Origin of the sequence: Streptomyces sp. WAC 01529, from assembly GCF_003945545.1 — a bacterium.
Taxonomy (GTDB): Bacteria; Actinomycetota; Actinomycetes; order Streptomycetales; family Streptomycetaceae; genus Streptomyces; species Streptomyces anatolicus.
Genome location: NZ_CP029617.1, coordinates 3346793 through 3402458 on the forward strand (window position 1 = coordinate 3346793; position 55666 = coordinate 3402458).

The 55666-nt window shown below is 71.6% G+C and carries 53 protein-coding genes and 1 tRNA gene (2 of these 54 cut by a window edge); 23 read left to right on the plus strand and 31 right to left on the minus strand.

Annotated elements, in window-relative coordinates:
• The 3 genes from DMA15_RS14880 to DMA15_RS14890 form a co-directional block, all read right to left on the minus strand.
• Positions 1-385 carry the 5' end (the start) of an SUKH-4 family immunity protein gene (locus DMA15_RS14880; protein WP_125513228.1) on the minus strand. 2633 nt of this gene lie to the left of the window's left edge, so 385 of the gene's 3018 nt are visible here — the first part of the coding sequence; the start codon lies at positions 383-385; its stop codon lies off the left edge, out of view.
• A 7-nt stretch (positions 386-392) separates the two neighbouring features.
• Positions 393-1388, minus strand: a complete 996-nt coding sequence (locus DMA15_RS14885; protein WP_125513229.1) for an SMI1/KNR4 family protein — start codon at positions 1386-1388, stop codon at positions 393-395.
• Between the two features lie 125 nt (positions 1389-1513).
• Positions 1514-2056, minus strand: coding sequence for a hypothetical protein (locus tag DMA15_RS14890; RefSeq protein WP_125513230.1), 543 nt, complete (start codon positions 2054-2056; stop codon positions 1514-1516).
• Here DMA15_RS14890 and DMA15_RS14895 point away from each other — a divergent pair.
• On the plus strand, positions 2043-2654 hold the full coding sequence (locus DMA15_RS14895) for a YwqJ-related putative deaminase (RefSeq protein WP_240659801.1): 612 nt from the start codon (positions 2043-2045) through the stop codon (positions 2652-2654). The two genes, DMA15_RS14890 and DMA15_RS14895, sit on opposite strands and share 14 nt — an antisense overlap.
• Positions 2655-2701: 47 nt before the next feature.
• A complete protein-coding gene (locus tag DMA15_RS14900) occupies positions 2702-3217 on the plus strand; it encodes an SUKH-3 domain-containing protein (RefSeq protein ID WP_125513231.1) in 516 nt (171 codons plus the stop codon).
• A 25-nt stretch (positions 3218-3242) separates the two neighbouring features.
• On the opposite strand, the gene DMA15_RS14905 is transcribed toward DMA15_RS14900, so the two are convergent.
• Positions 3243-4580 carry a histidine kinase gene (locus DMA15_RS14905; protein WP_125513232.1) on the minus strand — a complete coding sequence of 446 codons (1338 nt, stop codon included), beginning with the start codon at positions 4578-4580 and terminating at the stop codon, positions 3243-3245.
• Positions 4581-4722: 142 nt separating this feature from the next.
• Between DMA15_RS14905 and DMA15_RS14910 the strand changes: the two genes are divergently transcribed.
• From DMA15_RS14910 to pth, 5 genes are all read left to right on the plus strand, one after another.
• Positions 4723-4794: transfer RNA gene (locus DMA15_RS14910), tRNA-Gln, on the plus strand.
• A gap of 127 nt (positions 4795-4921) precedes the next feature.
• Positions 4922-6367: a bifunctional UDP-N-acetylglucosamine diphosphorylase/glucosamine-1-phosphate N-acetyltransferase GlmU gene (gene glmU, locus DMA15_RS14915; RefSeq protein WP_125513233.1), complete on the plus strand. Its 1446-nt coding sequence runs from the start codon at positions 4922-4924 to the stop codon at positions 6365-6367.
• 116 nt (positions 6368-6483) lie between these two features.
• Positions 6484-7458, plus strand: a complete 975-nt coding sequence (locus tag DMA15_RS14920; protein ID WP_125513234.1) for a ribose-phosphate diphosphokinase — start codon at positions 6484-6486, stop codon at positions 7456-7458.
• A gap of 164 nt (positions 7459-7622) precedes the next feature.
• Complete coding sequence (locus tag DMA15_RS14925) at positions 7623-8219, plus strand: 50S ribosomal protein L25/general stress protein Ctc (protein ID WP_125513235.1); 597 nt, start codon at positions 7623-7625, stop codon at positions 8217-8219.
• Between the two features lie 73 nt (positions 8220-8292).
• A complete protein-coding gene (gene pth / locus DMA15_RS14930) occupies positions 8293-8895 on the plus strand; it encodes an aminoacyl-tRNA hydrolase (protein WP_125513236.1) in 603 nt (200 codons plus the stop codon).
• Between the two features lie 92 nt (positions 8896-8987).
• Here the strand turns inward: pth and ppc are convergent, their stop codons facing one another.
• Entirely contained in the window at positions 8988-11732 is a 2745-nt protein-coding gene (gene ppc / locus DMA15_RS14935; RefSeq protein ID WP_125513237.1) for a phosphoenolpyruvate carboxylase, read from the minus strand.
• Between the two features lie 281 nt (positions 11733-12013).
• Here ppc and DMA15_RS14940 point away from each other — a divergent pair, with 281 nt between their 5' ends.
• Complete coding sequence (locus DMA15_RS14940) at positions 12014-13021, plus strand: fatty acid desaturase (protein WP_125513238.1); 1008 nt, start codon at positions 12014-12016, stop codon at positions 13019-13021.
• Entirely contained in the window at positions 13018-13704 is a 687-nt protein-coding gene (locus DMA15_RS14945; protein WP_078594460.1) for a TetR/AcrR family transcriptional regulator, read from the plus strand. The genes DMA15_RS14940 and DMA15_RS14945 overlap by 4 nt, the downstream gene beginning before the upstream one ends.
• Here the strand turns inward: DMA15_RS14945 and DMA15_RS14950 are convergent.
• Entirely contained in the window at positions 13634-14074 is a 441-nt protein-coding gene (locus DMA15_RS14950) for a VOC family protein (protein ID WP_164551762.1), read from the minus strand. The two genes, DMA15_RS14945 and DMA15_RS14950, sit on opposite strands and share 71 nt — an antisense overlap.
• On the minus strand, positions 14074-14910 hold the full coding sequence (locus DMA15_RS14955; RefSeq protein WP_125513239.1) for a trans-aconitate 2-methyltransferase: 837 nt from the start codon (positions 14908-14910) through the stop codon (positions 14074-14076). The genes DMA15_RS14950 and DMA15_RS14955 overlap by 1 nt, the downstream gene beginning before the upstream one ends.
• Before the next feature lie 117 nt (positions 14911-15027).
• Between DMA15_RS14955 and tamR the strand changes: the two genes are divergently transcribed.
• On the plus strand, positions 15028-15525 hold the full coding sequence (gene tamR, locus DMA15_RS14960; protein WP_125513240.1) for a MarR family transcriptional regulator TamR: 498 nt from the start codon (positions 15028-15030) through the stop codon (positions 15523-15525).
• Here tamR and DMA15_RS14965 read toward each other — a convergent pair.
• Complete coding sequence (locus DMA15_RS14965; protein WP_125513241.1) at positions 15484-16260, minus strand: response regulator transcription factor; 777 nt, start codon at positions 16258-16260, stop codon at positions 15484-15486. The two genes, tamR and DMA15_RS14965, sit on opposite strands and share 42 nt — an antisense overlap.
• Positions 16261-16530: 270 nt before the next feature.
• On the opposite strand from DMA15_RS14965, the gene DMA15_RS14970 reads away from it, so the two are divergent.
• Complete coding sequence (locus DMA15_RS14970) at positions 16531-16986, plus strand: GNAT family N-acetyltransferase (RefSeq protein WP_125513242.1); 456 nt, start codon at positions 16531-16533, stop codon at positions 16984-16986.
• A gap of 42 nt (positions 16987-17028) precedes the next feature.
• Here DMA15_RS14970 and galK read toward each other — a convergent pair whose 3' ends face one another.
• Genes galK through galT form a run of 3 tightly spaced genes read right to left on the minus strand, consistent with a single transcriptional unit; the run spans position 17029 to position 20204 of the window.
• Positions 17029-18183, minus strand: coding sequence for a galactokinase (gene galK / locus DMA15_RS14975; protein ID WP_125513243.1), 1155 nt, complete (start codon positions 18181-18183; stop codon positions 17029-17031).
• A 3-nt stretch (positions 18184-18186) separates the two neighbouring features.
• Positions 18187-19146: a UDP-glucose 4-epimerase GalE gene (galE, locus tag DMA15_RS14980; RefSeq protein WP_125513244.1), complete on the minus strand. Its 960-nt coding sequence runs from the start codon at positions 19144-19146 to the stop codon at positions 18187-18189.
• A complete protein-coding gene (gene galT, locus DMA15_RS14985; RefSeq protein WP_125513245.1) occupies positions 19143-20204 on the minus strand; it encodes a galactose-1-phosphate uridylyltransferase in 1062 nt (353 codons plus the stop codon). The genes galE and galT overlap by 4 nt, the downstream gene beginning before the upstream one ends.
• Before the next feature lie 186 nt (positions 20205-20390).
• On the opposite strand from galT, the gene DMA15_RS14990 reads away from it, so the two are divergent.
• The gene (locus DMA15_RS14990) at positions 20391-22076 is read left to right on the plus strand and encodes a sodium:solute symporter family protein (protein ID WP_125513246.1); all 1686 of its coding nucleotides are present in this window, start codon (positions 20391-20393) and stop codon (positions 22074-22076) included.
• Positions 22077-22099: 23 nt separating this feature from the next.
• Positions 22100-22384, plus strand: a complete 285-nt coding sequence (locus tag DMA15_RS14995) for a hypothetical protein (RefSeq protein WP_125513247.1) — start codon at positions 22100-22102, stop codon at positions 22382-22384.
• 24 nt (positions 22385-22408) lie between these two features.
• On the opposite strand, the gene DMA15_RS15000 is transcribed toward DMA15_RS14995, so the two are convergent.
• The 4 genes from DMA15_RS15000 to DMA15_RS15015 all read right to left on the minus strand — a co-directional run bounded on the left by DMA15_RS15000 (position 22409) and on the right by DMA15_RS15015 (position 29187).
• A complete protein-coding gene (locus tag DMA15_RS15000) occupies positions 22409-23167 on the minus strand; it encodes a response regulator transcription factor (protein WP_240659802.1) in 759 nt (252 codons plus the stop codon).
• A 235-nt stretch (positions 23168-23402) separates the two neighbouring features.
• Entirely contained in the window at positions 23403-25298 is a 1896-nt protein-coding gene (locus tag DMA15_RS15005) for a PQQ-binding-like beta-propeller repeat protein (protein WP_125513248.1), read from the minus strand.
• Positions 25299-25359: 61 nt separating this feature from the next.
• Positions 25360-27219, minus strand: a complete 1860-nt coding sequence (locus DMA15_RS15010; RefSeq protein WP_125513249.1) for a PQQ-binding-like beta-propeller repeat protein — start codon at positions 27217-27219, stop codon at positions 25360-25362.
• 156 nt (positions 27220-27375) lie between these two features.
• Positions 27376-29187 (minus strand): ABC-F family ATP-binding cassette domain-containing protein, encoded by a 1812-nt coding sequence (locus DMA15_RS15015; RefSeq protein ID WP_125513250.1) that lies wholly within the window; start codon positions 29185-29187, stop codon positions 27376-27378.
• A gap of 168 nt (positions 29188-29355) precedes the next feature.
• Here DMA15_RS15015 and DMA15_RS15020 point away from each other — a divergent pair, with 168 nt between their 5' ends.
• Entirely contained in the window at positions 29356-29970 is a 615-nt protein-coding gene (locus DMA15_RS15020) for a Uma2 family endonuclease (RefSeq protein ID WP_125513251.1), read from the plus strand.
• On the opposite strand, the gene DMA15_RS15025 is transcribed toward DMA15_RS15020, so the two are convergent.
• The 7 genes from DMA15_RS15025 to rsmI form a co-directional block, all read right to left on the minus strand.
• Complete coding sequence (locus DMA15_RS15025; protein WP_125513252.1) at positions 29957-31327, minus strand: acyltransferase family protein; 1371 nt, start codon at positions 31325-31327, stop codon at positions 29957-29959. The genes DMA15_RS15020 and DMA15_RS15025 overlap by 14 nt on opposite strands.
• Before the next feature lie 149 nt (positions 31328-31476).
• The gene (locus tag DMA15_RS15030) at positions 31477-32364 is read right to left on the minus strand and encodes a 4-(cytidine 5'-diphospho)-2-C-methyl-D-erythritol kinase (RefSeq protein WP_125513253.1); all 888 of its coding nucleotides are present in this window, start codon (positions 32362-32364) and stop codon (positions 31477-31479) included.
• A complete protein-coding gene (rsmA, locus tag DMA15_RS15035; protein ID WP_125513254.1) occupies positions 32361-33227 on the minus strand; it encodes a 16S rRNA (adenine(1518)-N(6)/adenine(1519)-N(6))-dimethyltransferase RsmA in 867 nt (288 codons plus the stop codon). Before rsmA ends, DMA15_RS15030 begins: the two co-directional genes overlap by 4 nt.
• A 191-nt stretch (positions 33228-33418) precedes the next feature.
• A complete protein-coding gene (locus DMA15_RS15040) occupies positions 33419-34744 on the minus strand; it encodes a resuscitation-promoting factor (RefSeq protein ID WP_240659803.1) in 1326 nt (441 codons plus the stop codon).
• A 98-nt stretch (positions 34745-34842) separates the two neighbouring features.
• Entirely contained in the window at positions 34843-35718 is an 876-nt protein-coding gene (locus DMA15_RS15045; protein WP_125513256.1) for a TatD family hydrolase, read from the minus strand.
• A 71-nt stretch (positions 35719-35789) separates the two neighbouring features.
• On the minus strand, positions 35790-36251 hold the full coding sequence (locus DMA15_RS15050) for a hypothetical protein (RefSeq protein WP_125513257.1): 462 nt from the start codon (positions 36249-36251) through the stop codon (positions 35790-35792).
• 153 nt (positions 36252-36404) lie between these two features.
• Complete coding sequence (rsmI, locus tag DMA15_RS15055; RefSeq protein ID WP_125513258.1) at positions 36405-37301, minus strand: 16S rRNA (cytidine(1402)-2'-O)-methyltransferase; 897 nt, start codon at positions 37299-37301, stop codon at positions 36405-36407.
• A 62-nt stretch (positions 37302-37363) separates the two neighbouring features.
• Here rsmI and DMA15_RS15060 point away from each other — a divergent pair, with 62 nt between their 5' ends.
• From DMA15_RS15060 to DMA15_RS15080, 5 genes are all read left to right on the plus strand, one after another.
• Positions 37364-39103, plus strand: a complete 1740-nt coding sequence (locus DMA15_RS15060) for a phospholipid carrier-dependent glycosyltransferase (protein WP_125513259.1) — start codon at positions 37364-37366, stop codon at positions 39101-39103.
• Positions 39104-39239: 136 nt separating this feature from the next.
• Complete coding sequence (locus tag DMA15_RS15065; protein ID WP_125513260.1) at positions 39240-40874, plus strand: penicillin-binding transpeptidase domain-containing protein; 1635 nt, start codon at positions 39240-39242, stop codon at positions 40872-40874.
• Positions 40875-41100: 226 nt separating this feature from the next.
• The gene (locus tag DMA15_RS15070; RefSeq protein ID WP_240660213.1) at positions 41101-42750 is read left to right on the plus strand and encodes a penicillin-binding transpeptidase domain-containing protein; all 1650 of its coding nucleotides are present in this window, start codon (positions 41101-41103) and stop codon (positions 42748-42750) included.
• A gap of 81 nt (positions 42751-42831) precedes the next feature.
• On the plus strand, positions 42832-43392 hold the full coding sequence (locus DMA15_RS15075) for a YbaK/EbsC family protein (protein ID WP_125513262.1): 561 nt from the start codon (positions 42832-42834) through the stop codon (positions 43390-43392).
• Positions 43389-44240 (plus strand): DMT family transporter, encoded by an 852-nt coding sequence (locus DMA15_RS15080; RefSeq protein ID WP_125513263.1) that lies wholly within the window; start codon positions 43389-43391, stop codon positions 44238-44240. The genes DMA15_RS15075 and DMA15_RS15080 overlap by 4 nt, the downstream gene beginning before the upstream one ends.
• A gap of 70 nt (positions 44241-44310) precedes the next feature.
• Here the strand turns inward: DMA15_RS15080 and DMA15_RS15085 are convergent, their stop codons facing one another.
• The 3 genes from DMA15_RS15085 to DMA15_RS15095 form a co-directional block, all read right to left on the minus strand.
• On the minus strand, positions 44311-44883 hold the full coding sequence (locus DMA15_RS15085) for a GNAT family N-acetyltransferase (protein WP_125513264.1): 573 nt from the start codon (positions 44881-44883) through the stop codon (positions 44311-44313).
• An 83-nt stretch (positions 44884-44966) separates the two neighbouring features.
• The gene (locus tag DMA15_RS15090) at positions 44967-45647 is read right to left on the minus strand and encodes a permease prefix domain 1-containing protein (protein WP_125513265.1); all 681 of its coding nucleotides are present in this window, start codon (positions 45645-45647) and stop codon (positions 44967-44969) included.
• Positions 45644-45985, minus strand: a complete 342-nt coding sequence (locus tag DMA15_RS15095) for a helix-turn-helix transcriptional regulator (protein ID WP_125513266.1) — start codon at positions 45983-45985, stop codon at positions 45644-45646. The genes DMA15_RS15090 and DMA15_RS15095 overlap by 4 nt, the downstream gene beginning before the upstream one ends.
• A gap of 98 nt (positions 45986-46083) precedes the next feature.
• Between DMA15_RS15095 and DMA15_RS15100 the strand changes: the two genes are divergently transcribed.
• Positions 46084-46605 (plus strand): hypothetical protein, encoded by a 522-nt coding sequence (locus DMA15_RS15100; protein ID WP_125513267.1) that lies wholly within the window; start codon positions 46084-46086, stop codon positions 46603-46605.
• A 5-nt stretch (positions 46606-46610) separates the two neighbouring features.
• Entirely contained in the window at positions 46611-46868 is a 258-nt protein-coding gene (locus tag DMA15_RS15105; RefSeq protein ID WP_125513268.1) for a hypothetical protein, read from the plus strand.
• Between the two features lie 38 nt (positions 46869-46906).
• Here the strand turns inward: DMA15_RS15105 and DMA15_RS15110 are convergent, their stop codons facing one another.
• From DMA15_RS15110 to DMA15_RS15125, 4 genes are read right to left on the minus strand one after another with little or no spacing between them, the layout of a single operon-like run.
• Complete coding sequence (locus tag DMA15_RS15110; RefSeq protein WP_125513269.1) at positions 46907-48079, minus strand: serine hydrolase domain-containing protein; 1173 nt, start codon at positions 48077-48079, stop codon at positions 46907-46909.
• 32 nt (positions 48080-48111) lie between these two features.
• Entirely contained in the window at positions 48112-48891 is a 780-nt protein-coding gene (locus DMA15_RS15115) for an ABC transporter ATP-binding protein (protein WP_125513270.1), read from the minus strand.
• The gene (gene cbiQ, locus DMA15_RS15120) at positions 48879-49640 is read right to left on the minus strand and encodes a cobalt ECF transporter T component CbiQ (protein ID WP_125513271.1); all 762 of its coding nucleotides are present in this window, start codon (positions 49638-49640) and stop codon (positions 48879-48881) included. The genes DMA15_RS15115 and cbiQ overlap by 13 nt, the downstream gene beginning before the upstream one ends.
• A gap of 1 nt (position 49641) precedes the next feature.
• On the minus strand, positions 49642-50760 hold the full coding sequence (locus DMA15_RS15125; protein ID WP_125513272.1) for an energy-coupling factor ABC transporter permease: 1119 nt from the start codon (positions 50758-50760) through the stop codon (positions 49642-49644).
• 224 nt (positions 50761-50984) lie between these two features.
• Between DMA15_RS15125 and DMA15_RS15130 the strand changes: the two genes are divergently transcribed.
• Positions 50985-51329: an SsgA family sporulation/cell division regulator gene (locus DMA15_RS15130; protein ID WP_125513273.1), complete on the plus strand. Its 345-nt coding sequence runs from the start codon at positions 50985-50987 to the stop codon at positions 51327-51329.
• Between the two features lie 24 nt (positions 51330-51353).
• Here DMA15_RS15130 and DMA15_RS15135 read toward each other — a convergent pair whose 3' ends face one another.
• Together DMA15_RS15135 and DMA15_RS15140 are read right to left on the minus strand one after the other, a co-directional pair.
• Complete coding sequence (locus DMA15_RS15135; RefSeq protein WP_125513274.1) at positions 51354-53621, minus strand: MMPL family transporter; 2268 nt, start codon at positions 53619-53621, stop codon at positions 51354-51356.
• A 112-nt stretch (positions 53622-53733) separates the two neighbouring features.
• Positions 53734-54327, minus strand: coding sequence for a TetR/AcrR family transcriptional regulator (locus tag DMA15_RS15140; protein ID WP_125513275.1), 594 nt, complete (start codon positions 54325-54327; stop codon positions 53734-53736).
• A gap of 199 nt (positions 54328-54526) precedes the next feature.
• Between DMA15_RS15140 and DMA15_RS15145 the strand changes: the two genes are divergently transcribed.
• Positions 54527-55666 carry the beginning of a S41 family peptidase gene (locus DMA15_RS15145; RefSeq protein ID WP_125513276.1) on the plus strand. Its footprint extends 2277 nt past the window's final position, so the window shows 1140 of its 3417 coding nt (coding positions 1-1140); the start codon lies at positions 54527-54529; its stop codon lies beyond the right edge, outside the window.

A 55666-nucleotide genomic window follows, 5' to 3' on the forward strand; every position in this document is an offset into this window, starting at 1 on the left:
GGTCCGGGATGCCCATCTTGTCCGCCGCCTCCTGGAGCCACTCCGGAGGCGTCAGCAGGAACGACGTCTGATTGAGGTCGACCCGCTCCGGCGGCGGCACCACCGCGTCCTGCGGTGCCGCGTCCGGCAGCCCGTACTCCTCCTCGTACCGGCGGATCACCTCGCCGACGGGAAGCGAGGGCCACAGCGTGGCCTCGCCGCTGTCCCGCGCGATGACGAGCCGCTGGGCGCCGCCGTCGGAGACCGGACCGTCCTGGCGGTCCTCGGCCCAGACGACGAACCCGAGGTCGAACTCCCGGACCCGCACCTCCCGGTGCTGATAGCCCGGCACCTCGCCGTTGATCCACTCTTCGGCGCGCTCCTGCGCCTGCGCGAAGGTCACCATCGCCTAGTCACTCCCCAGCCGAGGACACGGGGACGGCGTGCGCGAAGCCGCCGTCCACCATCAGGTTCGCCACGGTCTCCAGCTCCGGCGGATTGCCCGCGAGCCGCGCCAGGAACGCGTCGAAGTCGTCGCCGCACGGCAGCAGCAGCCGCCGCACCCGCTCCGCGGGAGGCCACGCGGCCGCCTCCGAGACGTCCCGCACGTCGTCGTACGCGCAGAACCACACGGAACCGACCCGGTCGCCCTTGACCTTCACCGCGAGCAGCCCGCCCTGCACGAAGCCGACTCCCAGGTAGTCCTTGGTGAGATGGTCGCGCAGGCACTTGTTGACGTACACCAGGTCGTTGACCGCGGCCTCGTCCCGCACCGTGAAGAACGGCTGGTCCACCAGGAGGCCCAACTCGGCGTCGAGCGCCGCGCCGACCGGCGCGCAGCCGCCCGCCGCCTTCAGGAAGGAGCGGTAGGCGCCGGGGAGCCGGTAGCCGAGGTCCTCCTCGACGCCCTGGACCTGCTGCTCCGTCACCGCGACCGCGGCCTTCGGCAGACCGAAGTGCGCGGGGCGCGTCTCCTGGAGCGGGCGCGTGCCGCGCTTGTCCTGGTCCACGGCGGTCGTCGCGATGCCGCCGTGGTGCCGAAGCAGCGCCTTCACCTCGACCGGTACCAGTTCCAGGCGGCGGCTGTCCGGCACGTGGTGCCAGGTCCAGCCGTGCGGGGTCGCCACCGCGGGGATCGTGTCCCACAGATCGTGGCCGTCCGCCGCCATCGCCGCGTTCGCCGACACGTAGTCGGTCAGGCGCAGTTCGTCGACGCCGAAGCCCTCCGGGGGCTCCGCGATCTCGGCGGCGGCACGCGCGTACGGCGAGAAGTCCGGATAGCCCCGCTCATCCACCCGCACCCCTCTGGGATGGCGGGCGGCGCGGACCGGGTCCGGGAAGTGCACGACCTGCCCGGCGTAGGCCGCGTTCGGCGGCGCGGACTGCTGCCCCAGCCGACCTGTCGTCATGGCGGTTGCCCCCTGCGGCACGGTGAAAAGTTCTGATTCTGCGGATTTCGTTCCGCGGATTTTCGGTTTCCGCGGGTTCCGGTACTGCGGATGTCGACACAGCCTATGCGTAACGACGACACCGGTCACCGGGCCTCCGGTTCCATGACCAGCAGCCACCGGACGGTCACCGTGCGACGAATCCCGACGGGAAGCCAGGCGTGTCGCAGTGCCCCAGCTTCCGCACCACCCGCCCCATTTGGCAGGCTGTCCCCCGCGACGCGGGGGCGTGGCACACACGCGGTGACGACCGCGAGCGCAGGGGCGCGAGCCCAGGGGGAGGGGAACAGCACGATGCACATGGCACAGAACACGTCAGGCCACACGCTGTCCACGACGGCGGCCACGGCGAGGTCCGCCACCGCGGCGACCACGGGATCCTTGCTGCCGACCGCGGCGGGGTCCGGCATGGCGACCGCCTCGCGACCCGGCTCGGCACCCACCACTCGGCCCGGCACGGCCACCACCACCGGGTCCTTCACGGCATTCACCACGGGGAGCGGGTCGGCAGGCGCCGCAGGTCCCGGCACCGCAGGACCCCGCATGAGCACCACCGCAGGAACCGTCATGGCAACCGCCACGCGGCCCGGCATGGCCACCACCTCAGGAACCGTCATGGCAACCAGCACCGGGCATCCCACCGCCGACCCCAGCGCGCCCCTCACGGCCTCCGCCGCCGCACCCGGCACCGGCCCCGGCCCCGCGGGCGACGCCGCGCCCGGCGCCGGAGACCCCCGCGCCGCCGCGTCCGGCGACCCCCGCGTCGGCTGGAGCAGCACCGACGCGCACGCGCCCATCCTGCGCCAGCGCCGCGACGGGATCCTGCCGACCGTCGCCGCCGCCCTCTCCGTACGCGGCCAGACCACGCTCACCTGCACCGCGGGCCGCGGCGAGGAACCCCCCACGCTCCACCCGCTCGTCCAGGACTTCCTCGACACCCTCACCAGCGGCCAGCGCGAACGCTTCACCGGACGCTGCGCCGAGGCCATCCTCATCTCCCGCCACCTCATGGCGGCCGACGCGAGCCGCTCCAAGCGGGCCTCGCGCAAACCGATGACCAACGGCGAGGCCCGCAAGGCCCTCAAGCACGCCAAACTGACCACCCGCCGCATCCGCGAGGACGGCGACCCCCTGCACGGCTCCTTCGCCCAGCCCTGCCGCTCCTGCACCGCCCTCACGGCGCACTTCGGCGTACGTGTCGTGGACCCGACGGCCACCGAAGGCTGACCGTCGCCCGTCCGACCGACCGTCTCCGACCGAACAAGGGCCACCCCATGCACGCCGACCGCACCACGACCGCCGCACCCGCCGGCCACAGCACCCGCTTCCCCGTACCCGTGGACGCCGCCCTGCGCGCGGCCGGCTGGCGCCAGGGGCGCTGGGACATCAAGCAGGCCGAGATCTGGGCCGACGTCCTGCGCCGCCACACCTCACCCGCCGGGCACCGCCACCGCGTCTTCCCCGCCGCCGTCGAGGCCTGGGCCGAGTTCGGCGGACTGCACATCACCCCGCAGGGCCCCGGCCGCCAGATAGCGCCCGCCACCGTGCACCTCGACCCCATGTACGGCCTGCACCTCGCCCGCACCCTCGGCGACCTCGGCCGCGCCCTGAGCACCGAGGTGTGCCCCATCGGCGAGGAGACGGAGACCCAGGCGCTGCTCGCCATCGACACCGAGGGCCGCGTCTACAGCCTCGACCACAGCGGTGACTGGTTCCTCGGCGCCCACATCGACCAGGCCCTCGCCACCCTCGTCACGGGCGCCCGCCCCACCCGCCTGACGGCGAGCTGACCGGCGTACGACCGCCGCCGAACCGCTACCCCGCCGCCGGAACTGCCGCCGGAAGCACCGCCGAGACGCGGAAACCGCCGCCGTCCGTCGGACCCGACACGAACACCCCGCCGAGTGCCAGCACCCGCTCCTTCATGCCCACCAGGCCGTTGCCCCCGCTCGGCAACCTCGCGTCCGAGGGACCGGCCTCCGGCGGCGGCTCGTTCTCCACCTGCATCGCGATCTCCGAGACGCGGTGCGCGAGCCGCACATAGGTCTTCGCGCCCGCCGCGTGCTTGTGCACGTTGGTCAGCGCCTCCTGCACCACGCGGTACGCCGTCTGCTCCACATCGGCGGCGTAGCCACGCGGCTCCCCCTCCACCGACAGGTCGACCGCCATCCCCGCGTCCCTCGACTGCCCCACCAACTCGTCGACGTCCGCCAGGCACGGCCCGTCCTCGTCCACCGCCCGCGACGCCGCCGCGGCCGCGGCCGCCGCGTGCCCCACGGCGGCCAGCGGCACCGGATCCACCGGCTTCGCGCTCTTCGCACCGTCGCCGTCGCCCGTGCGCAGCACCCCGAGCATCTGCCGCAGCTCCGTCAGCGCCTGGCGGCCCATGTCACCGACGAGCGCCGCGTTCTTCACGGCCTTCTCCGGGTCCTTCCTGGCCACCGCCTGCAACGCCGCCGCGTGTACGACCATCAGGCTCACCCGGTGCGCCACCACGTCGTGCATCTCGCGGGCGATCCGCGTCCGCTCCTCGTTGCGCGCCCACTCCGCGCGCTCCTCCGCGCGCTCGGCGAGCAGCTGAAGCTCCCGCTCCAGGTCGTCCGCCCGCTCCCGCAGGCTCTCCATCAGCCGCCGCCGCGCGCCCACGTACAGCCCGAGCAGCACCGGCGGGGCCGTGACGCCGATCGCCGCCGCGACGGCGAAGAACGGCACGAACTCGCTGCCTATCGGCGGATGCGAGCCCTCCTTGGCCAGGTCCTGGCTGGCCCGCACCAGCGCGACGATCAGCGTCCCCGCCATCGACATGCCCGCGAGCACACCGGTGATGCGGCGCGGCAGCTCCGAGGCCGCCAGCGTGTAAAGGCCGACTATCGTCAGCAGAAAGCCCATCTGGGCGGGTGTGATCGCGATGGATATGAGCACCACGGCCACGGGCCAGCGCCGCCGCAGCAGCAGTGCCGCGCCCGCGAGGATCCCGAAGCCGACCCCCACCGCGGTCGGCAGCCCCGCGTCCCGCGCGAAGGCCACCCCCTCGGCCCCGCACTCCGCCGCGGACACCACCGCGAGCCCCACATCCAACGCGGCCGCGCGCCGCCTCTCCCACCACCACGGCCCGGTCATGGCCGCGGTGTGGTCGTCCCCCGTCGTGGTCATGCCTTCCAGCGTACGGGCGTTCCATGTCGGTTTTCCGGTGAGTTTCCGGCTCCCCCTGCCGTCGCACGCAAGGCCGTTGGTACGGCATAGTGTTGGGTGCCTGTTCGGCGGACCGGCTAACTGTCCGGTTCGGTCGGATTATTCCCCCGTGGTGTAATTGGCAGCACTGTGGCTTTTGGTGCCATCTGTCCGGGTTCGAGTCCTGGCGGGGGAGCCTTCTTCGGTCCGGGTCCCGGCCTCTTGGTCGGGACCCGCCCCCATTTCCACCCCCCTACGCCCCGGTATCCTGCGGATGTCCACCCCACAGAGGCACAAGCCATCCGAAGCCGAAGGGCATCCCTGTGAGCGCAACCCGCCCGGCCGTCGTCGTCCTCGCAGCGGGTGAGGGCACCCGTATGAAGTCGGACCTCCCCAAGGTCCTGCATGAGATCTGTGGCCGGTCCCTCATCGGGCACGTGCTCCACGCCGCCTCCGCGCTCACCCCCGAGCGGCTCGTCACCGTCGTCGGCTTCCAGAGCGAGCAGGTCAAGGAGCACCTGCGCGCCGTCGCCCCGGACGTCCGCACCGCCTACCAGGCGGAGCAGAACGGCACCGGTCACGCCGTCCGCATCGGCCTCGAGGAGCTCGGCGGCCCGGTCGACGGGACCGTCATCGTCGTATGCGGCGACACCCCGCTGCTCACCGGCGCGACGCTGCGAAAGCTCGCCGCCACGCACAGCGGCGACGGGAACGCCGTGACCGTGCTGACCGCCGAGGTGCCGGACGCGACCGGGTACGGCCGCATCGTGCGCGACGTCGAGAGCGGCGCGGTCACCGCGATCGTCGAGCACAAGGACGCCACCGAGGCGCAGCGCGCGATCCGTGAGATCAACTCCGGGGTCTTCGCCTTCGACGGACGGCTCCTTGCGGAAGCCCTCGGCAAGGTGCGCACGGACAACAGCCAGGGCGAGGAGTACCTGACGGACGTCCTGGGGATCCTGCGCGAGGCCGGTCACCGCGTCGGCGCGTCCGTGGCCGGGGACCACGAGGAGATCGCGGGGATCAACAACCGCGTCCAACTGGCGCAGGCGCGGCGGACGTTGAACGACCGGCTGCTGAACGAGGCGATGCTGGCGGGCGTCACGGTGGTGGATCCGGCCTCGACGTGGGTCGACGCGACGGTCACCTTCGAGCAGGACGCGGTCGTGCACCCCGGTACGCAGCTCCAGGGCGCCACGCACCTGGGCAAGGGCGCCGAGGTGGGCCCCCATTCGCGGCTGAAGGACACGAAGGTCGGTCCGGGCGCCCGGGTGGACAACAGCGTGTCGGACAGCGCCGAGATCGGGGAGGGGGCGAGCGTCGGCCCGTTCGCGTATCTGCGGCCCGGCACCCGGCTTGGAGTGAAGGCCAAGGCGGGTACGTATGTGGAGATGAAGAACGCGACGGTCGGCGACGGTTCGAAGGTGCCGCACCTGTCGTACGTGGGCGACGCGACGATCGGCGAGCACTCCAACATCGGTGCGGCGAGCGTCTTCGTGAACTACGACGGCGAGGCGAAGCACCACACGACGGTGGGCTCCCACTGCCGTACCGGTTCGGACAACATGTTTGTGGCTCCTGTCACGGTTGGGGACGGTGCGTACACCGCTGCCGGGTCTGTGATCACGAAGGACGTGCCGGCGGGTTCGCTGGCCGTGGCCCGGGGCCAGCAGCGGAATATCGAGGGCTGGGTGGCCCGCAAGCGTCCGGGGAGCGCGGCCGCGAAGGCGGCCGAGGCGGCGTCCCGGGAGGCGGACAGCGCAAGCTGACCGGAAACAGGTGCGTCTGACACGGCGTACCGTGATAGGTGCACACATTCGGCCGACTCGACGCACCGGGACGCGTGAGTACGGCAGCGGGAAGAACTCTCTGAGGAGACAGTGCTGTGACCGGGATCAAGACGACCGGCGAGAAGAAGTTGATGCTCTTCTCCGGCCGCGCCCACCCCGAGTTGGCCGAGGAGGTCGCACACAAGCTGGGTGTCGGCATCGTGCCGACGAAGGCCTTCGATTTCGCCAACGGCGAGATCTACGTCCGCTACCAGGAGTCGGCGCGTGGCGCCGACTGCTTCTTGATCCAGAGCCACACCGCTCCGATCAACAAGTGGATCATGGAGCAGCTGATCATGATCGACGCGCTGAAGCGCGCGTCGGCCCGCTCCATCACCGTCATCGTGCCGTTCTACGGTTACGCGCGCCAGGACAAGAAGCACCGCGGGCGTGAACCGATTTCGGCGCGTCTGATCGCCGACCTGATGAAGACCGCGGGCGCCGACCGCATCCTCACGGTCGACCTGCACACCGACCAGATCCAGGGCTTCTTCGACGGGCCCGTCGATCATCTCTTCGCGCTGCCGATCCTCGCGGACTACGTGGGCGCGAAGGTGGACCGCTCGAAGCTGACGGTGGTCTCCCCCGACGCCGGCCGCGTCCGCGTGGCCGACCGCTGGTGCGACCGGCTCGGCGCCCCGTTGGCGATTGTCCACAAGCGCCGCGACAAGGACGTCGCCAACCAGGTCACCGTGCACGAGGTGGTCGGTGAGGTGAAGGGCCGCGTCTGCGTCCTGGTCGACGACATGATCGACACGGGCGGCACGATCTGCGCCGCCGCCGACGCGCTCTTCGCGCACGGCGCCGAGGACGTCATCGTGACGGCCACGCACGGCGTGCTCTCCGGCCCGGCCGCGGACCGCCTGAAGAACTCCAAGGTGAGCGAGTTCGTCTTCACGGACACGCTGCCGACCCCGGGCGAGCTGGAGCTGGACAAGATCACGGTGCTCTCGATCGCGCCGACGATCGCGAACGCGGTCCGTGAGGTCTTCGAGGACGGCTCGGTGACGAGCCTCTTCGAGGAGCAGTAGAGATCCTTTTGGGTGTGGCCTCCCGGCCGAGTAGACTGCTCAAGTTGCTCGGCGAGGGAGGCCTCACCTTTTGGTGGGGCGGTCCGTTATCGACGCGCTCTTCGTAGCAGGCCAGTCGTATGGCCGGGTAACCCCATCCGACACCTGTTGTACGAGGAGTGCACATGTCCGAGGTCAAGATCTCCGCCGAGACCCGCAACGAGTTCGGCAAGGGCGCCTCGCGCCGCATCCGCCGCGAGAACAAGGTTCCCGGCGTTCTCTACGGCCACGGCGCCGACCCGGTCCACCTGACCCTGCCGGGCCACGAGCTGCTGCTCGCCCTGCGTACCCCGAACGTCCTGATCTCCCTGGACGTCGACGGCCAGAAGACCCAGCTGGCGATCCCGAAGGCCGTGCAGCGCGACGCCCTCCGTCAGGGCATCCTCAAGCACGTCGACCTGCTCCTCGTGCGCAGCGGCGAGAAGGTCACGGTCGAGATCCCGGTCCACACCGAGGGCGAGCTGGCCCCGGGCAGCAACCTCCTCGAGCACGTGCTGAGCACGCTGCCGGTCGAGGCCGAGGCCACGCACATCCCGACTGAGGTCACCGTCTCCATCGCGGGCCTGGAGGCCGGCGCGTCCATCCTCGCGAAGGACATCCCGCTGCCGTCCGGCTCCAAGCTGGCGATCGACGAGGACGCGGTCGTCCTCCAGGTCCTGGCCGCGCAGGCCGAGGAGGCCCCGGCCGACTCCGCCGAGGGCGACGCGTCCGCCGAGGCCTGATCCTCGCGACGTACATTCGGCACGGCAGCCGCCGCTCCCTCGGGGGGCGGCGGCTGCCGCGTATGAAGGAGACATGCACGTGACGACCGACGCCAACGCCCCCTGGCTGATCGCGGGCCTCGGCAATCCCGGCCCCGAGTACGCCATGAACCGGCACAACGTGGGTTTCATGGTGGCCGACCTGCTCGCGCACCGCATCGGCGCCAAGTTCAAGCGGGCCGCGAAGGCGCAGGCCCAGGTGGTCGAGGGCCGGATCGGGGCGCCGGGACCCGCGAGCCGCCGGGTGATCCTCGTGAAGCCCATGTCGTACATGAACGTCTCGGGTGGTCCCGTGACGGCGCTGCGCGACTTCTACAAGGTGCCGACGGAGCACATCGTCGCGGTCCACGACGAGCTGGACATCGACTACGGCATGCTGCGGCTGAAGCTGGGCGGCGGCGACAACGGCCACAACGGCCTGAAGTCGATGACGAAGGCGATGGGCCCCGACTACCACCGGGTGCGCTTCGGCATCGGCCGCCCGCCGGGCCGGATGCAGGTCGCGGACTTCGTACTGAAGGACTTCTCGTCCGCGGAACGCAAGGAACTGGACTACTTCGTGGACCGCGCGGCGGACGCGGTGGAAGCCCTGATCATCGAGGGCCTGGAGCGAGCCCAGAGCACGTACAACTCCTGAGCACTTTCAGGGCCTATCAGGGGCGCCCCGCAAGGAGCGCCCCGAAGGGGCGCGGGGAACTGCGCGCCCAGCCCCCACGCACCCGCAGAAAATCAGCCGGTATTCCGCAACCCAGCCGCAACACCGTTAACGGTAAGAAGCAGGGCCCGCCCCAGCAACGGATCAGCCTCCTGCCCGGCGGCCTGCGCATCCCGCTGCCGCTTGAGCAGCGCGACCTGAAGATACGAGATCGGGTCGAGATACGCGTCCCGAATCGCGAAGGTCTGCCGAAGCGCCGAGTGGGAGCCGAGAAGCTCATCCTCCCCGGTGACTTTCAGCACCTCACGAACGGTCAGCTCATGCTCTTCCTTGATCGTGTCGAAGACGTGCTTCAACTCGTCCGGGACGAGCGTGTCCACGTAGTGCTGCGCGATCCGCAGATCCGTCTTGGCCAGCGTCATCTCCACGTTGGAGAGGAAGTTCCGGAAGAAGTGCCAGTGCTCGTGCATCTCGTCGAGCACGGTGTCGAGCCCGGACTCCCGCAGCGCCTTGAGGCCTGACCCCACACCGAACCACCCAGGCACGATCTGCCGGGACTGGGTCCAGCCGAACACCCACGGAATGGCCCGCAGGCCGTCGAGCGAGACGCCCGAGCCGGGGCGGCGGGAGGGCCGGGAGCCCAGGTGCAGGTCGGCGAGCTGGTCGACCGGCGTCGACGCGAGGAAGTACGTCGGCAGGTCCGGGTCCTCGACGAGGCGCCGGTACGCGGAGTGCGCGGCATCCGAGACGACGTCCATCGCCGCGTCCCAGCGGGCGAGGGCCTCGTCGGACTGGCGCGGGGCGGTGTGCAGGGCGGAGGCCTGGAGCGTGGCCGCGACGGTCAGTTCCAGGTTCTCCCTGGCCAGCGAGGGCACCAGGTACTTGTCGGAGATGACCTCGCCCTGCTCGGTCACCTTGATCTCGCCCTCCAGGGTGCCCCAGGGCTGGGCGAGGATGGCGTCGTGCGAGGGGCCGCCGCCACGGCCGACGGTGCCGCCGCGGCCGTGGAAGAGCCGCAGCCGCACGCCGTACCGGTGCGCGACGTCGCGCAGCCTGCGCTGGGCGCGGTGGATCTCCCACTGGCTGGTGGTGATCCCGCCGAACTTGGACGAGTCCGAGTACCCGAGCATGACCTCCTGGACGTCGCCCCGTAGCGCCACGAGGCGGCGGTACGAGGGGTCGGCGAGCATCTCGTCGAGGATGACGTCGGCGGCGCGCAGCTCGTCGGTGGTCTCCAGGAGCGGCACGATGCCGATCTTGGCCCAGCCCGCGTGGAGGTCGATGAGGCCTGCCTCGCGGGCGAGGACGGCGGCGGCGAAGACATCGTCGGCGCCCTGGCACATCGAGATGATGTACGACTCGATGACCTCGGGGCCGAAGACCTCAAGGGCCTTCTTGACGGTGAGGAAGACGCCGAGGGTCTTCTCACCTGCGGCGTCGAGCGGGGCCGGGGACGGCGCGAGCGGCCGCCGCGAACGCAGCTCCTTGGCGAGCAGCTTCTGGCGGTACTCGCGGGGCATGTCCGTGTAGCGCCAGGACTCCTCGCCGAGGCGGTCGAAGAGCTGGCCGAGCGCGTGGTGGTGGGCGTCGGCGTGCTCGCGTACGTCCATGGTGGCGAGCTGGAGGCCGAACGCGGCGAGGGTGCGGATGGTGCGGTTCATCCGGCCGTCGGCGAAGAGGGCGCCCTTGTGCTCGCGCAGGGAGGTCTGGATGAGCGTGAGGTCGTCGAGCAGCTCGCTCGTGCCGAGGTAGTCGCGGCCGGGCTCGTGGGCGGTGCCCTTGGCGAGGCGCTGCTTGGTGTTCTCCAGCTTCTGCCGGATGCAGGTGGCCTTGAGGCGGTACGGCTCCTCGGCGTTGAGCCGCTTGTAGCGCGGGCTGATCTCGGGCAGCCGCTCCAGGTCGCCCTGGAGGGAGGCCTTCAGCTCGTCGGTGGCTCCGGTGTAGCGGATGGAGTTGGAGAGGAAGCCGCGCAGTTCGTCGATCATGTCGAGCGCGTCGTTGATGCCGTGCTCGTGCTGGAGGATCAGGACGTCCCAGGTGACGGCGGGCGTCACGTTCGGGTTGCCGTCGCGGTCGCCGCCGATCCAGGTGCCGAAGCTGAGCGGGCGGGTGCCCTCGGGCAGCTCGACGCCGACGCGCTCCAGCTCCGACGTGAGGTCCTCCAGTACGTCCCCGACGGCGCCGGCGTGCAGCTCGTCGAGGTAGTAGATGGCGTTGCGGGCCTCGTCGGCGGGCTCCGGGCGCACGACACGCAGCTCGTCGGTCTGCCAGACGAGGTCGATGTTCTCGGCCAGACGGGTGTCGTGGCGGCGCCGGTCGGACTCGATGACCGGGGTCTCCAGCAGCTCGGCGACGCGCCGGAGCTTGTTGAGGACCGAGCGGCGGGCCGCCTCGGTGGGGTGCGCGGTGAAAACCGGCCGCACGTTGAGGTGCTGGACCGTCTGGCGCAGGTGCTCGGGGTCGGCGTCCTTGAGGCGGTCCGCGGTGCGGGCGAGCAGTCCGCCCTCGGCGGCGCGCCGGGCGCGCAGCTCGCGGCCGCGGTGGACCTGTTCGGTGACGTTCGCCAGGTGGAAGTAGGTGGAGAAGGCGCGGACCAGCTTGGCCGCGGTCTCCAGTTCCGTCCCGCCGAGCAGCTTGGCGGCGGCCTCGCCGTCCTCGCGCGTGAGGTGGCGGACCTTCTCGACCAGTTCGAGGAGTTCGGGACCCTCCTGGCGTACGAGGGTCTCGCCCAGCAGGTCGCCGAGGCGGCGGATGTCGGCGCGCAGCTCGGCGCTGGCGGGGCTGGTGGCCTGACGGCCCTGGTCGTCGGCACTGCTCACAGGTGCGGCTCCTTGCAGTGTTTGAAGCTCGTCTGGGAGGGGTCCCGGAAAGGATCCGGGGAGATTCAGAGCGGACCGCGCTGTCCGACCGTTTCCAAGGATAGGTGTCACTTCGTGCCACGGAAGTTTCGGCCACTTGCCGAGACGCTCCGCCACTTGCCCGGAAGCTCGGCGCTGCCATACTTACGTCGCCGTAGGTTACGGAACCGTAGGAAGCGGTACCCGTGCCTGTGCACCGCTCTCTCTCGACCTTGACCCTCGACCCCACAGGGGACGTGCCCATGACGACAGCTTCCGATGCGCCCACCGAGACCGATGTGATCGACGCCGCTCCCGCCCAGGGGGCGGACTCCACGAGCACCCTTCCGCCCGCGACCCTGGGCGGTGAGCAGAAGCGGTCCCTCGAACAGCTGACGCTGCTCCTGTTCATCGTCGTCCCGTTCGTCGCCCTGCTCGGGGCGGTCCCGCTGGCCTGGGGCTGGGGGGTGAGCTGGCTCGATATCGGCCTGCTCGTCTTCATGTACTACCTGGGGTGCCACGGCATCACGATCGGCTTCCACCGCTACTTCACGCACGGCGCCTTCAAGGCGAAGCGGCCGCTGCGGATCGCGCTCGCGGTCGCCGGTTCGATGGCCGTGGAGGGCCCGGTCGTGCGCTGGGTGGCCGACCACCGCAAGCACCACAAGTTCTCCGACGCCGAGGGCGACCCGCACTCGCCGTGGCGTTTCGGTGAGACGGTCCCGGCCCTGATGAAGGGCCTGTGGTGGGCGCACATCGGCTGGATGTTCGACGAGGAGCGCACCCCGCAGGACAAGTACGCGCCGGACCTGGTCAAGGACCCGGTGATCCGCCGCATCTCCCGGCAGTTCCTGTTCTGGACGATCGTCTCGCTGGCCATTCCGCCGCTGGTCGGCGGCCTGGTGACGATGTCGTGGTGGGGCGCTTTCACGGCGTTCTTCTGGGGCTCGCTGGTCCGTGTGGCGCTGCTGCACCACGTGACCTGGTCGATCAACTCCATCTGCCACGCGGTCGGCAAGCGGCCCTTCAAGTCGCGTGACCGCTCGGGCAACGTGTGGTGGCTCGCGGTGCTCTCCTGCGGCGAGTCCTGGCACAACCTCCACCACGCCGACCCGACGTCGGCGCGGCACGGCGTGATGAAGGGGCAGCTCGACTCCTCCGCGCGGATCATCCGCTGGTGCGAGCGGCTCGGCTGGGCGTACGACGTGCGGTGGCCCTCGAAGGACCGCATCGACGCCCGCCGACGGCCGCAGGCCGCTGACGCGGCATGATGGACGACGTGGCGACCGACTCCAGCAATTCCAGCCCTGCCGGCAAAGAGAAGCAGCCCCGGCGCACCCGCCGCACCCGGATGACGGGTGCCGAGCGCCGGGAGCAGTTGCTGGACATCGGCCGCACCCTCTTCGCCGCGAAGGGGTTCGAGGGCACGTCGGTGGAGGAGATCGCGGCGAAGGCCGGGGTCTCCAAGCCGGTGGTCTACGAGCACTTCGGCGGCAAGGAGGGGCTGTACGCGGTCGTCGTGGACCGTGAGATGCGCCAGCTCCTGGACATGGTGACCAGCGCGCTCACCGCCGGGCACCCCCGGGAACTGCTCGAACAGGCCGCGTTCGCCCTGCTCGACTACATCGAGACGTACACGGACGGCTTCCGCATCCTGGTCCGCGACTCCCCCGTCGCCCAGTCCACGGGCACCTTCGCCTCCCTCATCTCCGACATCGCCACGCAGGTCGAGGACATCCTGGGCCAGGAGTTCAAGGGCCGCGGTTTCGACCAGAAGCTGGCACCGCTGTACGCGCAGGCGCTGGTCGGCATGGTGGCGCTGACGGGCCAGTGGTGGCTGGACGTCCGCAAGCCGAAGAAGGCGGAGGTGGCGGCGCACCTCGTCAATCTGGCGTGGCACGGCCTCGACGGCCTGGAACCGAAGCCCCGCCTGATAGGCCACCGCAAGAGCTGACGGCTTCCGGGGGCGAGGGTTCGAGGAATTCGAGCCGGTTCCCGACCGGGTCCTGGGAGTAGAACCGCCGGTGTCCCGGCAGGTGCTCGTCCCAGGTGACCTCGGCGCCCCGCGCCGCCAGCCGGGCCGCGTATGCCTGGATGTCCCGGACCCGCAACCCTGGGTGCGCCTTCCCGGCGGGCCTGAACTCCTCCTCGACGCCCAGGTGCAGCCGTACGCCGCCCGCCTCGAACCAGCAGCCTCCGCGCGCCGCGAGGGCGGGCGGCTTGGGTGTCTCCGTCATGCCGAGCACGTCGGCGTAGTACGCGCGCAGGAGCACTTCGCTGCCGGGCGGGGCTGCCAGCTGGACGTGGTCGATGACCCTGAGCATCAGGCGTCCCCCCTGCGCGCCACCGCGAACACCCGCCGGAACGGGAAGACCGTGCCGTGCTCCCTGGCGGGGTACGCCTCGCGCAGGAGTGCCCCGTACTCCGCGAGGAACGCCTCCCGTGCCTGAGCGTCGTCCCCGAGCGCGGTGAGGACCGGGCGCAGGCCCGTGCCCTTGACCCAGTCGAGGACGGGGTCCTCGCCCTCCAGGACGTGCAGATACGTCGTCTCCCAGGCGTCGACCTCGCAGCCGAGCCCCGCGAGCCGCTCCAGATAGGCCTCGGGCGTCAGCACGGCGTCCGCGTGCCGCAGGCGCCCGCCGAGCCGGTCCCGCCACCGCGCGGACTCGCTCAGCTCCCGCATGAGCACGTGGCTGGGGGCGCCGAAGTTGCCGGGCACCTGGAAGGCGAACGTGCCGCCGGGCGTGAGCGCGGCGGTCCAGGCGGGGAAGGAGTCCGCGTGGTCCGGCACCCACTGGAGAGTGGCGTTGGAGAGGATCAGGTCGTACGTCCCCGGGGCCGGGGCCCACTCCGTCGCGTCGGCGGCGGCGAAGTCCAGGCGGCCGCCGCCGTCCGTGGGCCCGGCGAGCCGCTCGGCCTCGGCCAGCATCTGCGGGGAGTTGTCGAACCCGGTGATGTGCGCGCCGGGCCACCTCCGCGCCAGGAGCCGCGTGACGTTGCCGGGCCCGCAGCCGAGGTCGGCGATACGGGGCGGGCGTCCCTCGGCGGCGGGCAGGTCGGGGACGCGGCCCAGGAGGTCGGTGAAGGGCCGGGTCCGGTGGTCGGAGTGGCGCAGGTACTGGAGCGGATCCCAGGTGGCGGCGGCTGCGGCGGCGGACATGAGGGGCCTCCCAGAGGACGGCGGCTTACGCGTTCACGCTCTTCCCCCACCATCCTCACCGCTAAGTATCTTGACGTCAAGAGACTTCACGTCGACAGACCCCCTACACTGATCGTCATGGAGGACGAGGTCGATCGGCTGGTCGCGGCGTGGCGCAGGGAGCGCCCGGACCTCGACGTGGAGCCACTTGAGGTGCTCAGCCGCGTGAGCAGGCTCGCGCGGCACCTGGACCGGGCCCGCAGACTCGCGTTCTCCGAGCACAATCTGGAGCCCTGGGAGTTCGACGTCCTGACGTCGCTGCGGCGTGCGGGCGCGCCCTATCAGCTCTCCCCCGGCCAGCTCCTGACGCAGACCCTGGTGACGTCCGGCACGATGACGAACCGCATCGACCGCCTCGCGAAGAAGGGCCTCGTCGAGCGGCTGCCCGACCCGAGCGACCGGCGCGGCGTGCTGGTGCGGCTCACCGCCGAGGGCCGGGACCGCGCGGACCAGGCCCTGGCCGGACTCCTGGCACAGGAGCGGGCCATCCTGGCGGAACTCTCCCGCGCCCAGCGGGGTGAACTGGCCGGGCTGCTACGCCAGTTGACCGCCCCGTTCGACAACATCCCCGGCTAGGTCGACCGGGCCGACGCCCGCGCGCCGGGCGAGCGCGACCGCCGCGAGCGTGGAGTGGACGCCGAGCTTGCCCAGGACGTTCTGCATGTGCGTACGCACCGTGTGCGGGGAGAGGAAGAGGCGTTCGGCGACGGCCTTCCTGCCCAGGCCCGCCACCATGCAGCGCAGCACCTCGCGCTCGCGCGGGGTCAGGGACTCCACGAGGCGCTCGGACTCGGTGCGGTGCTTGCGGGCCGCCGTCAGCTCGCGCAGGACGCCGGTGAGCAGGGCGGGCGGCAGATGCGTCTCGTCCCTGAGCACGCCTCGTATGACCGTCAGGAGGCGGGAGAGCGAGCAGTCCTTGGCGACCCAGCCCGATGCACCCGCCTGGAGCGCGAGGGCCGCGCGGCGCGGGTCGTCCTTCTCGGCGAGCACGACCGTGCGCACCGCGGGCTGGCCGGTGCGGACGCCGGCGACCAGGGATATGCCGTCGACGAGACCGTCCGCGTTGGCGTCCTGGACCGGGACCGCGGGGCGGGTGCCCTGGAGCGCGCTCGCGGTGGCGCCGAGGTCGGCGTCGACGAGCAGTACGTCGTATCTGCGGCCTTCGGCGACCGACCGCTCCAGGCAGCGCAGCGCGGCCGGCCCGCTGCCCGCCGCGGAGACCTCCACGTCGGGCTCGGCGGCCAGCGCGGCCGCCAGCGACTCGGCGAAGATGCGATGGTCGTCGACGACCAGAACTCGGATACGAACCACAGAAACCCCCTTCCCCGCGCTCCCGCAAGGAGCAGGGGATACCCCCGTCGAATACGTCGGAGAACGATCGGAGCGGGTACGGCGCCCGGAACAGGGGTCGACACAGCCGCACGGCCGCCGCCGCGCGGTCACTGCTGCCCCCATGCCGGGCGTCGTACCCGACTGTCTCGCCCCCTGATCGGCGCCGGCCCCCACCGGCACTGTTCTTCAGAGTAGGGCCGCACGCCTGGAGCGGAAGGTAATTTGCAGAACTGATTGTCCGGCGCGTTTATGGTGAGCCGTATGTTTCGCATGGAGACAGGAGTCGACAAAGAGCGGCTTGCTCTGCTTCGTTCGCGGCTCGCCGCGACGAACACGGCGGCGTCCCCGGCGATCCGCGCCCTGCGCGGCACGGTCGATGACCAGGAAGTCCCCCTGGCGCTCTGGGCGTTGGACGCGGCGGGCGGTCTCGCGGCCGGGCTCGCCGCGCACACCTGGGCCCGCTGGCTCCACGTCGACCTCCTCTGGGTCGACGACCGGCACCGCGGGGCGGGCCTCGGCTCCCGGCTGCTCGCCGAGGCGGAGCGGGTGGCCCGCGAGGAGCGGGGCTGCCTCAACTCCCGGGTGGAGACGTGGGACTTCCAGGCGCCGGGCTTCTACCGCAACCAGGGGTACGACCTGGTGTGCGTGATCCCCGACTACCCCGAGGGCGTCAAGGAGTTCACGCTCACCAAGCGGCTGGCCTAGGGCTTGTTCCGGGCAGGCCCTGGCGCCTGTTCCGGACAGGGCCTAGGCCTCCCTGCGGGCCCCCGCCGACGCCACCGCCGGGAACACGCGCGGCGCCGTGAAGCCCGCCGCCGCGAAGGCGTCGAGGACGGACTTGGTCACCGCGTCCGCAGCGGCGCTCTCCACCAGGACGATCGCCGAGCCGCCGAAGCCGCCGCCGGTCATCCGCGCGCCGAGCGCGCCCGCCGTGTTCGCGGTGCCCACCACCAGGTCCAGCTCCGGGCAGGAGATGCGCAGGTCGTCGCGGAGCGAGGCGTGGCCCTCGGTGAGGACAGGGCCGATCGCGCGTACGTCACCGGAGTCCAGGAGGCCGATGACCTGTTCGACGCGGTGGTTGTCGGAGACGACGTGCCGGACGTAGCGGCGGACCTTCTCGTCCGTCAGCTTCGGGAGGCTGGCGGGCAGTTCCTCGTACGCGATGTCCCGCAGGTGGCTGACGCCGAGGGCCCGGGCGCCCGCCTCGCACCCGGCGCGGCGCTCCGCGTAGGCGCCGTCGCCGAGCGCGTGCTTGACGCGGGTGTCGACGACCAGGAGCCGCAGGCCCTGGGCGGCCAGGTCGAAGGGGACCTGGCGCAGGGTCAGGTCGCGGCAGTCCAGGTGCAGGGCGTGGCCGTCGGCGCAGCACGCCGACGCCGTCTGGTCCATGACTCCGCAGGGGACGCCGACGAAGGCGTTCTCGGCGCGCTGGGCGAGGACGGCCAGTTCGGGCCGGGTGAGCCCGAGGCCGAAGAGCTCGTCGAGGGCGAGCGCGGTGACGACCTCCAGGGCCGCCGAGGAGGAGAGGCCCGCGCCCGTCGGTACCGTCGAGGACAGATGCAGATCGGCGCCGGTGACCGGGTGCCCGGCGTCCCGCAGCGCCCAGACGACCCCGGCGGGGTAGGCGGCCCAGCCGCCGTCGGAGAGCGGGGTCAGCTCGTCGACGCGCACTTCGGCGAGCGGGGCGTCGATGTCGGCGGAGTGCAGCCGCAGGACGCCGTCGGTGCGCCGGGCGACGGCGGCGACCGCGGTGTGCGGGAGGGCGAGCGGCAGCACGAAGCCTTCGTTGAAGTCCGTGTACTCGCCGATGAGGTTGACGCGGCCGGGCGCCGACCAGACGCCGTCCGGCGCGTACCCGTACAACTCCGCGAATCGCGCCGCGACTTCGGCTGCCCTGGCCATGTACTACCCCTTTCGCCGGGCGAACGCCCAGGCGTCGGCGACGATGCCCGCGAGGTCCGGGCGGGACGGGTGCCAGCCGAGCTTCTGGCGCGCGGCGGCGGCGGAGGCGACGAGCACCGCGGGGTCACCGTCGCGGCGCGGGGCGATCACCTCGGGGATCGGGTGGCCGGTGACCTGGCGGACGGTCTCGATGACCTGGCGCACCGAGAAGCCGTTGCCGTTGCCCAGGTTGCAGATGAGGTGCTCGCCGGGGGTGGCGGCCTCGACGGCGAGGAGGTGGGCCTCGGCGAGGTCGGCGACGTGGATGTAGTCGCGTACGCAGGTGCCGTCGTCCGTGGGGTAGTCGTCGCCGTAGACGCTGATCGCCTCGCGCCTGCCCTGGGCGACCTGGAGGACGAGCGGGATGAGGTGCGACTCGGGGTCGTGGCGCTCGCCGAACTGGCCGTACGCGCCCGCGACGTTGAAGTAGCGCAGGGAGACGGCGGCCAGGCCGTGGGCGGCGGCCTCGCCGGTGATCATGTGGTCGACGGCGAGCTTGGACGCGCCGTACGGGGAGGTGGGGGCGGTCGGGTCGCTCTCCGTGATGGGGGTGCTGACCGGCTCGCCGTAGGTGGCGGCCGTCGAGGAGAAGACGAGCCTGCGCACGTCCGCGTCGCGCATGGCTGCGAGCAGTGCCATGGTGCCGCCGACGTTGTTGTCCCAGTACTTCTCGGGCTTGGCGACCGACTCGCCGACCTGCGAGAAGGCGGCGAAGTGCAGCACGGCGTCGAAGGAGGAGTCCAGCCATTTGGAGGCGTCGCGGATGTCGCCCTCGATGAACGCGGCGCCCGCGGGGACGCCCTCGCGGAAGCCGGTCGAGAGGTTGTCGAGGACGCTCACCTCGTGGCCGGCCTCGATCAGGTGCTGCGCCACCACGCTTCCGACATAGCCCGCGCCACCGGTGACCAGGTACTTACCGCTCATGAACTCGCTACCTCTCGCAGTCGCTCGGCCGCGGCTTCCGGCGGCACGTCGTTGATGAACACACTCATGCCGGATTCGGAACCCGCGAGGAACTTCAGCTTGCCCGAAGTGCGGCGGATCGTGAAAAGTTCGAGGTGGAGGGCGAAATCGTCACGGTTGATCCCGTGATGTTCCTCCAGGCCGCCGAAGGGCGCCTGGTGCCAGGCGGAGATGTACGGGGTGGGCGGCTGCCCGGCGCCGAAGATCCGGTCGAAGCGCCGCAGGAGTTCCAGATAGACCTCTGGGAACTCCGCGCGCGCCGCCTCGTCGAGCCCGAGCAGGTCGGGCACCCGGCGCTTGGGGTAGAGGTGGACCTCGTAGGGCCAGTGGGCGGCGTGGGGCACGAAGGCCACCCAGTGCTCGCCCTCCAGGACGACCCGCTCGCCCGCGCGCTCCCTGGCGAGGATGTCGTCGAAGAGGTTCTGGCCGCCCGAGGCCTCCTTGAACGCGGCGAGCGAGCGCAGCGTCAGCTCGGTGCGGGGCGTGACGAAGGGATAGGCGTAGATCTGCCCGTGCGGGTGGCCGAGGGTCACGCCGATCTCGGCGCCGCGGTTCTCGAAGCAGAACACCTGGGTCACGGAGGGCAGCCGGGACAGCTCGGCGGTGCGGTCCGTCCAGGCGTCCAGGACGAGCCGGGCCTGCTCCGGGGTGAGGTCCGCGAAGGACGCGGCGTGGTCGGAGGTGAAGCAGACGACCTCGCAGCGGCCCGCGTCGCCCGCGAGCGAGGGGAAGCGGTTCTCGAAGACCACGACGTCGTACGAGGAGTCGGGGACCTCGCTGAGCCGGCCCCCGGCGGAGGGGCACAGGGGGCACTCGTCGGCGGGCGGGTGGTAGGTGCGGCCCTGGCGGTGCGAGGCGATGGCCACGGAGTCGCCGAGGAGGGGGTCCCGGCGGATCTCCGACGTGGTCGAGACGGGCCCGAGCGGGCGGCGGTCGACGGCCTCGCGGGGCGCGCCGTCGCGTACGTCGTAGTAGATGAGCTCGCGACCGTCGGCGAGACGGGTCGAGGTCTTCTTCACGTCGGGGGCTCCTCACCACCACCTATCACCAACAGAACCGAACACAACAAACCACAAGCGACCATCTTCGTCAACGCATGCGGTCGATCACGATCGAACAAAGAACACCAACAAAAGTGTTCAGTTATCGAAGCGAGGGGCGTAGGTTCCGGTCTGATCCGTTCGCGCAACGAAGCGAGTTCACCCATGCAGTCCCCCACTCAGACCCTGGCCGAGGGACTTCGGCTGCCCACCAACGGCCTCGACTACACGATCCTCGCGATCTACTTCATCGTGGTGCTCGGCATCGGTTTCGCCGCCCGGCGGTCCGTGCGGACCAGCCTCGACTTCTTCCTCTCGGGGCGCTCCCTGCCCGCCTGGGTGACCGGCCTCGCCTTCGTCGCCGCGAACCTCGGCGCCACCGAGATCCTCGGCATGGCCGCCACCGGCGCCCAGTACGGTGTCGCGGTCGTCCACTGGTACTGGATCGGCGCCATCCCGGCCATGGTCTTCCTCGGCCTGGTGATGATGCCGTTCTACTACCGCAGCAAGGTCCGCTCCGTCCCGGAGTTCCTGCTCCAGCGCTTCGACAGGTCGGCGCACCTGCTCAGCTCGGCGCTCTTCGCCTTCGCGGCGATACTCATCGCGGGCGTGAACCTCTACGCCTTGTCGATCGTCGTCGAGGCGCTGCTCGGTTGGCCGCAGTGGGTGGCGATCGTCGTCGCCGGCCTGTTCGTGCTCGCGTACATCACCATCGGCGGACTCTCCTCGGCGATCTACAACGAAGTGCTCCAGTTCTTCGTGATCCTCGCCGCCCTCATCCCGATCTGCGTCATCGGGCTGAAGAAGGTCGGCGGCTGGGACGGTCTGAGCGGCTCCATCGAGAAGCAGCACGGCGGCGACTTCCTCACCGCCTGGGGCGGCACCGGCATCGGCGACGCCAACCCGCTCGGCGCCAACTGGCTGACCATCGTCCTCGGCCTCGGCTTCGTGCTCTCCTTCGGCTACTGGACGACCAACTTCGCCGAGGTGCAGCGCGCCTTGTCCGCGAAGAACCTCAGCGCGGCCCAGCGCACCCCGCTGATCGCCGCCTTCCCGAAGATCTTCATCGTCTTCCTGGTGATGATCCCGGGCCTGGTCGCCGCCGTCCTGGTTCCGAGGATCGGCACGGCGGGCTCGGATCTGACGTACAACGACGCGATCCCCTACCTGATGCAGGAGTTGCTGCCCAACGGCGTCCTCGGCATCGCGGTCACCGGTCTGCTCGCCGCGTTCATGGCGGGCATGGCGGCGAACGTCTCGTCCTTCAACACCGTGTTCACGTACGACATCTGGGCGAAGTACGTGGTCAAGGGCCGCGAGGACGGTTACTACCTGAACTTCGGGCGGCTCATCACGGCGATCGGGGTGCTCTCCTCGATCGGTACGGCGTTCATCGCCTCGTCGTTCTCGAACATCATGGGATACCTCCAGACCCTCTTCTCGTTCTTCAACGTCCCGATGTTCGTGGTCTTCGTCATCGGCATGTTCTGGAAGCGGGCCTCGGTGAAGTCCGGCGTGTGGGGCCTGGTCGCGGGCACGACCGCCGCGATGGTCAACTACTTCTGGATCTACAAGCAGGGCGTCGTCGACATCCCCACCGACCAGGGCGCCAACTTCGTCTCGGCGATCGTCGGCTTCGTCGCCGGTGCCGTCGTGATGGTCGTCGTCACCCTCTTCACCGCGCCCAAGCCGGAGGCCGAACTGGCAGGCCTCGTCTACGGGACGGCCTCGCCCGGGCTCGAGGACGAGGGCGCCGAGGCGGGCGACGACGCCTGGTACCGCAAGCCGGCGCTGCTCGGCTGGGGCGCCGTCGTGCTCGCCGCCGCCTGCTACCTGCCGTACTCGCTCTAGCCCCGATCGGAGGACCGAAAACCATGTCAGAGCTGCACAACGAAGTCTCCGAGCTCGAGCGCGAGTCCGCGACAGCCGCCCGCCTCTTCGACATCCGGCGGATCATCGGCGGTTTGTTCGGCGTCTACGGAATCATCGTGACGATCGCCGGAATCACCGCGTCCGACGCCGACCTGAGGAAGGCCGAGGGCATCAACATCAACCTCTGGACGGGCCTTGGCATGCTCGCCCTCGGGCTCTTCTTCCTCGGCTGGCTGTGGCTGCGCCCCACGGTGCCACCCGCCGACGCACCGGCGGACGACGCGTAGGAGCCCGCTGAACGGGGCCCGGGTTCACCGCGGTGGCTCGGGTCCCGCCCGCATGTCACGGCCGCTGAGGTCACTGGTGCCGCCGATGTCGCCGACGCTGTCCGCGTACGCCGAAGGGGGGCGCTCGGCGCGGTCGAGTAGGCCTGTGCGGGCGGCGAGCGCGGCGGCTTCCAGGCGGGAGCCGACGCCCAGCTTCATCAGGACCCGCTGCACATGCGTGCGCGCCGTGCTCGGGGCTATCCCCATCCCGGCCGCGATCACCCGGGTGTCCTCGCCGTCGGCCACCCGCACCAGGACCTCGACCTCGCGGGGCGTGAGCATCTGCAACAGGCGCTGCCCCTCGTCGTCGGGCTGCGCGGCCGGATTCAGCAGCTCGCTGAAGGCACCTTGCAGCAACTGGGGCGCGACGGCGGCCTCCCCGGCGCGCGCCTTCATGATGGCGCGCTCCACTCCTTCGATGCGCTCGTCATGGCGTACGTAACCGGAGGCGCCCGCGGCGAAGGCGGCGGCTATCCCGCGCGGGCTCGGCACCGGGCCGAGCACCAGGACCGCCACCTGCGGGCGGTCCCGCTTTATCTTCACCACCGGGTCGAACATGCCCGGCTCCGCGGGCGTGGCCGTGCCCAGCAGGCACACCTCCGGCGCCCGGCTGATCACCAGCTCGGCCGCTCCCGCCGCGGGCGCCGCCGCGGCCAGCACGCGGTGCCCGCGCAGCTTCAGCGCCGAGGCGAGCGCCTCGGCGAGCAGCCGGTGGTCGTCGACCACCATGAGCCGCACACCCATAGAAACCCCCCAGTTCCCGCAGGCCCCCCGGCCCTCCATCTCCCGGAAGCTACACGCTTGTTCGACGTTGCGCGCCCCCTACCCGCCAGAAGCGGCCCGGAATGCCGAAAGCCATGCCCTTCAGGGGTGACTGGGGGTACGGAACGGCGCGGCAACGGCAGCGGCCGCCCCCTCGCACTCCGAGGGGACGGCCGCTGAAACCGGACGGGAGGCTGCTTCGCCCCGGAGCCGGGGACTACTTCGCGACGAAACCGAGCGCGACGTACTCCTTCTCGTCCTTCGAGTAGGGCTTGCTGAGCAGCTGCTTGCCCATGAACATGCGCCCCTCGGCGTAGAGGAGTTCGTTCGACTTCGGGACCATGCCGCTGATCGCGTCGGTCACCGCCTCGGACGAGGGGGTCTCCAGGAGCTTGGTCTCCTTCATCGTCTTGCCGTCGAGCGAGACGATCTGGGCGCCCTTCTGGTAGCCGTGGGCCTTGTACGCGATGACGTTGCCGCCGTCCATGCGGAGCGGGAAGATCTCGCCGTTGTCGCCCGCGACGGCGCGGTCGCTGGTCGCCTTTCCGGTGGCCAGCGAGAAGGAGACGATCTCGTTGGTCCGGTTGTAGCTCTCGCCGCTGCCGTCGTGCTGGCGCGTCGGCACGTACAGCCGGTCGTTGCCGACCGTGATCGACGTGCAGTCGTTGACCATGTTGACGCCGCAGTCGTGGTCGTACTTGCCGTCCTCCAGGGAGATCTTGGCGCGCAGCTTGCCGTTGTTGCCGAGGGAGAAGACGTCGGTGACACCGCTCGCGGTGATCTCGGTGGTGTCCTGGCCGAAGACGACCGGGTTGGTGGAGATGACCTTGGCGTTGTCGATGCCGTCGGCGAGCGCGTACGTCCACTTGGCGGCGCCGGTCTTCGGGTCGAGGAGCTGGACCTTCAGCTTCTCGTCGCCGTACGTGCCGCACTTGCGGACCGCGACCAGCTGGTCGCCGCCCGCGTAGCCGACGTCCTCGCACTTGCCGATCTTCGGCTTCCACAGCGACTTGCCGGACACGTCCCAGGCGGCGCCGCCGCTGCTGGTGCCCGCGCCGGCGGCGATCGTGGTGCCGGAGATGGTGACCTCCTTGAAGGTCGCCTTCATGCCGTTGGTCTCGACGGTCTCGGTCCAGAGCTTCTTGCCGGACTTCAGGTCAACCGCGGAAACGTTGGTGCACTGTTCGTAGTCGCCCTTCTTGTTCCGCTTGTCCTCTTCGGTGACGATCGCCGCGATGCCGTCCTTGGTCGTCTCCCGCGACATCGCGCACGTCTGACCGGAGAGCGGGATCGACCACTTCTCCTTGCCGGTGTCCGGGTCGTAGCCGTTCAGTTCGTTGATGCCCGACTTGGCGTAGACGTCGTCGGTCAGCAGCGAACCGGTGGCCTGCCAGATCTGGTCCTCGGGAATCGCGGGCTGGGGCAGCTGCATGACGACCTTGGCCGTGGGGTCGGCCGGGGCCTTCTCCTTGGCCGGGCCCTGGCCCGCCGGGGCGTCGCCGCCCGTGCCGCCCTTGCCCTTCTTGCCGCCGCCCTTGCCGTCGCCCTGCGCGGTCTTCTTGGAGTCGTCGTCCTTCGACGAGGCGTAGAAGACACCGCCGCCGACGATCAGCGCGATCGCCACGACCGCCGCGATGACGATCGCCATCTGGCCGCTGATCTTCTTGCCGCCACCGGAGCCGGAACCGCCGGGCTGCGGCTGCATCGGCATGGTGGGCGGCTGCTGGTAGCCCTGCTGGTACCCGGGCTGCTGGTACGCGCCCTGCTGGTACTGCGGCTGGGCGGGCTGGGTCGGGTAGCCGTAGCTCTGCGGGGCCTGGGGCGTCTGCGGGGCCTGGGGCGCCTGGGGATAGCCGTAGTTCGGCTGGCCCGCGGGCGGCGGGGTCTGCGGCGGCCGGCCGGGAGGTGCCGGGGGCGCCGCGGGCGGCGGCGTCTGCGGGGCGGGCGGCTGCTGCGGGTAGCCGTAGGACGGGTCCGGGGCCTTGCCGAAGCCTCCGGGCGGAGGGTTCTGCGGGGCGCCGAAACCGCCGGGCGGGGGGTCCTGGGGCGCGCCGAAGCCGCCCTGCGGGGGCTCGTTCGGCGGCTGCTGCGGGGGCTGGGGCGGCTGGGTCATGACGTCGTCTATTCCTTGGGGACGCTGAGGGACGAGAGGGTGAACGGGACGGCGGGGAAGGTCACTGGCCGTAGGCGAGCATCAGCTTCGACTGGCCGGTGGTGCTGCCCGTGATGCTGGTGGTCGAGATGTAGAAGCGCCCGTCCACGTAGTCGACGTCCTTCGAGTAGAAGCCGCTCTCGATCTGCGAGGTGCCCTTCGGGTGCTGCAGAAGGGTCTTGGGCTCGTGCGAACCGGACGTCGCGATGGAGACGACGCGGCCGCCGGCATCGTACGACGGCTCGACGTACGCGATCAGCTCACCGTCCTCGACCTTCATCGGGAAAATCGTCTCGTCCAGCGGCGACTTGGTGCGCCAGGCCTCCTTGCCGGTGGCCAGGCTGATCGCGACGATCGCGTTGGCGCCCTTGTCGGCGGTCGGCAGGTAGAGGTACTTGTCGTCGGAGGCCACGCCCTGGCAGCCGCCCAGCTTGTCGTCGATGATCGAGGTGCCGCAGTCGGGCGCGAAGTTGTCCTTGCTGCTGACCTCGGAGGTGGTCGTGTCGGTGTTCCCCTTCAGCACCGAGATGTTCCACCGCTTCTTGTCCTCGTTGCGGGAGTACACGATCGTCGGGCTCGTCCCGTAGATCTTGCGGACCTGCCAGCCCTTGGGGAACTTCTTCGTCCACAGGGCCTTGCCCGTCTTGGGGTCGAGCTGCTGCAGCTCGTCGTGCTCCTCGGGTCCCGAAGCGCCGCAGGAGAGCGCCATCAGGAGCTTGCCGTCACCGCCGGCGAACCCCTTGGGGAAGCAGGTGCCCTCTTCCTTCTTGTCCGCGACGTAGAGCTTCTTGCCGTCGCGCATCCGCAGCGCGGTCCCGGACTGGTCACGGCCGACCATGAGCACATCGCCGACGAGGACGAGGTCGCTCTGCATGGAGAAGTCGAACATGCCCTCCTCCTTGACCGTCTTGAGCCAGCCCTTGTCCCCGGTCCTCATGTCGATGACCTGGATCTGGTTGCACTTGGCGCTGCTCTTGGTGCCGTCCTTGAACGCGACGACGATCCTGCCGTCCTCGGTGGCCTTCTCCGTCGCGGCGCAGATCTTCTGCGGGAACTTGATGGCGGGCCACTTGGTCTTGCCGGTCTCGGCGTCGTACGCGTACAGCTCCTTGTACGCCGCCTTGACCACGGTGTCGCCGTCGACCCACATGCCCGGGGCGTCGCCGCCGGCACCGGGCACCTTGGGCGCCTCCTTGTACCAGAGGACCTTCGCCTCGCCGGGCCGGCGGCCTTCGTTGAGGTCTTCCTTGCCCTCGTTGCCGTCGCCGTCGCCGGTGCCCGGGTTGGCCGGGGCGGTGGCGGAGGGCTTGGGGTCCTTCTCCTTCGCCTCGGACTTCTTCTCGCCGTCGTCGTCACCGCCGACGACGGCCCAGGTGACACCGGCCGCGACGAGGAGTGCGGCCACGGCCGCGGCGCCGATCACCAGGAGCTTGCTGCGCTTGCCGTTGCCGTTGCCGCCGCCGGGGCCCGCCGGGAACTGCGGCTGCGTGGGCGGCTGCTGCGGGTAGCCGTACTGGGGCTGGCTTCCGTAGGGCCCGGGCTGCTGCGGGCTCCCGTACGGGCCGGGCTGCTGCGGCTGGGCGTAGGGGCCGGACTGCTGCGGCTGGGCCGGCTGGCCATAGGGGCCGGGCTGCGGAGGCTGGGCTCCGTAAGGGCCGGGCTGCGGAGGCTGGTTTCCGTAGGGGCCGGGCTGCTGCGGCGGGGGCGCGTACGGGCCCGGCTGCTGCGGTTGGGTCGGCTGCGCGTACGGATTGTCCGCCGCGGGCGGCGGGGTCTGCGGATAGCCGTACCCCGGCTGCGGCGGTATCGGCGGCTGCCCCGGCGGTGGATCCTGCGGAGCTCCGTGACCGCCGTGCGGCGGCTGGTTGGGCGGCTGAGTCATCAGCGCTTCCCCCTTCACTGATTTTCGGCACGCCAAATGGTGCTCAGGTGAGCCTTTCTATCACCCTGAGCCCGTACCGAACGGGGCCGGTCCTGCCCCTGTTCCCAAGGGAGGACCGGCCCGTGATGCGTCCGTTACGCGAGCTGCACGGGAGCTCTACGCGTCCTCCGCCAGCTCCAGCCAGCGCATCTCCAACGCCTCGCGCTCACCGATCAGTTCACGGAGTTCGGCGTCCCATTTGGCGACCTTTTCGAAGTCCGTGGAGTTATCGGCGATTTGGGCGTGCAGCTTGGCCTCCTTGTCGGAGACCTTGTCCAGCTGCCGCTCGATCTTCTGCAGTTCCTTCTTGGCGGCGCGGGCGTCGGCGGCGGAGACCGTCTTCGTCTCGGTCCGCACGGCAGCGGGTGCGGGCGTGGAAGCGGAGGCCGTCTCGGCCATCCGGCGGCGCCGCTCCAGGTATTCGTCGATGCCGCGCGGCAGCATCCGCATGGTGGCGTCGCCCAGGAGCGCGAAGACCTTGTCCGTCGTCCGCTCGACGAAGAACCGGTCGTGGGAGATCACGACCATGGAGCCGGGCCAGCCGTCGAGGACGTCCTCCAGCTGCGTCAGCGTCTCGATGTCGAGGTCGTTGGTCGGCTCGTCGAGGAAGAGGACGTTCGGCTCGTCCATGAGCAGCCGCAGCAACTGGAGCCTGCGCCGCTCACCACCCGACAGATCACCGACCGGCGTCCACTGCTTCTCCTTGTTGAACCCGAACGTCTCGCAGAGCTGTCCCGCGGTCATCTCCCGGCCCTTGCCGAGGTCGACGCGCTCGCGCACCTGCTGCACGGCCTCCAACACCCGCAGCGTCGGCTTCAGTTCGGTGACCTCCTGCGAGAGGTAGGCCAGCTTCACGGTCCTGCCCACGACGACCTTGCCGCCCGCGGGCTGTACGTCGCCGTCGCTGCGGGCCGCGTCGGCCATGGCGCGCAGCAGCGAGGTCTTGCCCGCGCCGTTCACCCCGACCAGGCCGATGCGGTCACCGGGGCCGAGCTGCCAGGTCAGATGCTTGAGCAGCAGCTTCGGACCGGCCTGGACGGAGACGTCCTCCAGGTCGAAGACGGTCTTGCCGAGCCGCGTCGTCGCGAACTTCATCAGCTCGCTGGTGTCCCGCGGCGGCGGCACGTCCGCGATCAGTTCGTTGGCGGCCTCGATGCGGAACTTCGGCTTGCTGGTGCGGGCCGGGGCGCCGCGCCGCAGCCAGGCCAGCTCCTTGCGCATCAGGTTCTGCCGCTTGCTCTCCTCGGTGGCGGCGATGCGCTCACGCTCCGCGCGGGCGAACACGTAGTCCGAGTAGCCGCCCTCGTACTCGAAGACGGAACCCTTCTGCACGTCCCACATGCGCGTGCAGACCTGGTCCAGGAACCACCGGTCGTGCGTCACGCATACGAGCGCCGAGCGCCGCGTGCGCAGGTGCTCGGCGAGCCAGGCGATGCCCTCCACGTCGAGGTGGTTGGTCGGCTCGTCGAGCACGATCAGGTCCTGCTCGGCGATGAGCAGCTTGGCGAGCGCGATGCGGCGCCGCTCGCCGCCGGAGAGCGGGCCGATGACGGTCTCGAGCCCCTGCGGGAAGCCCGGCAGGTCGAGCCCGCCGAAGAGGCCGGTCAGCACGTCCCTGATCTTGGCGCTGCCCGCCCACTCGTGGTCGGCGAGATCGCCGATGACCTCGTGCCGGACGGTGGCCTCGGGGTCGAGGGAGTCGTGCTGGGTCAGCACGCCGAGCCGCAGCCCGCCGTTGTGCGTGACGCGCCCGGTGTCGGCCTCCTCCAGCTTGGCGAGCATCCGGATCAGGGTGGTCTTGCCGTCGCCGTTGCGCCCGACGACGCCGATCCGGTCCCCCTCGGACACGCCGAGTGAGACGCCGTCGAGCAGGGCACGGGTGCCGTACACCTTGCTGACTGCCTCGACATTGACCAGATTGACGGCCATTTCTCTCCTGACAGGGGGGACGATCGATCCTCCAGCGTAGTCGCCCGCGGGGGGCGGGTCGGCGGCCGCTTGTGGGTACCGGGTTGCTCACTCCTTGTGATGACGGATCCGGAACGCGGGGGCTACGGTTGGGGGGCAGGCCGAAGAATCCCGTCCATGGGAGGAACCATGACCGCCGAGCCGATTCCCGAGCCGGTCTCCGAGCCGGTGTCCGGGCCGCGATGGCCGGTGCCGCCGCCGGAGGGCTGGACCGTGGACGACCTGCACACGCTGCCCGACCTCCCGCCGCACACCGAGTTGCTCGACGGGAGCTTGATCTTCGTGAGTCCGCAACGCCTGTTCCACAGCCTCGCCATCGATCTGCTGGTGAACGGGCTCCGCAGCAGCGTGCCGACGGAGCTGCGGGTGAGCCGGGAGATGACTGTCGTCCTCGACCGTCGCAACGGCCCCGAGCCGGACATCTCCGTCGTCCGCAAGGAAGCCGTCAAGAGCCGCGATCAGACCTCGTTCTCCGCCGCCGACGTCCTTCTCGCCGTGGAAGTCGTCTCTCCCGACTCGCAGGCCCGCGACCGGGATACCAAGCCGCTCAAGTACGCCGCTGCCGGTATCCGCCACTTCTGGCTGGTGGAGATGGCGGGCCAGGACGATCACCCTGTCGTCCAGGTCTACGAACTCGGCACGGTGTCCGGCACGTACGCCCTGACCGGCATCTATCACGACCGCCTCAAGATCTCCGTGCCCTTCGACATCGACATCGACCTCAACGGCATCAACGAGCTGTAGGGCCAGGGGCGCCCCGCCCCGCCCGCTCCACCAGCAGCCACCCCACCAGCGCCATCCCCACCGCCGCCGGAGCCGTCACATGGACGGCGATCAGCATTGCCGTACGCCCCTCCAGCAGGCCCCCGAAGCCGACCATCGACAGGCCGAGCACCCCGAAGAGGCAGAGCGTCACGCCGAGGGCCGCCGTCGGGCCCCCGGACGCCGCCGGTGCGCCGGGCCCGCGTACGGCCCCCGGGCGTTCGAAGCGGCGGAAGGCCGCCACCAGCGCCGCCGTCAGCGCCGCGGCCGCCGCCAGCCGCAGCGGCACCTGCGCCCACCACGCGGCGCTCGCGGGCGCCGGGAGCGGGACGTCGAGGGCGAGCAGCGTCCCGTAGACCCCGAGCATCGCCGTCAGGTGCCAGAGGAACGCCGTCATGGAGATGCCGTTGGCCGCGACCACGCCCCGCCACACCCGGGGCCTCGCCAGCCACCGCGTCGCCGGGGCGCGCAGGAGTTCGACCGCGCCGACCAGCCACAGGCCGTGGCAGAGCAGGGCGAAGGTGGGCGGTGCCATGTTGGAGACGCGTTCGCCGGGCATGCCGACCATGGAGAGGGGATAGGGGCCGAGCGCGACGAGGAGCGCGGCGCCCACGAGACCGGCCCCGGCGAGGACGTACGGCAGGCGCAGCTTTCCGTCCGCCCGCAAGAAGCCCAGCTGGTGCACCGCGAGCCAGACGAAGGCGAAGTTCAGGAACGCGACGTACGGCACGTCGAACGCGAAGCGGGCCACGTCCACCGCGCCCGCCGCCGCCACGAGCGCGCCGAACGCGCCCCAGCCCCACCGGTCGTGCAGCCGCAGCAGCGGCGGGGTGAAGGCGACCATCGCCAGGTAGATGCCGATGAACCAGAGCGGCTGGGCGACCAGGCGCAGGGCCACGTCGAGGAGGCCGCCGCCCTGGCCGAGGAGTTGCAGGGCCAGCGCGGCCGCGCCCCATACGCCTATGAAGACCATCGTGGGCCGCAGCAGGCGCTGGAGGCGGGCGCGCAGGAAGGCGGAGTAGACCGAGCCGCCCTCGGACCCGGACCCGGACCCTGACTTGGACGCGCGGCTCAGTGAGCGGTACGACAGGGCGTGGGAGAAGCCGCCGACGAAGAAGAAGACGGGCATGATCTGCAGCGCCCAGGTGAGGGGTTGCAGCTCCGGTACGACGGCGAGGAGGTTGCCGACCTCGGCGCGGCCGTCGTCGCCGGTGGTCACGGCCGCCATCAGCCAGTGCCCGGCGACGACCGTGCCCAGCGAGGCGACCCGCAGCAGGTCGATGTACCGGTCACGCCCGGTGGGCGTCTTCTCGGCCAGTTCGCGCACGCTTGATCCCATGACCGTACGGTCGCGTGCGGGGTGCCTTCGGCGTCAGCGTGCCCGTACTCATCCCGTACTCATTCGGGGGTGAGTATCTGGGCCTGGGGTGTCGGCGCGGGTTCGTCGTGCCTGGGCGCGCAGTTCCCCGCGCCCCTTCGGGGCGCCAGTTATACCGTCTGCGCGCCCTGCGCCGGTGCCGTCGCCAGCCGTGCCGTGCGGCAGGTGCCGGAGGACGTCAGCGCGTCGGCCACCTTGTGCGCGGACGCGGCGTCGGCGGTGAGGAACGCCGTCGTCGGGCCCGAGCCGGAGACCAGCGCGGCGAGGGCGCCCGCCGCCGTGCCGGCCGCGAGGGTGTCGGCGAGGGAGGGGAAGAGGGAGAGGGCGGCGGGCTGGAGGTCGTTGGTGACCGTCGCGGCGAGCGCCTCGGTGTCGCCCGTGCGCAGGGCTTCGAGGAGCGCGGGGGAAGCCTCGGGGGCGGGCGCGTCCGGGGTGAGCCGGTCGAACTCGCGGTACACGGCGGGCGTGGAGAGCCCTCCGTCGGCGACGGCGAACACCCAGTGGAAGGTGCCGCCGACCTCCAGCGGCTGAAGCTTCTCGCCCCGCCCGGTGCCGAGCGCGGCGCCGCCGACCAGGCTGAACGGCACGTCGCTGCCCAACTCGGCGCAGATGTCGAGCAGTTCGCCGCGGGAAGCCTTGGTCCCCCACAGCGCGTCGCACGCCACGAGCGCGGCGGCGCCGTCCGCGCTGCCGCCCGCCATGCCCCCGGCGACGGGGATGTCCTTGGCGATGTGGAGGTGGACGTCGGGGGCGATGCCGTACCGCGCGGCGAGGAGTTCCGCTGCCCGCGCCGCCAGATTGGTGCGGTCAAGGGGTACTTGGTCGGAGCCGGGCCCCTCGCAGGTCACCCGCAGCTCGTCCGCGGCGGTGGCCGTGACCTCGTCGTAGAGGCCCACGGCGAGGAAGACGTTGGCGAGGTCGTGGAAGCCGTCGGGGCGGGCGGCGCCCACGGCGAGCTGGACGTTGACCTTCGCGGGGACGCGTACGGTCACGCTCACGCGGCCGCCTCCTTGTGCTCGGCGATCCGCGCGAACTCCTCGACGGTGAGGGCCTCGCCGCGCGCCTGCGGGGAGACACCGGCGGCGACCAGGGCGGCCTCGGCGGCGGCCGCGGAACCGGCCCAGCCCGCGAGGGCGGCCCGCAGGGTCTTCCTGCGCTGCGCGAAGGCGGCGTCGACGACGGCGAAGACCTCGCGCTTGGACGCGCTGGTCTTGACGGGCTCGGCGCGCTTCACGAGGGAGACGAGCCCGGAGTCGACGTTCGGGGCGGGCCAGAAGACGTTGCGGCCGATGGATCCGGCGCGCTTGACCCGCGCGTACCAGTTGGCCTTCACGGACGGGACTCCGTACACCTTCGAGCCGGGGTCGGCGGCGAGCCGGTCGGCGACCTCGGCCTGCACCATCACGAGGGTGCGCTCGATGCTCGGGAAGGTGTCGAGCATGTGCAGCAGGACGGGGACGGCGACGTTGTACGGGAGGTTCGCGACCAGCGCGGTCGGGGCGGGGCCCGGCAGCTCGCGCACGAGCATGGCGTCGCTGTGCACCAGCGCGAAGGAGCCGGTCTTCTGGGGGAGGCGGGCCTCGATGGTCGCGGGGAGCGCCCCGGCGAGTACGTCGTCGATCTCTACGGCGGTGACGTGCGCGGCGGTCTCCAGCAGGGCCAGGGTCAGGGACCCGAGGCCGGGGCCGACCTCGACGACGACGTCGTCCGGGCCTACCTCCGCGGTGCGGACGATGCGCCGGACGGTGTTGGCGTCGATGACGAAGTTCTGGCCGCGCTGCTTGGTGGGGCGTACGCCCAGGGCAGCGGCCAGTTCGCGGATGTCGGCGGGGCCGAGGAGGGCGCCGTGCTCAGTGCTCACCGCACCAGGTTACGTGGGCTGGCCCCTGGGCCTTGTTCCGGCAGCTACGTCTCGTTTTCGGCTGACCGCCGGTGGGGGCTGGTCGCGCAGTTCCCCGCGCCCCTGACGGGGCGCTCAGCCGACGGTTTCTCGCGCCCCGTCAGGGGCGCGGGGAACTGCGCGAGCAACCACGACGCACCCGCGGTGAAGCGTCAACCGCGCAGGCGGCGCCCGCAGTGGGGCCAGGGCGCGGCGCCCCGCTGGACGTACAGCTTCTTCGCTCGGAACGTCTGTTCCGAGGCCGACGCGTCCTGGGGGCGCCCCGTGCCGCCGAGGCCCTGCCAGGTCCTCGTGTCGAACTGGTAGAGGCCGCCGTACGTGCCCGAGGGGTCCACCGCCCCCGGGCGGCCCCCCGACTCGCAGCGCGCCAGCGAGCTCCAGTCGAGGCCGTCCGCCCCGGCCACCGACGACGGCATCTGCTTCGTGCCGACCTTCACGATCCGGTCCTGCGGCTCCCGCACCACCTCGGAGCCGATCCGCCGCGGCTTCTGCTTGACGCCGTTGACGGTCCGCAGCGCGTACGTCACGCGCCGCGCGCCCTGCCGTCCGGCCTGCACCACGACCTCCGTGCCCCGGAACAGCGTCGGGTCCTGCGCTCTCCTCACCTCGAAGGGGATCGCCTCCTCCCTGACCTCCTTCGATCCCCTGATCCGCATGACGGTGACCGTCATCCCGTCGCGCGGGAAGCTGTCGGGCGCCACCGACGTGGTGTCCTGCCCGCGCAGCGTGACCCCGGCCTCCGCGACGGCCTCCCCCACGGTCGCCGCGTTCGTACGGATGGTCCGCTCCCGCCCGTCCGCCATGATCGTGACGGTGCGTTCCGTGCGGACGGCGAGGTCGAGTCCGTCGCGGCCGATGCGCCGGCTGCGCGAGGCCGACAGGTGGGCGCCCTCCGCGCGCACCCCGAGCTGGCGCAGGGCGCCGTCGACGGTGCGTGCCGTCGTCCACACCTGGCGCCGCTCGCCGTCGAGGGTGAGCCGCAGGGGCCGGCCGTAGCGGACGGCGACCTCGTCGCCGCTGGCCAGGGCGGTGCCCGTCGCGGGCGCGACGATGTCGTGGGCGCCGACGGCGAGGCCCTCGTCGGCGAGGAGTTCCCCGACGTCGTCGGCGAAGGTGTGCAGGGTGCGCGGCTTGCCGTCGACGCTGAGCCGCACCGCCTTGTCCTCGGCGACGAACGCGGAGGTGCCGCCCGCGAGGAACGCCACGACGAGCGCCTGCGGCACCAGGCGCCGCAGCACCTCGGCCCGCTCGGAGGACGGGGGGCCGCCGGTGCCCCGGGCGGACTTCGCGCGGCGGGCGGCCCGCCGCGCCTCGGCCCGGCCGCCGCCGGTCGGGGCGGCGCCGGGCAGCGCACCGGACGGCGGGGGGCCCGTGACCTGGCCCGGCACGTATGGCTGGGCGTGCGGCTCGGTCGGCTCGTACGGCAGGGCGTAGGGCTCGTACGGCGCTTCATACGTCTCGTACTGCGCGTTGCTCACGATGACGCTCCAGAGGTCCGGACCGGGCGGACAGAACCTAGCGGAGCCGCCGTCACCCTCCAAAGTCGGCTCGCTACGGAGCGTCGTTGCGTTATCGGTCAGTAATCGAAGGCACGCGCGGTGTTCGCAGAGACGGCCGCCGCCATCTCGTCCTCGTCGATGCCGCGGACCTGGGCCATGGCGCGCACGGTGACCGGGATGAGGTACGGCGCGTTGGGCCGCCCCCGGTAGGGCGCGGGCGTGAGGAACGGCGCGTCCGTCTCGACGAGGACGAGTTCGAGCGGCGCGACGGCCAGCGCGTCCCGCAGGCCCTGCGCGTTCTTGAACGTGACGTTGCCCGCGAACGACATGAAGTAGCCGTGTTCCGCGCAGACCTGGGCCATCGCGGCGTCACCGGAGTAGCAGTGGAAGACGGTGCGCTCGGGGGCGCCCTCCTCCTTCAGGACGCGCAGGACGTCCTCGTGGGCCTCGCGGTCGTGGATCACGAGGGTCTTGCCGTGCCGCTTGGCGATCTCGATGTGGGCGCGGAAGGAACGCTCCTGGGCGGCCATGCCCTCGGGTCCGGTGCGGAAGTAGTCGAGGCCGGTCTCGCCGACCCCCTTGACGTGCGGCAGCGCGGCGAGCCTGTCGATCTCCGCGAGCGCCTCGTCGAGCGCGCCGTCGCCGCCCGCCTCGCGCGCGCCCTGCCGGGACCAGCCGTCGGGGTCGCCGAGCACGATGCGGGGCGCCTCGTTCGGGTGAAGGGCGACCGTGGCGTGGACGCTTTTGTGCGCGGCGGCGGTCTCCGCCGCCCACCGGGAGCCCCGGATGTCGCAGCCGACCTGGACGACCGTGGTGACCCCCACCGAGGCCGCCTTGGCGAGGGCTTCCGCCACGGTGCCCGACTGCATGTCGAGGTGGGTGTGCGAGTCGGCGACCGCCACCTGGAGCGGTGCGGGCAGGGGCGGCGGCGCGTCGGCGTTCTTCGAAGGCATACGTCGATCCTACGAACGCCCGGACCTGAACCGCTCCCGCGGAGCCTCGCACCGCCCCGGACCGGGCTCCCTCACCGCGCCTTGCGGTGCTGGAAGGGGTGGAGCAGATCGGAGAGGTGCCAGTGGTGGTCCCGGCCGCCCGCCGGCGCCACCGGCACGGGCCCGGGGCCCTCGCCCACCACCGGGCCCACGCCCCGGGCACCGGCCTCGGTCGCGCCCGTCGGCTCGTCCGCGCCGCGCCCGCCCTCGTACTGCCGCCGCATCATGTCGAGCACCGACGACACCTGGCCCGCGCGCATGATCCGCACGACATGGCCGCCGCAGTTGAGACAGGTGGGGCGGGAGAGCGGCGAGGGGACGTGCAGGCCGTCCGCCCGGTACCTCACGAATTCCTGGCCCCCGGCGTCCACGTGATGCTCGATCTCGTACGACTGTTCCCAGCCGTGCCCGCACCGCATGCAGGCGAACGCGTAGGACTCATGACCGACATTCAGTGCCGTGCGGGGGTGACCGGTGTCCGCGATCTCACTCATGCCGCTGCTCCTCTTGTCCGAGGGACAGGTACCGCCGTCCCTGCGACCAGTGGACGCCTTTACGGGAGCGAGCGCATCAGACCTGTCGAGCGTTGGAGCGGATTTGGCCTTCCCTTAGGAAAGAGGCCTGGCGCGCGGCCCGCGCTTTGCCTTTCACGATAGTCCTTTGCCCTCCGATGGGCCGCTTCGATCCGCGTTCTTTGCCGCCACGACCGCATCGAAGACCTCGCGCTTGGGAAGGCCCGCCTCGGCGGCGACGGCGGCGATCGCCTCCTTGCGCCGCTCCCCCGCCTCCTCGCGCACCCGCACCCTGCGCACCAGCTCGTCGGGGCCGAGATCGCCCGCGCTCTTCTCGGGGGCGCCCTCGACGACGACGGTGATCTCACCGCGCACGCCGTCGGCGGCCCACTCGGCCAGCTCCTTCAGCGAACCGCGCTTGACCTCTTCGTACGTCTTGGTCAGCTCGCGGCAGACCGCGGCCCTGCGCTCCTCGCCGAACGCCTCGGCCATCGCGGTGAGCGTGTCGTCGATGCGGTGCGGGGCCTCGAAGTAGACGAGCGTCCTGCGGTCGTCGGCGACCTCCTTCAGGCGCGAGAGCCGCTCGCCCGCCTTGCGCGGCAGGAAGCCCTCGAAGCAGAACCGGTCGACCGGCAGCCCCGAGAGGGCGAGCGCGGTGAGCACGGCGGACGGGCCCGGCACGGCGGTCACCTTGATGTCCCGCTCCACGGCGGCCGCGACCAGGCGGTAGCCGGGGTCGGAGACCGAGGGCATCCCGGCGTCCGTCACGAGCAGGACGCGCGCGCCGCCCGCGAGCGCCTCGACCAGCTCGGGCGTGCGTGCGCTCTCGTTGCCCTCGAAGTAGGAGACGACACGGCCGCCGACCTGCACTCCGAGCGCCTGGGTGAGCCTGCGCAGGCGCCGCGTGTCCTCGGCGGCGACCACGTCGGCCGAGGCCAGCTCGGTGGCGAGGCGCGGCGGCGCGTCGGCGACATCGCCGATGGGGGTGCCTGCCAACACGAGGGTTCCGGGGGAATCTGCGCTTCCTGTCACGGATCCATCCTCGCAGGGCGCACGGGCGGGACTCGCACAGTCTGGTTCCCTACGATGGCGCGGTGACCAGTACCGCGTCTTCACCGGAGACCCGCGAGGGCCAGGCGGCCGAGGGGCAGCAGCCCTCCTGGCAGCGGCGGCTGCGCCGATTCGGCTACGTGGCGCGGCCCAGAGAGGACGTCAGGGCGCGGCTCGTGCCCCCGTACACGCGGCCCGGCCCCCGCCTGTGGATGACGCTCGGTCTGTCGAGGGCGGCCGCGGACCGGGTGGTGCGCCGCTCGGCGTGGCTCGGACCGCTGCTGGTCACGCTGGTCGCCGGGGTGATCCGGTTCTGGAACCTCGGCAATCCGAAGGCCGTGATATTCGACGAGACGTACTACGCGAAGGACGCCTGGGCGCTCATCCACCGCGGCTTCGAGGTCAACTGGCCGGAGAAGATCAACGACGACGTGCTGCGGCAGGGCAGCGACATCGCGATCCCGCACGACGCGGCGTACGTGGTGCATCCGCCGGTCGGCAAGTACGTGATCGGCCTCGGCGAGTGGATGTTCGGCTTCACCCCGTTCGGCTGGCGGTTCATGACGGCGGTGCTCGGCACGCTGTCGGTCCTGATGCTGTGCCGGATCGGGCGGCGGCTTTTCCGCTCCACGTTCCTCGGGTGTCTGGCGGGCGCGCTGCTCGCCGTGGACGGCCTGCACTTCGTGATGAGCCGCACCGCACTGCTCGACCAGGTCCTGATGTTCTTCGTGCTCGCCGCGTTCGGCTGCTTCCTCATCGACCGGGACCGGGCGCGGGAGAGGATCGCGGCCGCGCTGCCGGTCGACGGTGACGGTGTCGTACGCCCCGACATGCGCGTCGCCGAAACGGTGCGCCTGGGATGGCGGCCGTGGCGCTGGGCGGCCGGTCTCTGCCTGGGGCTCGCCTTCGGCACGAAGTGGAACGGCCTCTACGTGATGGTCTTCCTCTGTCTGATGACCGTCTTCTGGGACGTCGGCGCGCGCCGCGTCGCCGGGGCGGTGCGGCCCTACCGCGCGGTCCTGCGGCGGGACGTGCTCCCGGCGTTCGTGTCGACGGTCCCGGTGGCACTGGCCACATACGTCGTGTCGTGGCTCGGCTGGATCCTCTCCCCGACGGACGGCTCGGGCGGCTACTACCGCGACTGGGCGGCGACCGACGGGCGCGGCGGCAGCTGGACATGGCTGCCGGACTGGCTGCGCAGCCTGTGGCACTACGAGCACGCGGTCTACGAGTTCCACGTGGGCCTCTCCTCGCCGCACACCTACCAGTCCAACCCCTGGAGCTGGATCGTCGACGGCCGCCCCGTCTCGTACTTCTACGAGTCGCCGCTGCCCGGCAAGCAGGGCTGCCCCGCCGACACCACCGAGAAGTGCGCCCGCGAGGTCCTCGCGCTCGGCACCCCGCTGCTGTGGTGGGTCGGGGCGTGCGCGCTGCTCTACGTCCTGTGGCGGTGGGCGTTCCGGCGCGACTGGCGGGCGGGCGCGATCCTGTGCGGGGTGCTTGCCGGCTATCTGCCCTGGTTCTTCTACCAGGAGCGGACGATCTTCTACTTCTACGCGGTCGTCTTCGTGCCGTTCCTGTGTCTGGCGGTGGCGATGCTGATCGGCGCGATCCTGGGACCGCCGGGATCCGACGAGCGGCGCCGGGTGGCGGGCGCGGCGGCCTCCGGTGTCATCGTGCTGCTGATCCTCTGGAATTTCATCTACTTCTGGCCGGTCCACACCGGCACCGCCATCCCCATCGATTCCTGGCGGTCCCGGATGTGGCTGGATACGTGGGTGTAATGGCCGACGTATTGGCCACGTTGGACACCTTCGGATAACGGACGTCCCAAATTTCCCTCCCTCCCCCTTAAGGTGCCGGACGAACGACCTTCCCGGGCATCTCCTTCGGGGAGGCTCCTGGGGAGGGGAGCGCATCGTGCGCAGTGGAGCAAAGGCCGCTCTGGTCGGCGGGGTGTTCGTCGTCATGGTGGGGGGCGCCGGGTACGGCGCGTACAACGTGGTGAACGGCGTGTCCAACGACGGCTCGCCGGGAGCGGGCCCGGCCCCCGCGGAGACGGGACCGCCCACCGGCGAGGAGGTCCGCGAGACCGCGCGGAACTTCCTCGCGGCGTGGGCCGAGGGCGACGCCGGGCGGGCCGCGGAGTACACGGACAACCTCCAGGCCGCGTCGACCGCCCTGACCGGCCTGCGCGAGGACGCCCACCTGACGAAGGTGAAGCTCACCCCGAAGCGGGCGTCCGGCACGCGCGTGCCGTTCTCCGTGTCGGCCACGGTGAAGTACAAGGGGAAGAGCAAGCCCCTGACATACGACTCCGAGCTGAGGGTCGTGCGGGGCAAGACCACCGGCCGCGCGCTCGTCGACTGGTCGGCGGCCGTGCTGCACCCCTCCCTGAAGGAGGGCGACACCCTGGTGACGGGCGAGGCCGTGGCGCCGCCCCTGCGGGCGGTGGACCGCGCGGGCACCGTCCTGCGCGCCAAGGAGTACCCCTCGCTCGGCCCGATCCTGGACCAGCTGCGCAAGCGGTACGGGGAGAGCGCGGGCGGCACGCCGGGCGTGGAGCTGTATGTCCGGCCCGCGAACGCCGAGGCCACGGCGGGGACGCGCACACTGCTCACCCTCTCGAAGGGCAGGCCGGGCAAGCTGCGTACGACGCTCAGCGCGCCCGTGCAGAAGGCGGCGGAGCGGGCGGTCCTGCGGCACGACGAATCGTCGGTGGTGGCGGTCAAGCCGAGCACCGGCGAGGTGCTCGCCGTCGCCAACAACCGCGAGGACTCCTGGAACGCGGCGTTCCTCGGCACGATGGCGCCCGGCTCGACGATGAAGATCGTCTCGGCGGCGATGCTCATCGACAAGGGCGTCACCAAGGCGGGCGGGGCCGCGCCCTGTCCGGCCACCGCGACCTGGCAGAGCCAGACCTTCCACAACCTCAAGGGCATGGTGCCGAACGAGTCGGCGACGCTCTCGGAGAGCTTCGCGCGCTCCTGCAACACGGCGTTCGTGAAGCTCGTCGACGAACGGGGCCTGACCGACGCCTCTCTCACCGAGGAGGCCCGCAACGGCTTCGGCCTCGGCCAGGGCGACTGGAAGGTGGGCGTCCCCTCCTTCGACGGCGACGTCCCGGCCTCCCCGGGCCCCGACCGCGCGGCCAACGCCCTCGGCCAGGGCAAGATCCGGATGAACCCGCTGAACATGGCCTCGGTCACGGCGACCGCGATGACGGGCACCTTCCGGCAGCCGGTGATCGTGCCGAGGTCCCTCGACGACCGCGCACTGGCCACCGCCCGCGGCCTGCCCGCCTCCACCGTCGCGCAGCTGCGCCAGATGATGCGCCGCACGGCGGTGAGCGGCACGGGGGCGCGCGCCATGGCGAGCCTGACCGGGGACATCGGCGCGAAGACCGGGTCGGCGGAGAGGGACGGCCAGGCGGTGTCCGACAGCTGGTTCACCGGGTACCGGGGCGATGTGGCGGCGGCCGCGATGACACAGCGGGGCGGGCACGGCGGTGACGCGGCGGGGCCGATCGTCGCGGACGTACTGCGCGCGGGATGACTCCGCGAGGCGGAGGGCGGGCAGGGTAGAGGGTCCGCCGGGCGGTCGTCCGGCCGGGCGGCAAAGTGGTCGAGGGCTTCTCCGTACGCCTCTAAGGTGGCCTTCCGGTGAGGAACCGGTGAGGAGCATGGGGGCTCCGGGGAGCTGCGGAGGGTTTGTGGGCAAGCGAAGGCGCGCCGCCGAGCGCAAGGGCGTCGGATTTCGGAACACGCGGGTGCACCCGGGCGTGCTCGGCGGGGCGGCGGTCGTCGTCGTGTGCGGGGTGGGGGCCACCGCGTTCGCGCTCTCCGGCGGCGTGGGGTCCGGCGGGACGGGCGACGACGCGAAGCCGGTGCCCTCGGGACCGCCGACCTCCGCCGAAGTGCGCCACACCGCGCGGGCGTTCCTCGCCGCGTGGGCCGACGGCGATGTGGCGCGGGCCGCCTCGCTGACGGACGACCGTACGGCGGCGCGGAAGGCCCTGACCTCCTACCGCGAGGAGGGCCACCTGACGAAGGTCCGGCTCACCCCCGGGAAGCCGGCCGGGCGGACGAGCGCCGAGGTGCCGTTCAAGGCGGCGGCCACGGTGTCGTACAAGGGGAAGAGCAAGCCCTTCGCCTACGAGTCCGAGGTGACGGTCGTCCGCAGGAAGAGCGACGGCAGGACGCTCGTCGACTGGCGCCCCTCGGTCCTGCACCCGGAGTTGAGGGACGGCGACCGCCTGGTCACGGGCGAGGCGGGCGATCCGCCGATCAAGGCGGTGGACCGGGACGGCGGCGAGCTGACGGCGGCGAAGTACCCGTCGCTGGGCACGGCCCTCGACGGGCTGCGCGAGAAGTACGGCAAGGAGGCCGGCGGCAGGGCGGGCGTGGAGCTACGGGTGGTGCGGGCGGACGCCGAGGACGCCGCGGAGAAGGCCGGGCAGAAGGACGACGCGAAGTCGAGGCCCGACAAGACGCTGCTGGCCCTCTCGCCCGGGACCCCGGGGACGCTGAAGACGACGTTCAGCGGTTCGCTGCAAGCCGCGGCGGAACGGGAGACGGCGAAGCGGAAGCTGGCGTCCGTGGTCGTCGTCAAGGCGAGCACCGGCGAGATCCTGGCGGCCGCCAACTCCAATCCGACCGGCTTCAACACGGCCTTCCAGGGCTCCCTCGCGCCCGGTTCCACGATGAAGGTCGTCAGCGCGTCGATGCTCCTGGAGAAGAAGCTCGCCGGGGTGGACAAGAAGCACCCGTGCCCCAAGTACGAGACGTACGGCGGCTGGAAGTTCCAGAACGACGACAAGTTCCAGATCAAGAACGGCACGTTCCGGGCGAGCTTCGCGCGCTCCTGCAACACGGCCTTCATCAGCCAGGCCAAGAAGCTGGAGAACGACTCGCTGACCAGGCAGGCGCAGGAGGTCTTCGGTCTCGGCCGCGACAACTGGTCGATCGGGGTGCCGTCCTTCGACGGCGCCGTCCCCGTGCAGAGCCACGCCCAGATGGCGGCCTCGCTGATCGGTCAGGGCGGGGTGCGGATGAACCCGCTGAACATGGCGTCGGTGGCGGCGACGGTGAAGTCCGGCACGTTCAAGCAGCCCTACCTGGTCTCGCCGGACGTGGACGACCGCACGCTGGCCACGGCGCCGCGCAGGATGTCGGGGGCGACGGCGACGGCGCTGCGGGAACTCATGCACTACACGGCGGTGTCCGGCACGGCGATGAAGCCGATGCGGGGCCTCGGCTCGGACATGGGCGCGAAGACCGGCTCGGCGGAGGTCGACGGCCAGAAGAAGCCGAACGGCTGGTTCACCGCGTACCGGGGCGACCTGGCGTCGGCGGCGGTCGTGCGGCAGGGCGGTCACGGCGGGGATTCGGCGGGGCCGCTGGTGCGGGCGATGCTGCTGGCGGGGGACTGAGCGAGCGCGGTCCGCACTCGGCTGTCCGCCATGCGGATACGCGGTCGCGTGCCCCGTACACGGACCGCTAGCGTGCCGGGCATGAGCACTACTGAACCCGTCGAGTCCGCCGAGCCCGCCGAGTCCGCTGAACCCCCCGAGTCCGCTGAACCCACCGACTCCGCGGCCCACCCCCGTTTCGCCGCCGCCCTGCGCGAGCTGGGTCTGGCCGAGGTGATCGGACGGGCCCGCCGCTTCCCTGAGCAGACCCGGACCGCGCAGGAGGCGGCGGCCGCGATCGGCTGCGAGCTGAGCCAGATCTGCAAGTCCCTGATCTTCGCGGCGGACGGTGTGCCGGTGCTCGTCCTGATGGACGGCGCGTCGAGGGTCGACGTCGACTTGGTGCGCGCCGAGTTGGGCGCGGAGAAGGTCACCCGCGCCAAGGCGGACGTCGTCCGGGAGACGACCGGCTTCGCGATCGGCGGCGTACCGCCCTTCGGCCACGCCACCAGGACCCGCGTACTCGCCGATCGCTCGCTCCTCGGCCACGACGTGGTGTGGGCGGCGGCCGGCACCCCGTACGCCGTCTTCCCCATGGACCCCAAGACGCTGATCGCCCACGCGGGCGCCGCGCTGGTGGACGTGCGCGAGAACGCGAAGTGACCCCGCTGGTCGCGTCGGCGGTGCTGCTCGCCGCCGTCACGCACGCCAGCTGGAACGCGATCGCCCACCACATCACCGACAAGCTGGTCGGCTTCACGCTCATCTCCGGCGGCGGCACGCTGATCGGTCTGCTCCTCGCCCCCTTCGTCGCGCTCCCGGCGGCGGGGGCGTGGCCGTATCTGATCCTCTCCGCGCTCCTGCACGTCGGCTACTACGCCCTGCTCATGCGGTCGTTCAAGCTCGGCGACTTCGGCCAGGCGTACCCCATCGCGCGCGGCACGGCCCCGCTGGTGGTCACGGTCCTCGCGGCGGTCTTCGCGGGCGAGGTCCCGGACGGCTGGCAGGCGGCGGGCGTCGCGCTGTCCTGCGCGGGCCTGACGGGCCTCGCGCTGTGGGGCATACGGGGGTCGGGGCGCCGCCCGGACTGGGCGGCGATCGGCGCGGCCCTCGCGACGGGCGTCTCCATCGCGGCGTACACGGTGGTGGACGGCCTGGGCGTACGCGCGTCCGGCTCGTCCATGGGCTACATCGCGTGGCTGATGATCCTGGAGGGCATCGCGGTCCCGGTGTACGCGGCGTACCGCTGGCGCGGCGAACTGGTCTCCAGGCTCCGCCCGTTCGCGGCGGTCGGCCTGCTGGGCGCGGCCCTCTCGGTCGCCGCGTACGGCCTGGTCCTGTGGGCCCAGACGAGGGCGGAACTGGCCCCGGTCTCCGCGCTGCGGGAGTCGTCGATCATCGTCGGCGCGGCGATAGGCGCGCTCTTCTTCAAGGAACGCTTCGGCACACCGAGGCTGGTGGCGGCGGGCCTGATGGTGGCGGGCATCGGTTTGATGCTGCACGCGGGGTGAGGGAGCCGGGTGCGCTGGGGAGTTGGGGCTCGGACGCCGTGGCGCGGTTCAGAGGAGGGTCTGCGCGGATTCAGAGGGGAGCCAGGAGCATGAGTATCTCGTCCCGGTCGTCGCCCGCGCCGAACCGCAGGGCGCCGGGCCACCGGCCGACTTCCTTCCAGCCGAGGCGCCCGTAGAAGTCCTCGAGGCCGACGCCGCCACGTGCGGCGAGGTGCAGCTGCTCCAGGCCCATCTCTTCCTTGGCGACCCGGCGCACCTCGTCCATGAGGGCACGGCCGACCCCGCGCCCGCGCAGGGCGGTGCGGGTCTGGACATGGTGGAGCGTGCCCCAGTGCCCGATCAGCTCGGACCGGTCGCGGCGGATGTTGAGCCAGCCCGCGAGTTCCCCGTCCACGGTCGTCGCCGTGAGCAGCCGCCCGGTGTCGGGAGAGAGCTGGTCGACGACACGGTCGAGGACCGGGGCTACCGTGTCGGCGTCCACGGGAGGGAAGGGGAAACCTGCCGCGCCGCCCGCGTTGGTGACCTCGATCCAGCACTCGGTGAGAGCGCGTCGCAGCTGCGGGGTGGCGTCGTGCGGAGAGGTGAGCTGCTGGAAAGTGAGCTGCGGGACGGGAGGTTGCCGAGAGGCGGGCGCGACGGTCATCCCGAGATCATGACACCCGCCTCTGACACCCAAGAGAGCACGGCGCCCGCCCAGGACCGCCGACTCAGCGTCCAGCGCGGGGCTCAGCCCGCGACGGGGTGCGGCGGGGCCGGGAGGCGGGCGCAGTGGCGGCAGGCTCGGGCCGAGGGGGCCAGGGCCGCGTGGGAGGCGGCCGCCAGGGCTCCGGCGAAGGCGAGCAGCGGCCAGTTGGTGGCGAGGGCCGCGGCCGTGGTGAGCGCGAGGGTCGCCGCCGCCATGGCCCCGCTCGCGGTGGTGCCTGCCCAGGCGACCAGGAGGGGGAGCCGGTTCGGCGCGGGCAGGCGGCGGGCGAGGCTGCCGGTGGCGGCCAGGGTCACCGCGGCCAGCAGCGCGGCCGCCGTCGCGACGAAGGCCAGGTGGACGGCGAGGAGCTGGGGCGCGCGCGACACGTCCCACGCCAGGTCGTGCCCCGCGCTCCTCGCGAGGTACCAGCAGCCGATCAGGAAGGGCGCGGCGAGCGTGACCGCCCGCGCGGTGTGCCGGGCCTGGGCGACCGTCAGCTCCCGCTGGCAGCTGGGGACGAGTTCGCCGACGGACCCGAACTCCCGCACCGCCCGCCGGGCGGCCTCCTCCTCGCCGAGGCCCGCGTCGGCGTAGGCCGCGGCCGTGTCGGCGAGGCCGTCCCGTACCTCGCCGATCAGCCGGGACTTGGCCTTGGCGGGGCCGTGCAGAGCGGCGCCCAGGTCGGCCACGTACTCCTGGAGGAGCCGGTCGATGGGGCTCATGTGGCGAGTCCGGGGCGCGCGCCGGGGTTGAGGACCGAGCCGATGGCGGCGGTGAACTCGTCCCACGCCGCCCGCTCACCGGCCAGGGTCGCCCGGCCCGCGTCCGTCAACTCGTAGCACCTGCGCCGCCGTTCGCCCGCCGACTGCCAGCTGCTGCTGAGCAGGCCGAGCCGCTCCAGGCGGTTCAGCGCGGGGTAGATCGTGCCCGTACGCAGCTCCAGCGCGCCGCCGCTGCGGCGCTGCACCGCCGTGATGATCGCGTAGCCGTGCAGCGGGCCCTGTTCCAGCACGGCCAGCAGCAGTCCGTCGAGGTGTCCTCGTACCGCATCCGCCTTCATGGGTAGGCAGCCTACACAAAGTCTGCGTAGGCAGTGTATGTATTGGCAGCCAACACATTCAGCTTCGCCGTTCGCCGTACGCCCCTGGAGGCTCCGCCGTGACCAAGCTGCTCCTGTCCATCCACGTTCTCGTGGCGATCCTCGCCGTCGGGTCGATCACCGTGGCCGCGTCGATGTTCCCGCGCCAGGCGCTGCGGGCGATCGGCGGCGAGGGGCCGGGGGTCACCGCGCTGCTGCACCGGGTCTGCCGCGGTTACGCGGTCGCCGGTATCGCCGTACCGGTGTTCGGGATCGCCACCGGAGCCCAGCTCGGCGTCCTCGGCGACGCGTGGCTGATCGTCTCGCTCGTCCTGACGGGGATCGCGGCGGCGCTCCTGGGGCTTGTGATCCTGCCGGGGCAGCGGAGTCTGCTGGCTCTGGCGGAGGGCCAAGCTCCCTCTGGCGAATCCACCGGAAACGCCGATGCCGCAGCTGACGCCGCCGAACGCGCCGAGCACGCTCAGGCCGCCGCCCGTCCCGTCGCCGCCCGCCTGGCCATGCTCACCGGGATCTTCAACGTCCTGTGGGCGGTCGTCGTGGTCCTGATGATCGTCCGCCCCAGCTCCACCACGGGAGCGTGAGCCCCATGCGCACCCTGCGTATCGCGGCCGCCGCCGAGGCCGCCTCGCTCGCCCTCCTCCTGGGCAACCTGCTCACCGTCCACGCGCCCGCGCTCTCCGCGCTCCTCGGCCCGCTGCACGGCACGGCGTACCTCGTCGTCATCGCCACCACCTGGATGACCCCGGCGGCCGCGACCCCCGGCACCCGGTGGCGCGCCCTCGTCCCGGGCGTCGGCGGCCTGCTGGTCCTGCGGCGGATCGAGGCCCGCTCCCCCGCGAACTGACCCGCGCCTCCCGCCCCGGCGCCCCGCAGCGCCCGCCCCTACGCCTCGCGCAGCGCCCGCACCAGCGCCTGGGCGCGCGGGTCGGCCGTGACGCCCTTGTTCATCCCGTTCGTCACATACCCGAACCCGGTCCCCGACTCCGGGTCGGCGAAGCCGAGGGCGCCGCCGCGGCCGGGGTGCCCGAAGGAACCGGCGGCGAGGAGCGGGGACGCGCCGCCGTGCAGCATGTAGCCGAGGCCGAAGCGGGTGGGGACGACCAGGACGCGGTCCGGGCCCGCGGACGCCTCCGTCCGGGCCGCCGCCACCGTCTCGGGGGTGAACAGCCTCCCCCTGCCGTCCACTTCGCCGATCAGCGCCGCGTAGAAGCGGGCCAGACCGTCGGCCGTCGCGATGCCGTTGGAGGCGGGCAGGGCCGCCGCCCGGTAGGCGGGGTCGTTCTCGTCCGGCGCCGGATCGATCGCCCCGAAGGCGCGGCTGGTCAGCGAGGACGGGTCCGCGTATGCCTCGGCGACGTTCCGCTTGGGCCGTATCCGCAGGCCGCCCGGCCCGGCGGGCGGTGCGATACGCCCCATACGGCTGACCCGTGCCGCCTCCGCTTCCGGCAGCCCGAGCCAGAGGTCCAGGCCGAGCGGCCCGGCGATCTCGGCGGCGATCCACTCCCCGACCGCCTTGCCCGTCACGCGCCGCACCAGCTCACCGGTGAGCCAGCTGTAGGTCTGCGCGTGGTAGCCGTGGTCGGCGCCCGGCTCCCAGAACGGGGCCTGCGCCGCGACCACCGCCGCCGAGAGGTCCGGGTCGAGCGCCTCGGCGGGCGTCAGCGGACGGTCAAGGGCGGGGACCCCGGCGCGGTGCGCCAGTACGTGCCGCACCAGGACACCTTCCTTGCCGCGCGCCTTGAACTCCGGCCAGTAGGTGCCGACCGGCGCGTCCAGGTCCAGCGCGCCGCGCTGATGGAGCAGGAGCAGGGCGGCGGCGGCCACCCCCTTGGTCGCCGAGCGCACGACCTGCGCGGTCCCGCGCTCCCACGGGGCGTCCCCGGCGGCGAGGTCGCCGTCGACGTCCTTCGTGCCGCCCCACAGGTCCACGACCTTGCGCCCGTGCCGGTAGACCGTGACGGCGGCTCCGCGCTCCCCGCGCTCGGCGAAGTTGCGCACGAAGGCCTCCCTCACGCCCTCGAACCCCTCGGCGACCGAGCCCTGCACTCCACCCATGACCTCGTCCATACCCAGCCCAACAGCTGCCGCTATCCGCTGATTCCCTGGCTTCTCGCCTTCGCGGTCTTCGGATCGAAGCCGAAGGGGAGTTCCAGGCGGTGTGCGCTCATCAGTTCGTCGTCGGCGAGGAGTTCACCGGTCGGGCCGTCCGCCGCGATCGTGCCGTCGCTGAGGATCAGGGCGCGGGGGCAGAGTTCCATGGCGTAGGGCAGGTCGTGCGTGACCATCAGGACGGTGACGTCCAGCGACCGCAGGATGTCGGCGAGTTCGCGGCGCGAGGCCGGGTCGAGGTTGGAGGAGGGCTCGTCGAGGACGAGGATCTCCGGCTCCATGGCGAGCACCGTCGCGACCGCGACCCGGCGGCGCTGCCCGAAGGAGAGGTGGTGCGGCGGGCGGTCCGCGAACTCCGCCATGCCGACCAGGGAGAGGGCCTTCACCACGCGGGCCTCCAGCTCCGGGCCCCGCATCCCCGCGGCCGCGGGCCCGAACGCCACGTCCTCGCGGACCGTCGGCATGAACAGCTGGTCGTCCGGGTCCTGGAAGACGATGCCGACCTTGCGCCTGATCTCCGCCATGTGCTTCTTGCCGACGGGCAGCCCGGCGACCGTCACCGTGCCCGCGCCGGCGGTCAGGATGCCGTTCAGATGCAGTACGAGGGTCGTCTTGCCCGCGCCGTTCGGCCCGAGCAGCGCGACACGTTCGCCGCGGGCGACGCGGAAGTCGACGCCGAAGAGGGCCTGGTGCCCGTCGGGGTAGGCGAAGGCCAGTCCGGCCACTTCCAGCGAGGGTGTCGCGGTCACAGGGTCCATCCCAACAGGCAGACGAGGAGGGCGGCGGACGGGAGGGCCAGCGCGTACGTCCACTGCGTGCGCGAGGCGGTCACCTCGTCGATGACCGGCATCGCGCCGGCGTACCCCCGGCTGACCATCGCGAGGTGCACCCGCTCGCCCCTCTCGTACGAGCGGATGAAGAGGGCGCCCGCGGACTTGGCGAGGACGCCCCATTGCCGTACGCCCCGCGCCTCGAAGCCGCGCGAATCGCGGGCGATCCTCATGCGGCGCATCTCGTCCGTGATGACGTCGCCGTACCGGATCATGAAGGAGGCGATCTGGACGAGCAGCGGGGGCAGCTTGAGGCGCTGGAGGCCGAGGAGGAGTTCGCGCAGTTCGGTCGTGGAGGCGAGCAGCACGGAGGCGGCGACGCCGAGCGTGCCCTTGGCCAGGACGTTCCAGGCACCCCAGAGGCCGTTGACGCTCAGGGAGACACCGAGTACGTCGACGCGCTCGCCCTGCGCCACGAACGGCATCAGCACGGCGAAGGCCACGAACGGGACCTCGATCAGCAGCCGCTTCAGCAGGAACCCGGCGGGGACGAGGGCGGCGCGGGCGACCGCCGCGAGCAGGAGGGCATAGACCCCGAAGGCCCACATCGCCTCGCGCGGCGTGGACACGACGACGATCACGAAGCAGAAGACGGCGACGAGCTTGGCGTGCGCGGGCAGCCCGTGCACGGGCGAGTGCCCGTGCCGGTAGAGCCGGTGGGCGTGGCCGGCACCCATGTCAGGGGGTCTTGGGCGCGGCGGGCTTGGGCGCCACGCCCGCCTCAGGTCCGGCGCCCGCCTCTGGTCCGGCGCCCGCCTCAGGCAAGGTCACCGGGGAGACATCCGTCGTACGACGCCTCCGTACCGCCCAGAACACCGCCGAACCGGCGACCACCGTCGCGCCCACGCCGATCACGCCCGCCAGGCCGACCGAGACGCGGGCGTCGGTGATGTCCTTTACTCCGTAGTCCGCCAGCGGTGAGTCCGCGGTGGCGTGGTCCTTGGTCTTCTCGTCGATGCCCTTGTCCTGGGCCACCTTCTCCAGGCCGTCGGGGTTCGACGAGGCGTAGAAGCTGACGACGCCCGCGAGGACGAGGGACGTGGCGAGGCCCGCGAGCCACACCTTCCGGTGGGAGCGGGCCGCGGCGGCCGGTTCGGCGGCGCCCCGCGCGTCCACCAGCTCCCCGCCGACCCGCAGCTTCAGCGGCCGCGCGAGACCCCGCGCCCCGTACACGAGGTCCGGCCGCACCGCGATCACCGCGCCCACGGTGAGCGCGGTGATCGCGGCCTCGCCGATGCCGATGAGGACGTGGACGCCGACCATGGCGACGGCGACCTTGTCGAGGGAGACGTCGGTCGTGCCGCCCACGGCGTAGAGGAGGGTGAAGGCGATCGCGGCGGCCGGCACGGACAGCAGCGCCGCCACGAAGGAGGCGACGGTGATCGCGCGGCGCCCGCGCGGCAGCACCTTCACCAGGCCCCGGAAGACCAGATAGGCGACGACGGTGGTGACGATCGCCATGTCGGCGATGTTGACGCCGAGCGCGGTAAGACCGCCGTCCGCGAAGAGCACGCCCTGCATGAGCAGGACGACGGAGACGCAGAGCACCCCGGTGAAGGGGCCGACGAGTATCGCGGCGAGCGCCCCGCCGAGGAGATGCCCGCTGGTCCCGGCCGCGACCGGGAAGTTCAGCATTTGCACCGCAAAGATGAAGGCGGCGACCAGCCCGGCGAGCGGGGCCGTGCGTTCGTCCAGCTCACGCCGGGCGCCCTTGAGGCTGACCGCCACCGCGCCCGCGGCGACGAGCCCGGCCGCGGCGGAGACGGGAGCATTGATGAATCCGTCGGGGACATGCATGGGCGCGCTCCTGGGCAGGGGCCTTGCAGGGCAGACCGCTCGTGAACCGTCCACTGTGTCGTGAACCGTTCAATGATAGGGCGTTGTTGCGAACGGTTTGCAAGAGCACCCAGGTCCCGATACGGCTACGCCCGCCCGGTGGATCTTCCGCCACCACTCAGGGCGGAAAGCCGTACATATGGGACATTGGTGAGGAAGTGCCCGTACGGATGAGGAGTTCAGCGATGTCCGCAGTCGAGCAGTACGCACGCGCCCACCTCGTCACGGACTCCTCCGAGGGCCACCGCGCCGTCCCCGTCGTCCTCCACTACGACCCGGAGGCCGACCCGCACACGGTGCGGATCGGCCTCCCCGGCTGCCACGAATGGGTCTTCGCCCGGCAGCTGCTCGAACAGGGCCTGCGGGCCCCGGTCGCCGCCGGTGACGTACACATCTGGCCCTGCGGCCGGGTCCAGACGATCGTGGAGTTCCACGCGCGGGACGGGGTGACGGTCGTCCAGTTCGACGCGTCCGCGCTGATCCGCTTCCTGCGTCGTACGTACGCGGCCGCCACCCCCGTCTCCCACTGAGCCCCGGCGGGACCCGGCGCGGGGTCAGACGCGGGCCAGCTCCCTGTCAACGTCCGGATCGGTGTCCGGGCCCGCGTCCTTCTCGGCGGCCGTGCGCAGCCCCTCGCCCTCGACGTCGACGTTCGGCAGCGCGCGGTCAAGCCACTTGGGCAGCCACCACGCCTTGCCGCCGAGCAGCGCGAGAACGGCCGGCACCAGCGCCATACGGACCACGAACGCGTCGAAGAAGACCGCGATCGCGAGGCCAAAGCCGATCATCTTGACCATCTGCTCGCTGGACCCGATGAAGCCCGCGAACACCGCGATCATGATGACGGCCGCCGCCGAGACCACCCGGGCCCCGTGCCGGAATCCGGTCACGATCGCCTGCCCGGGGCGCTCCCCGTGGACGTACGCCTCCCGCATCCGCGTCACGAGGAAGACCTCGTAGTCCATCGCGAGGCCGAAGACCACGCCGACCATGAAGATCGGCATCATCGACATGATCGGGCCGGTCTGCTCCACGCCGAAGAGCGAGCCGAGCCAGCCCCACTGGAAGACCGCGACGACCGCGCCGAGGGCCGCGAGGACCGAGAGCAGGAAGCCGAGGGCCGCCTTGAGCGGGACCAGGATCGAGCGGAAGACGATGATCAGGAGCAGGAAGGCGAGGCCGACGACGAGGGCCAGATAGGGCAGCAGGGCGTCGTTGAGCTTCTGCGAGACGTCGATGTTCATCGCCGTGGTGCCGGTGACCATGATCTCGGCGCCGGTGGAGTCGGTGATCTTCGCGCCGGTGTCGCGGATCGAGTGGACCAGTTCCTCGGTCTCGATGCCGCTGGGCTTGGAGGACGGCACGACGCTGATGATGGCGGTGTCACCCGCCTTGTTGAACATGGGCGGGGCGACGGTCAGGACGTCGTCGAGCCCGGCGATCGTCCTGCGGATCTCACCGGCGGCGGCCTTCGGCTCGTCGGCGCCCTTGAGGTCGCCGACGACCATCAGCGGGCCGTTGAAGCCGGGACCGAAGCCGTCGGAGACCAGGTCGTACGCCTTGCGCTGCGTCGTGGAGGTCGGCTGCGCGCCGTCGTCGGGCAGGCCCAGCTCCAGCTGCGAGACCGGGACGGCGGCGGCGCCGAGGCCCACGATGCCGACGAGCAGCACCGCGATCGGACGGCGTACGACGAACCGGGCCCAGCGGGTGCCCATGTTCGGCTTGGCGTCCTCGTCGGCGGCCCTGCCCTTCTTGCCGCCCTTGCCGTCCTTGCCGTCCTTGCCGCCGCCGAAGAGCCTGCTCTTCTCGCCCATGGGCATGACCCGCTTGCCCGCGTACCCGAGCAGCGCCGGGATGAGGGTCAGCGCGATCAGGACCGCGATGACGACCGTGCCGGCCGCGGCGAAGCCCATCTTGGTGAGCATCGGGATGTTCACCACGGCGAGGCCGACCAGCGCGATGACGACGGTGAGCCCGGCGAAGACGACCGCGGAGCCCGCGGTGCCGACGGCACGGCCGGCCGCCTCCTCGCGGTCGCGGCCGTCGGCGAGTTCGCCGCGGAAGCGCGAGACGATGAAGAGCGCGTAGTCGATGCCGACCGCGAGGCCGATCATCATGGCGAGCGTCGAGGTGGTGGTGCCCAGATCCAGGGCGTCGGCGAGCGCGGTGATGGACGAGACGCCGATGCCGACGCCGATGAGCGCGGTGAGCAGCGGAAGCCCGGCCGCGATCAGCGAGCCGAAGGTGATGACGAGGACGACCGCCGCGACCGCGATGCCGATGATCTCGGAGGAGCCGGTCTCCGGCATGGCCTGGAGCGCGTCGCCGCCGACCTCGACGGTGAGCCCGGACTCGCGCGCCTTGTCGGTGGTCTTCTCCAGCGCGTCACGGTCGTCGTCGGTCAGCTCCATGGAGGTGACCTTGTACGAGACGGAGGCGTACGCCGTGGAGCCGTCCTTGCTGACGGTCTTGGCGCGGAACGGGTCGTCGGCGCGCGCCACTTGCTCCGAGCCGGACTTCAGGGCGCCGACGGTCTTGACGATCTCGGCCTTGTTGGCCGGGTCCGTCACCTTCTCGCCGTCCGGTGCCTTGAAGACGACACGGGCGCTCGCCCCGTCGGCGCTGGCCTCGGGGGCCCGCTTCTCCAGGAGGTCGAAGGCCTTCTGGGCCTCCGTGCCGGGTATGGAGAAGGAGCTGGAGGCGGCGGTGGGCGCCGAGGCCGCGCCGACCCCGGCGAGCGTGAGGAGCGCCACCCAGATCAGGGCGACGAAGTGCCGCTTGCGGAAGGCTAGTTTGCCGAGTTTGTAGAGGAACGTGGCCACGAGGGCGTACTCCCGGTCAGGTCGTGGTGCGGAGATGACTGCGGGCAGGGGGGTTCAGCCCGACGACGTGAGCGGTTCGCGTCAGGTACGGGGTGCGGGTGTGAGGGGTGGGTCAGACGCCGAGAGCGGGGAGGATCACGGCGTCCACGTACGAGGCGAGGAAGGCGCGGTCGACCGGGCGGTCCTCGACGAGGTCCCGGGCGACGAAAGCGCCGACCAGCATGTGGATGGCGAACTCCAGCGCCGGATTGTCCGCGGCCACCTCACCGCGCTCCACCGCTCTGCGCAGCAGATCGTTCAGGCCCGTCAGCTCCGGCTCGATGAGCAGGTTCCGCAGCGCCTGGTGGAGTTCGGGGTTGTCGTGGATGGCGTGGAACAGGCCCCGCATCAGCGCGGCGTCCTTCTCCATCTGGCAGTCGTCCGAGCGGGCCACCATCTCGTTCAGGTCGCCGCGCAGCGAGCCGGTGTCGATGTCCGCGAGGGACGCCGGCTTGTTGTGCCGCAGCGCCTTGGCGATCAGCTCCGGCTTGCTCCCCCACTGGCGGTAGAGGGTGGCCTTGCTGGAGCGGGTGCGGGCCGCCACGGCGTCCATGGTGAGGGCGTCGTAGCCGACCTCGCGGAGCAGGTCGAGCACGGCCTCGTACAGCTCGGCCTCGCGCTCGGGCGTGATCCTGCTGCGCCGCGTCGCCGCCGCTGCTTCCGTCATGATCCGCGCCTCCTGTTCCCGACCGCTGCGAACGAAACGGTTTCGTACTCCATGACGGTACGGTACCGATTAACGAAACGAAACCGTTTCGTACGTGTCCTGGGTCACGTACGCGGCCCTCTCCCGCACGCGTGCGGGAGCCGCGTCCCGGGCGCCGTCACGAGTTGCCGGGGCCCTCCGAGCGGAAAAGCATGGTGAGGTGACCGACGAGCGCGAGCACGAGAACGAGAACGGCGACGAGAACGCCCAGGCGGACCACGCCTACCTGCGGTTTCCCCACCTCAGCGGCGACCGGCTCTGTTTCGCCGCCGAGGACGACCTCTGGGTGGCCCCCCTCACCCCCGAGGGCGTCCCGGCCGACCGGGCCTGGCGGCTCACCGTCGACCGGACCAAGGTCGGCCACCCCCGCTTCTCGCCCGACGGCCGCCACATCGCGTACACGACCTGGCGCAGCCTCGACCCGGAGATCCATCTGGCGCCCGTGGACGGCGGGCCCTCGCGCCGCCTCACCTACTGGGGCAGCACCGACACCCGGGTCTGCGGCTGGTCCCCCGACGGCGGCGTGCTCGCCGTCTCCTCGCACGGCCAGCCCTTCTCGCACTTCTGCTGGGCCTACAGCGTGCCCGTCGACGGCTCGCCCGGCGGCAAGCTGCCCTGGGGCCCGGTCGCCGACATCGCGATCACCGACACGCTCGCCGACGGCGACTGCGAGCGCAAGACGCTGCTCCTGACGGGCAAGCCGCCGCATGAACCGGCCGCCTGGAAGCGGTACCGGGGCGGGGCGACGGGCCGCCTGTGGGTGCACGGCGAGCAGATCCTCGCCGACCTCGACGGGCACCTCGACTCGCCCATGTTCGTCTCGGGGCGCATCGCGTTCCTCTCCGACCACGAAGGCGTCGGCAATCTGTACTCCTGCCTGCCGGACGGCTCCGACCTGCGGCGCCACACCGACCACGACGCCTTCTACGCCCGGCACGCCGCCAGCGACGGCACGCGCGTGGTCTACCAGTGCGCGGGCGACATCTGGCTGGTGGACACCCTCACCGCCGACTCCGAGCCGCGCCGCCTCGACGTCCGGCTCGGCGGGCCGCGCGCGGGGCGGCGGGTCTACCAGGTCCCGGCCGCGCAGCACCTCGACGCGATCTCCGTGGACACGACAGGGCGGGCCAGCGCCGTCGTCGTACGCGGCAGCCTCTACTGGCTCACCCACCGGGACGGCCCGGCCCGCACCATCACCGACACCCCCGGCGTGCGGGTGCGGCTGCCCGAGATGCTCGGTACCGGCGGGCAGGTCGCGTACGTCACCGACGCCGACGGTGAGGACGCCGTCGAGATCGCC

Excerpts from the sequence above, each read along its gene's own strand:
- DMA15_RS14885 (WP_125513229.1), bottom strand. The coding sequence starts at position 1,388 with ATGACGACAGGTCGGCTGGGGCAGCAGTCCGCGCCGCCGAACGCGGCC.
- DMA15_RS14895 (WP_240659801.1), top strand. The coding sequence starts at position 2,043 with ATGGCAACCAGCACCGGGCATCCCACCGCCGACCCCAGCGCGCCCCTC.
- DMA15_RS14900 (WP_125513231.1), top strand. The coding sequence starts at position 2,702 with ATGCACGCCGACCGCACCACGACCGCCGCACCCGCCGGCCACAGCACC.
- DMA15_RS14905 (WP_125513232.1), bottom strand. The coding sequence starts at position 4,580 with ATGACCACGACGGGGGACGACCACACCGCGGCCATGACCGGGCCGTGG.
- DMA15_RS14925 (WP_125513235.1), top strand. The coding sequence starts at position 7,623 with ATGTCCGAGGTCAAGATCTCCGCCGAGACCCGCAACGAGTTCGGCAAG.
- pth (WP_125513236.1), top strand. The coding sequence starts at position 8,293 with ATGCACGTGACGACCGACGCCAACGCCCCCTGGCTGATCGCGGGCCTC.
- DMA15_RS14940 (WP_125513238.1), top strand. The coding sequence starts at position 12,014 with ATGACGACAGCTTCCGATGCGCCCACCGAGACCGATGTGATCGACGCC.
- DMA15_RS14945 (WP_078594460.1), top strand. The coding sequence starts at position 13,018 with ATGATGGACGACGTGGCGACCGACTCCAGCAATTCCAGCCCTGCCGGC.
- DMA15_RS14950 (WP_164551762.1), bottom strand. The coding sequence starts at position 14,074 with ATGCTCAGGGTCATCGACCACGTCCAGCTGGCAGCCCCGCCCGGCAGC.
- DMA15_RS14955 (WP_125513239.1), bottom strand. The coding sequence starts at position 14,910 with ATGTCCGCCGCCGCAGCCGCCGCCACCTGGGATCCGCTCCAGTACCTG.
- tamR (WP_125513240.1), top strand. The coding sequence starts at position 15,028 with ATGGAGGACGAGGTCGATCGGCTGGTCGCGGCGTGGCGCAGGGAGCGC.
- DMA15_RS14970 (WP_125513242.1), top strand. The coding sequence starts at position 16,531 with ATGGTGAGCCGTATGTTTCGCATGGAGACAGGAGTCGACAAAGAGCGG.
- galK (WP_125513243.1), bottom strand. The coding sequence starts at position 18,183 with ATGGCCAGGGCAGCCGAAGTCGCGGCGCGATTCGCGGAGTTGTACGGG.
- galE (WP_125513244.1), bottom strand. The coding sequence starts at position 19,146 with ATGAGCGGTAAGTACCTGGTCACCGGTGGCGCGGGCTATGTCGGAAGC.
- DMA15_RS14990 (WP_125513246.1), top strand. The coding sequence starts at position 20,391 with ATGCAGTCCCCCACTCAGACCCTGGCCGAGGGACTTCGGCTGCCCACC.
- DMA15_RS14995 (WP_125513247.1), top strand. The coding sequence starts at position 22,100 with ATGTCAGAGCTGCACAACGAAGTCTCCGAGCTCGAGCGCGAGTCCGCG.
- DMA15_RS15000 (WP_240659802.1), bottom strand. The coding sequence starts at position 23,167 with ATGGGTGTGCGGCTCATGGTGGTCGACGACCACCGGCTGCTCGCCGAG.
- DMA15_RS15005 (WP_125513248.1), bottom strand. The coding sequence starts at position 25,298 with ATGACCCAGCCGCCCCAGCCCCCGCAGCAGCCGCCGAACGAGCCCCCG.
- DMA15_RS15010 (WP_125513249.1), bottom strand. The coding sequence starts at position 27,219 with ATGACTCAGCCGCCCAACCAGCCGCCGCACGGCGGTCACGGAGCTCCG.
- DMA15_RS15015 (WP_125513250.1), bottom strand. The coding sequence starts at position 29,187 with ATGGCCGTCAATCTGGTCAATGTCGAGGCAGTCAGCAAGGTGTACGGC.
- DMA15_RS15020 (WP_125513251.1), top strand. The coding sequence starts at position 29,356 with ATGACCGCCGAGCCGATTCCCGAGCCGGTCTCCGAGCCGGTGTCCGGG.
- DMA15_RS15025 (WP_125513252.1), bottom strand. The coding sequence starts at position 31,327 with ATGGGATCAAGCGTGCGCGAACTGGCCGAGAAGACGCCCACCGGGCGT.
- DMA15_RS15045 (WP_125513256.1), bottom strand. The coding sequence starts at position 35,718 with ATGCCTTCGAAGAACGCCGACGCGCCGCCGCCCCTGCCCGCACCGCTC.
- DMA15_RS15050 (WP_125513257.1), bottom strand. The coding sequence starts at position 36,251 with ATGAGTGAGATCGCGGACACCGGTCACCCCCGCACGGCACTGAATGTC.
- DMA15_RS15075 (WP_125513262.1), top strand. The coding sequence starts at position 42,832 with ATGAGCACTACTGAACCCGTCGAGTCCGCCGAGCCCGCCGAGTCCGCT.
- DMA15_RS15085 (WP_125513264.1), bottom strand. The coding sequence starts at position 44,883 with ATGACCGTCGCGCCCGCCTCTCGGCAACCTCCCGTCCCGCAGCTCACT.
- DMA15_RS15090 (WP_125513265.1), bottom strand. The coding sequence starts at position 45,647 with ATGAGCCCCATCGACCGGCTCCTCCAGGAGTACGTGGCCGACCTGGGC.
- DMA15_RS15095 (WP_125513266.1), bottom strand. The coding sequence starts at position 45,985 with ATGAAGGCGGATGCGGTACGAGGACACCTCGACGGACTGCTGCTGGCC.
- DMA15_RS15105 (WP_125513268.1), top strand. The coding sequence starts at position 46,611 with ATGCGCACCCTGCGTATCGCGGCCGCCGCCGAGGCCGCCTCGCTCGCC.
- DMA15_RS15110 (WP_125513269.1), bottom strand. The coding sequence starts at position 48,079 with ATGGGTGGAGTGCAGGGCTCGGTCGCCGAGGGGTTCGAGGGCGTGAGG.
- DMA15_RS15115 (WP_125513270.1), bottom strand. The coding sequence starts at position 48,891 with ATGGACCCTGTGACCGCGACACCCTCGCTGGAAGTGGCCGGACTGGCC.
- cbiQ (WP_125513271.1), bottom strand. The coding sequence starts at position 49,640 with ATGGGTGCCGGCCACGCCCACCGGCTCTACCGGCACGGGCACTCGCCC.
- DMA15_RS15125 (WP_125513272.1), bottom strand. The coding sequence starts at position 50,760 with ATGCATGTCCCCGACGGATTCATCAATGCTCCCGTCTCCGCCGCGGCC.
- DMA15_RS15130 (WP_125513273.1), top strand. The coding sequence starts at position 50,985 with ATGTCCGCAGTCGAGCAGTACGCACGCGCCCACCTCGTCACGGACTCC.
- DMA15_RS15140 (WP_125513275.1), bottom strand. The coding sequence starts at position 54,327 with ATGACGGAAGCAGCGGCGGCGACGCGGCGCAGCAGGATCACGCCCGAG.